Origin of the sequence: Nocardioides deserti (genome assembly GCF_014266025.1) — a bacterium.
GTDB classification, from domain to species: Bacteria; Actinomycetota; Actinomycetes; order Propionibacteriales; family Nocardioidaceae; genus Nocardioides; species Nocardioides deserti.
This window is the reverse complement of sequence record NZ_JACMYC010000005.1, coordinates 114,317-168,668: the sequence shown is the minus strand read 5'-3', so window position 1 is coordinate 168,668 and position 54,352 is coordinate 114,317. Positions and strand designations below refer to the sequence as shown.

At 73.3% G+C, this 54,352-nt stretch carries 60 protein-coding genes and 1 pseudogene (2 of these 61 cut by a window edge); 32 read left to right on the top strand and 29 right to left on the bottom strand.

The annotated features are described in order from the left end of the window. The 3 genes from H7344_RS10875 to H7344_RS10865 all read left to right on the top strand — a co-directional run. Positions 1-1,255, top strand: partial view of a lipase family protein gene (locus H7344_RS10875; protein ID WP_229707143.1) — the 3' portion only. The gene continues 461 nt to the left of window position 1, outside the view; the window shows 1,255 of its 1,716 coding nt (coding positions 462-1,716); the start codon falls outside the window, past its left edge; its stop codon occupies positions 1,253-1,255. Between the two features lie 522 nt (positions 1,256-1,777). Beyond that, entirely contained in the window at positions 1,778-2,326 is a 549-nt protein-coding gene (locus H7344_RS10870) for a YdcF family protein (protein WP_186346048.1), read from the top strand. A gap of 36 nt (positions 2,327-2,362) precedes the next feature. Next, positions 2,363-3,532 (top strand): VanZ family protein, encoded by a 1,170-nt coding sequence (locus H7344_RS10865; protein ID WP_186346047.1) that lies wholly within the window; start codon positions 2,363-2,365, stop codon positions 3,530-3,532. Between the two features lie 84 nt (positions 3,533-3,616). On the opposite strand, the gene H7344_RS10860 is transcribed toward H7344_RS10865, so the two are convergent. The 5 genes from H7344_RS10860 to H7344_RS10840 all read right to left on the bottom strand — a co-directional run bounded on the left by H7344_RS10860 (position 3,617) and on the right by H7344_RS10840 (position 8,311). Continuing rightward, positions 3,617-4,654 (bottom strand): phosphotransferase family protein, encoded by a 1,038-nt coding sequence (locus H7344_RS10860; protein ID WP_186346046.1) that lies wholly within the window; start codon positions 4,652-4,654, stop codon positions 3,617-3,619. After that, entirely contained in the window at positions 4,651-5,733 is a 1,083-nt protein-coding gene (locus H7344_RS10855; protein WP_186346045.1) for a TIGR03857 family LLM class F420-dependent oxidoreductase, read from the bottom strand. The genes H7344_RS10860 and H7344_RS10855 overlap by 4 nt, the downstream gene beginning before the upstream one ends. Further along, positions 5,730-6,542 (bottom strand): SDR family NAD(P)-dependent oxidoreductase, encoded by an 813-nt coding sequence (locus H7344_RS10850; RefSeq protein ID WP_186346044.1) that lies wholly within the window; start codon positions 6,540-6,542, stop codon positions 5,730-5,732. The genes H7344_RS10855 and H7344_RS10850 overlap by 4 nt, the downstream gene beginning before the upstream one ends. Further along, positions 6,539-7,447, bottom strand: a complete 909-nt coding sequence (locus H7344_RS10845; protein ID WP_222130518.1) for an SDR family NAD(P)-dependent oxidoreductase — start codon at positions 7,445-7,447, stop codon at positions 6,539-6,541. The genes H7344_RS10850 and H7344_RS10845 overlap by 4 nt, the downstream gene beginning before the upstream one ends. 243 nt (positions 7,448-7,690) lie before the next feature. Next, positions 7,691-8,311: a TetR/AcrR family transcriptional regulator gene (locus H7344_RS10840; RefSeq protein WP_186346043.1), complete on the bottom strand. Its 621-nt coding sequence runs from the start codon at positions 8,309-8,311 to the stop codon at positions 7,691-7,693. A 92-nt stretch (positions 8,312-8,403) separates the two neighbouring features. On the opposite strand from H7344_RS10840, the gene H7344_RS10835 reads away from it, so the two are divergent. The 9 genes and pseudogenes from H7344_RS10835 to H7344_RS10800 all read left to right on the top strand — a co-directional run bounded on the left by H7344_RS10835 (position 8,404) and on the right by H7344_RS10800 (position 17,438). Further along, positions 8,404-9,813 carry a cytochrome P450 gene (locus H7344_RS10835; RefSeq protein WP_229707142.1) on the top strand — a complete coding sequence of 470 codons (1,410 nt, stop codon included), beginning with the start codon at positions 8,404-8,406 and terminating at the stop codon, positions 9,811-9,813. Further along, positions 9,711-11,081: pseudogene (locus H7344_RS20645) on the top strand (succinic semialdehyde dehydrogenase); the annotation flags it as partial. The gene H7344_RS10835 and the pseudogene H7344_RS20645, both read left to right, overlap by 103 nt. Next, the gene (locus H7344_RS20640) at positions 11,003-11,410 is read left to right on the top strand and encodes an aldehyde dehydrogenase family protein (RefSeq protein WP_260989468.1); all 408 of its coding nucleotides are present in this window, start codon (positions 11,003-11,005) and stop codon (positions 11,408-11,410) included. The pseudogene H7344_RS20645 and the gene H7344_RS20640, both read left to right, overlap by 79 nt. A gap of 40 nt (positions 11,411-11,450) precedes the next feature. Further along, positions 11,451-12,059 carry a TetR/AcrR family transcriptional regulator gene (locus tag H7344_RS20635; protein ID WP_186346042.1) on the top strand — a complete coding sequence of 203 codons (609 nt, stop codon included), beginning with the start codon at positions 11,451-11,453 and terminating at the stop codon, positions 12,057-12,059. Between the two features lie 155 nt (positions 12,060-12,214). Next, positions 12,215-13,438, top strand: a complete 1,224-nt coding sequence (locus H7344_RS10820; protein WP_186346041.1) for an acyl-CoA dehydrogenase family protein — start codon at positions 12,215-12,217, stop codon at positions 13,436-13,438. A 15-nt stretch (positions 13,439-13,453) separates the two neighbouring features. Beyond that, entirely contained in the window at positions 13,454-14,503 is a 1,050-nt protein-coding gene (locus tag H7344_RS10815; RefSeq protein ID WP_186346040.1) for an acyl-CoA dehydrogenase family protein, read from the top strand. Further along, complete coding sequence (locus H7344_RS10810; protein WP_186346039.1) at positions 14,500-16,059, top strand: class I adenylate-forming enzyme family protein; 1,560 nt, start codon at positions 14,500-14,502, stop codon at positions 16,057-16,059. The genes H7344_RS10815 and H7344_RS10810 overlap by 4 nt, the downstream gene beginning before the upstream one ends. 88 nt (positions 16,060-16,147) lie before the next feature. Next, entirely contained in the window at positions 16,148-16,987 is an 840-nt protein-coding gene (locus H7344_RS10805) for an SDR family oxidoreductase (RefSeq protein ID WP_186346038.1), read from the top strand. 61 nt (positions 16,988-17,048) lie between these two features. After that, positions 17,049-17,438: a hypothetical protein gene (locus H7344_RS10800; RefSeq protein WP_186346037.1), complete on the top strand. Its 390-nt coding sequence runs from the start codon at positions 17,049-17,051 to the stop codon at positions 17,436-17,438. A 34-nt stretch (positions 17,439-17,472) separates the two neighbouring features. Here the strand turns inward: H7344_RS10800 and H7344_RS10795 are convergent, their stop codons facing one another. Continuing rightward, positions 17,473-17,901: a four-helix bundle copper-binding protein gene (locus H7344_RS10795; RefSeq protein ID WP_186346036.1), complete on the bottom strand. Its 429-nt coding sequence runs from the start codon at positions 17,899-17,901 to the stop codon at positions 17,473-17,475. Between the two features lie 150 nt (positions 17,902-18,051). Between H7344_RS10795 and H7344_RS10790 the strand changes: the two genes are divergently transcribed. Then, positions 18,052-18,663, top strand: coding sequence for a hypothetical protein (locus tag H7344_RS10790; protein WP_186346035.1), 612 nt, complete (start codon positions 18,052-18,054; stop codon positions 18,661-18,663). A 78-nt stretch (positions 18,664-18,741) separates the two neighbouring features. Here H7344_RS10790 and H7344_RS10785 read toward each other — a convergent pair whose 3' ends face one another. After that, positions 18,742-20,358: an MXAN_6640 family putative metalloprotease gene (locus tag H7344_RS10785; protein WP_186346034.1), complete on the bottom strand. Its 1,617-nt coding sequence runs from the start codon at positions 20,356-20,358 to the stop codon at positions 18,742-18,744. Positions 20,359-20,450: 92 nt separating this feature from the next. After that, a complete protein-coding gene (locus tag H7344_RS10780) occupies positions 20,451-20,849 on the bottom strand; it encodes an adenylyltransferase/cytidyltransferase family protein (RefSeq protein WP_166193850.1) in 399 nt (132 codons plus the stop codon). Between the two features lie 44 nt (positions 20,850-20,893). Between H7344_RS10780 and H7344_RS10775 the strand changes: the two genes are divergently transcribed. Beyond that, complete coding sequence (locus H7344_RS10775; protein ID WP_186346033.1) at positions 20,894-22,171, top strand: DUF445 domain-containing protein; 1,278 nt, start codon at positions 20,894-20,896, stop codon at positions 22,169-22,171. Positions 22,172-22,236: 65 nt separating this feature from the next. After that, on the top strand, positions 22,237-22,470 hold the full coding sequence (locus H7344_RS10770; protein ID WP_186346189.1) for an RNA-binding S4 domain-containing protein: 234 nt from the start codon (positions 22,237-22,239) through the stop codon (positions 22,468-22,470). Between the two features lie 18 nt (positions 22,471-22,488). Here H7344_RS10770 and H7344_RS10765 read toward each other — a convergent pair whose 3' ends face one another. The 5 genes from H7344_RS10765 to H7344_RS10745 form a co-directional block, all read right to left on the bottom strand. Next, complete coding sequence (locus H7344_RS10765) at positions 22,489-22,857, bottom strand: FKBP-type peptidyl-prolyl cis-trans isomerase (protein ID WP_186346032.1); 369 nt, start codon at positions 22,855-22,857, stop codon at positions 22,489-22,491. Between the two features lie 5 nt (positions 22,858-22,862). Next, on the bottom strand, positions 22,863-23,177 hold the full coding sequence (locus H7344_RS10760) for a hypothetical protein (RefSeq protein WP_186346031.1): 315 nt from the start codon (positions 23,175-23,177) through the stop codon (positions 22,863-22,865). After that, positions 23,161-24,483 (bottom strand): NAD(P)/FAD-dependent oxidoreductase, encoded by a 1,323-nt coding sequence (locus tag H7344_RS10755; RefSeq protein ID WP_186346030.1) that lies wholly within the window; start codon positions 24,481-24,483, stop codon positions 23,161-23,163. The genes H7344_RS10760 and H7344_RS10755 overlap by 17 nt, the downstream gene beginning before the upstream one ends. A gap of 50 nt (positions 24,484-24,533) precedes the next feature. Then, positions 24,534-24,965: a CBS domain-containing protein gene (locus H7344_RS10750; RefSeq protein ID WP_186346029.1), complete on the bottom strand. Its 432-nt coding sequence runs from the start codon at positions 24,963-24,965 to the stop codon at positions 24,534-24,536. An 83-nt stretch (positions 24,966-25,048) separates the two neighbouring features. Then, entirely contained in the window at positions 25,049-25,960 is a 912-nt protein-coding gene (locus H7344_RS10745) for an inositol monophosphatase family protein (RefSeq protein ID WP_229707141.1), read from the bottom strand. A gap of 54 nt (positions 25,961-26,014) precedes the next feature. Between H7344_RS10745 and H7344_RS10740 the strand changes: the two genes are divergently transcribed. Further along, positions 26,015-26,464, top strand: a complete 450-nt coding sequence (locus H7344_RS10740) for a DUF2231 domain-containing protein (protein ID WP_186346027.1) — start codon at positions 26,015-26,017, stop codon at positions 26,462-26,464. A 49-nt stretch (positions 26,465-26,513) separates the two neighbouring features. On the opposite strand, the gene H7344_RS10735 is transcribed toward H7344_RS10740, so the two are convergent. Next, entirely contained in the window at positions 26,514-27,428 is a 915-nt protein-coding gene (locus H7344_RS10735) for a GTP-binding protein LepA (RefSeq protein ID WP_229707140.1), read from the bottom strand. Positions 27,429-27,522: 94 nt separating this feature from the next. Here H7344_RS10735 and H7344_RS10730 point away from each other — a divergent pair, with 94 nt between their 5' ends. Beyond that, complete coding sequence (locus tag H7344_RS10730) at positions 27,523-27,897, top strand: PaaI family thioesterase (RefSeq protein WP_186346026.1); 375 nt, start codon at positions 27,523-27,525, stop codon at positions 27,895-27,897. Here H7344_RS10730 and rsgA read toward each other — a convergent pair. Next, on the bottom strand, positions 27,891-28,883 hold the full coding sequence (gene rsgA / locus H7344_RS10725) for a ribosome small subunit-dependent GTPase A (RefSeq protein ID WP_186346025.1): 993 nt from the start codon (positions 28,881-28,883) through the stop codon (positions 27,891-27,893). The two genes, H7344_RS10730 and rsgA, sit on opposite strands and share 7 nt — an antisense overlap. Positions 28,884-28,892: 9 nt before the next feature. Continuing rightward, complete coding sequence (gene aroA, locus H7344_RS10720; protein WP_186346024.1) at positions 28,893-30,173, bottom strand: 3-phosphoshikimate 1-carboxyvinyltransferase; 1,281 nt, start codon at positions 30,171-30,173, stop codon at positions 28,893-28,895. 87 nt (positions 30,174-30,260) lie between these two features. Here aroA and H7344_RS10715 point away from each other — a divergent pair, with 87 nt between their 5' ends. From H7344_RS10715 to rsrA, 4 genes are all read left to right on the top strand, one after another. Continuing rightward, positions 30,261-31,028: an SOS response-associated peptidase gene (locus H7344_RS10715; protein ID WP_186346023.1), complete on the top strand. Its 768-nt coding sequence runs from the start codon at positions 30,261-30,263 to the stop codon at positions 31,026-31,028. Beyond that, complete coding sequence (locus tag H7344_RS10710) at positions 31,025-31,687, top strand: alpha/beta hydrolase family protein (RefSeq protein ID WP_186346022.1); 663 nt, start codon at positions 31,025-31,027, stop codon at positions 31,685-31,687. Before H7344_RS10715 ends, H7344_RS10710 begins: the two co-directional genes overlap by 4 nt. An 87-nt stretch (positions 31,688-31,774) precedes the next feature. Next, the gene (locus tag H7344_RS10705) at positions 31,775-32,425 is read left to right on the top strand and encodes a sigma-70 family RNA polymerase sigma factor (RefSeq protein ID WP_186346021.1); all 651 of its coding nucleotides are present in this window, start codon (positions 31,775-31,777) and stop codon (positions 32,423-32,425) included. Further along, entirely contained in the window at positions 32,425-32,703 is a 279-nt protein-coding gene (gene rsrA / locus H7344_RS10700; RefSeq protein ID WP_186346020.1) for a mycothiol system anti-sigma-R factor, read from the top strand. The genes H7344_RS10705 and rsrA overlap by 1 nt, the downstream gene beginning before the upstream one ends. Positions 32,704-32,914: 211 nt before the next feature. Here the strand turns inward: rsrA and H7344_RS21375 are convergent, their stop codons facing one another. The 5 genes from H7344_RS21375 to H7344_RS10680 form a co-directional block, all read right to left on the bottom strand. Beyond that, the gene (locus tag H7344_RS21375; protein ID WP_369759046.1) at positions 32,915-32,989 is read right to left on the bottom strand and encodes a 50S ribosomal protein bL37; all 75 of its coding nucleotides are present in this window, start codon (positions 32,987-32,989) and stop codon (positions 32,915-32,917) included. 61 nt (positions 32,990-33,050) lie between these two features. Continuing rightward, positions 33,051-33,449 carry a thioesterase family protein gene (locus H7344_RS10695; protein ID WP_186346019.1) on the bottom strand — a complete coding sequence of 133 codons (399 nt, stop codon included), beginning with the start codon at positions 33,447-33,449 and terminating at the stop codon, positions 33,051-33,053. Then, positions 33,446-33,970, bottom strand: coding sequence for a GNAT family N-acetyltransferase (locus H7344_RS10690; protein WP_186346018.1), 525 nt, complete (start codon positions 33,968-33,970; stop codon positions 33,446-33,448). Before H7344_RS10690 ends, H7344_RS10695 begins: the two co-directional genes overlap by 4 nt. Then, positions 33,970-35,664 (bottom strand): acetolactate synthase, encoded by a 1,695-nt coding sequence (locus H7344_RS10685; RefSeq protein WP_186346017.1) that lies wholly within the window; start codon positions 35,662-35,664, stop codon positions 33,970-33,972. The genes H7344_RS10690 and H7344_RS10685 overlap by 1 nt, the downstream gene beginning before the upstream one ends. 36 nt (positions 35,665-35,700) lie before the next feature. Beyond that, positions 35,701-36,561: a DUF2785 domain-containing protein gene (locus H7344_RS10680; protein ID WP_186346016.1), complete on the bottom strand. Its 861-nt coding sequence runs from the start codon at positions 36,559-36,561 to the stop codon at positions 35,701-35,703. A gap of 78 nt (positions 36,562-36,639) precedes the next feature. Between H7344_RS10680 and H7344_RS10675 the strand changes: the two genes are divergently transcribed. After that, positions 36,640-38,163 carry a sensor histidine kinase gene (locus tag H7344_RS10675; RefSeq protein ID WP_186346015.1) on the top strand — a complete coding sequence of 508 codons (1,524 nt, stop codon included), beginning with the start codon at positions 36,640-36,642 and terminating at the stop codon, positions 38,161-38,163. 38 nt (positions 38,164-38,201) lie between these two features. Here the strand turns inward: H7344_RS10675 and H7344_RS10670 are convergent, their stop codons facing one another. Further along, positions 38,202-38,453, bottom strand: a complete 252-nt coding sequence (locus H7344_RS10670) for a WhiB family transcriptional regulator (protein WP_011755173.1) — start codon at positions 38,451-38,453, stop codon at positions 38,202-38,204. A gap of 223 nt (positions 38,454-38,676) precedes the next feature. Between H7344_RS10670 and H7344_RS10665 the strand changes: the two genes are divergently transcribed. Further along, complete coding sequence (locus H7344_RS10665; RefSeq protein ID WP_186346014.1) at positions 38,677-39,147, top strand: hypothetical protein; 471 nt, start codon at positions 38,677-38,679, stop codon at positions 39,145-39,147. A 4-nt stretch (positions 39,148-39,151) separates the two neighbouring features. On the opposite strand, the gene H7344_RS10660 is transcribed toward H7344_RS10665, so the two are convergent. From H7344_RS10660 to sodN, 3 genes are all read right to left on the bottom strand, one after another. Continuing rightward, the gene (locus H7344_RS10660; protein ID WP_229707139.1) at positions 39,152-39,934 is read right to left on the bottom strand and encodes an RNA polymerase sigma factor SigF; all 783 of its coding nucleotides are present in this window, start codon (positions 39,932-39,934) and stop codon (positions 39,152-39,154) included. Between the two features lie 35 nt (positions 39,935-39,969). Continuing rightward, the gene (locus H7344_RS10655; RefSeq protein ID WP_186346012.1) at positions 39,970-40,410 is read right to left on the bottom strand and encodes an ATP-binding protein; all 441 of its coding nucleotides are present in this window, start codon (positions 40,408-40,410) and stop codon (positions 39,970-39,972) included. Between the two features lie 215 nt (positions 40,411-40,625). Next, positions 40,626-41,030 (bottom strand): superoxide dismutase, Ni, encoded by a 405-nt coding sequence (sodN, locus tag H7344_RS10650; RefSeq protein ID WP_166193909.1) that lies wholly within the window; start codon positions 41,028-41,030, stop codon positions 40,626-40,628. Positions 41,031-41,149: 119 nt separating this feature from the next. On the opposite strand from sodN, the gene H7344_RS10645 reads away from it, so the two are divergent. From H7344_RS10645 to H7344_RS10630, 4 genes are read left to right on the top strand one after another with little or no spacing between them, the layout of a single operon-like run. Continuing rightward, on the top strand, positions 41,150-41,506 hold the full coding sequence (locus tag H7344_RS10645; protein WP_229707138.1) for a S24 family peptidase: 357 nt from the start codon (positions 41,150-41,152) through the stop codon (positions 41,504-41,506). A 58-nt stretch (positions 41,507-41,564) separates the two neighbouring features. Beyond that, positions 41,565-42,788, top strand: a complete 1,224-nt coding sequence (locus H7344_RS10640; RefSeq protein ID WP_186346011.1) for an NAD(P)-dependent malic enzyme — start codon at positions 41,565-41,567, stop codon at positions 42,786-42,788. A gap of 51 nt (positions 42,789-42,839) precedes the next feature. Next, entirely contained in the window at positions 42,840-43,808 is a 969-nt protein-coding gene (locus H7344_RS10635; protein WP_186346010.1) for a zinc-binding dehydrogenase, read from the top strand. Next, positions 43,805-44,488 (top strand): SDR family oxidoreductase, encoded by a 684-nt coding sequence (locus tag H7344_RS10630; protein WP_186346009.1) that lies wholly within the window; start codon positions 43,805-43,807, stop codon positions 44,486-44,488. The genes H7344_RS10635 and H7344_RS10630 overlap by 4 nt, the downstream gene beginning before the upstream one ends. A 31-nt stretch (positions 44,489-44,519) precedes the next feature. Here the strand turns inward: H7344_RS10630 and H7344_RS10625 are convergent, their stop codons facing one another. Next, on the bottom strand, positions 44,520-45,149 hold the full coding sequence (locus tag H7344_RS10625; protein ID WP_186346008.1) for a TetR family transcriptional regulator: 630 nt from the start codon (positions 45,147-45,149) through the stop codon (positions 44,520-44,522). 158 nt (positions 45,150-45,307) lie between these two features. On the opposite strand from H7344_RS10625, the gene H7344_RS10620 reads away from it, so the two are divergent. From H7344_RS10620 to H7344_RS10610, 3 genes are read left to right on the top strand one after another with little or no spacing between them, the layout of a single operon-like run. Beyond that, complete coding sequence (locus tag H7344_RS10620) at positions 45,308-46,387, top strand: ferredoxin reductase (RefSeq protein ID WP_186346007.1); 1,080 nt, start codon at positions 45,308-45,310, stop codon at positions 46,385-46,387. Between the two features lie 43 nt (positions 46,388-46,430). Further along, positions 46,431-47,612 carry a fatty acid desaturase family protein gene (locus H7344_RS10615; RefSeq protein ID WP_186346006.1) on the top strand — a complete coding sequence of 394 codons (1,182 nt, stop codon included), beginning with the start codon at positions 46,431-46,433 and terminating at the stop codon, positions 47,610-47,612. Positions 47,613-47,635: 23 nt separating this feature from the next. Then, positions 47,636-47,863, top strand: a complete 228-nt coding sequence (locus H7344_RS10610) for a hypothetical protein (RefSeq protein WP_186346005.1) — start codon at positions 47,636-47,638, stop codon at positions 47,861-47,863. A 34-nt stretch (positions 47,864-47,897) separates the two neighbouring features. Here the strand turns inward: H7344_RS10610 and H7344_RS10605 are convergent, their stop codons facing one another. From H7344_RS10605 to H7344_RS10595, 3 genes are all read right to left on the bottom strand, one after another. After that, positions 47,898-48,551: an acetoacetate decarboxylase family protein gene (locus H7344_RS10605; RefSeq protein ID WP_186346004.1), complete on the bottom strand. Its 654-nt coding sequence runs from the start codon at positions 48,549-48,551 to the stop codon at positions 47,898-47,900. Positions 48,552-48,567: 16 nt separating this feature from the next. Next, a complete protein-coding gene (locus H7344_RS10600; RefSeq protein WP_166193936.1) occupies positions 48,568-48,744 on the bottom strand; it encodes a DUF6104 family protein in 177 nt (58 codons plus the stop codon). 113 nt (positions 48,745-48,857) lie between these two features. Next, positions 48,858-52,661 carry a multifunctional oxoglutarate decarboxylase/oxoglutarate dehydrogenase thiamine pyrophosphate-binding subunit/dihydrolipoyllysine-residue succinyltransferase subunit gene (locus H7344_RS10595; RefSeq protein ID WP_186346003.1) on the bottom strand — a complete coding sequence of 1,268 codons (3,804 nt, stop codon included), beginning with the start codon at positions 52,659-52,661 and terminating at the stop codon, positions 48,858-48,860. Between the two features lie 211 nt (positions 52,662-52,872). On the opposite strand from H7344_RS10595, the gene H7344_RS10590 reads away from it, so the two are divergent. Together H7344_RS10590 and H7344_RS10585 are read left to right on the top strand one after the other, a co-directional pair. After that, positions 52,873-53,523: a hypothetical protein gene (locus H7344_RS10590; protein WP_186346002.1), complete on the top strand. Its 651-nt coding sequence runs from the start codon at positions 52,873-52,875 to the stop codon at positions 53,521-53,523. Next, positions 53,523-54,352: the 5' portion of an LCP family protein gene (locus H7344_RS10585; protein ID WP_186346001.1), read on the top strand. The gene runs 91 nt beyond the window's last position; 830 of the gene's 921 nt are visible here — the first part of the coding sequence; the start codon lies at positions 53,523-53,525; its stop codon lies beyond the right edge, outside the window. Before H7344_RS10590 ends, H7344_RS10585 begins: the two co-directional genes overlap by 1 nt.

Sequence of the window (54,352 nt, the reverse complement as noted above, 5' to 3'; positions counted from 1 at the left end):
AGGAGATCGCGCGGTGTCGCGCCACGCTCCTCCGTCGGTGCCGGCGATCCGCTGGGCGAGCGCCGTCCTGGTCCTGGCGGTCGCTGTCGCGGGGCTCTACGTCAGTAACCTGTTCCGGGCCGGTCTCCCGGTGCTGGACGACTTCTACGACGCCCCGGCGAGCGTCCCGGCGGAGCCGGGCCGGCTGGTGCGGAGCGAGCCGTACGACGGTGACCTGCCTGCTGGTCTGACGGCGTACCGGTTCCTCTACACGACCACCGCGTCCGACGGGTCACCAGCGCTGGCCAGCGGAGTGCTTGCCGTGCCCGAGGAGCCCTCTGCCGAGCCGGCGCCGCTCATCGCCTGGGCGCACGGCACCGTCGGTGTCGCCCGGGCGTGCGCGCCGAGCCTCGGTCGGGCCGCGATCAGCACGGAGGGGATGCCGGCCATGGACGCGCTCGCCGAGCGAGGGTGGGCGATGGTGGCGACCGACTACACCGGGATGGGGGCGGAGGGGGAGTTTCCCTACCTGGTCGGTGCGGGCGAGGCCTACTCGGTGCTCGACTCGGTGCGAGCCGCACGCGAGGTGCCCGGCGTCCGGCTGGCTGACCAGTCCATCCTCTGGGGTCATTCCCAAGGTGGGCACGCGGCACTGTGGGCCGGCCAGCTCGCGTCGTCGTACGCCCCGGACGCCGGCGTGGTCGGGACCGCGGCGCTCTCGCCGGCCGCCGATCCGCTCGGCCTGGCCGAGGTGGTGACCGCGAACCCCGGAGTCCCCGGAGCGAGCCTCGGCATCGCCTTCGTCGCCGACGCGTACACACGGACCTACGGGGTCGCCCTCGACGCGCTGGTGGCGCCCTCGGCCCTCACGATCGTCCGCGAGGCGGCTTCTCGTTGCACCGGCGAGGGCGGCACGTTGTTCACCATCCTCGGGGGGCTGGCGATCGCTCGGGACCAGCCGATCCTGCGCGAACCGCCCGGGGAGGGCCCGTTGGCCGACCGTCTCGCCGAGAACGTGCCGACCGGCCCCTGGGCGGCGCCGCTGTTCGTCGCGCAGGGAACAGCGGACGAGGTGATTCCCGTGCGCCTGACCGAGGCCTGGATCCCGCGAGCGTGCGCGAGTGGTGCCACGCTGACGTTCTCGACGTACGACGGCGGCACCCACATGAGCGTGCTCGAGCCGGACGCGCCCCTGTCCGGCCAGCTCGAGCAGTGGACGGTCGATCGGTTCGCCGGCGTGTCCGCCCCCACTGACTGCTCGATCCGCAGCGACTGAGAAGAGGGTGACCGAACCCGATGGACCTCATGACCGAAGCCGTCGCACCAGCACTTCGGGCGCTGGCGGGGGTCCTGCTCTGGGGCGGGCTGCTGGCGTGGTCGCTCGAGCGAGACCCTCGGTCGCTGCGCAACGGGTTCCTGGTCATCGTGCTTGCGCACTCCGTGCTGGGCCTCGGCGTCCTCGCGACCACCGCGTCGTCCGCGCTGGAGACGGTCGGCAACATCGTGACCCTGGTCGTCACGGTCGCGGTTGCGCTCGGTCTCCTGACGTTGCCGCTGCTGCTGGTCGGCAACGGCGTCGTGATGATGCGTCGTGAGAGGAGATCGCTCGGCAACGCGTTGTCACTGGTGACCGGGCTCGCCCTGCTGGGCCTGCCGGTCGTCCTCGTGCCGCTGCTGCGCCACGAGAACCCGTGGACCGGCAGCGCGGCTGTCGCCCTGCTCACCGCTCAGGCCTGCATCAGCGCCTGCTTCCTGGCCTTCGCAGCCCACACCGCGCTCTACGCGCGGATCGCCCGACGTGCCCCCGCCCGCGCGGTGGTGGTGCTGGGGAGCGGCCTGGTGGGAGGAGGAGTCTCGCCGCTGCCTCGCCGCCCGGCTGGAGCGCGCGGTCACCGCTGCCGACGAACGCGACGGGGCCGGCCGCCGGCCCGTCCTCGTGCCCAGTGGCGGCCAGGGACGAGACGAGCCCCGGCCGGAGGGCCAGGTCATGGCCGAGTGGCTGCGCCGGCGCGGAGTCGAAGCCAACGACATCCTCATCGAGGACCGCGCCCGCACCACGCGCGAGAACCTGCTCCTCAGCGCCCGCCTGCTGGAGCGGCACGGCGTACCCGCGCCGTACCTCGTCGTGACCAACGACTACCACGCTCCACGAGCTGCCGAGCTCGCCCGCAGGCTCGGCATCGACGCTCAGGCGATCGGGGCGCCGACCGCCTGGTACTTCTGGCCCAGCGCCTACCTGCGGGAGTTCGCGGCGGTCATGCTCGGGCACCGGCTGCTGCTGGCTCTGTCCGGCATCGCGGTCGTGGGCATGGCCTCGCTGACATGGTTGTCCCTGTCCGCGCGGTGACCCGGACGCTCGCGCAGAGGGACGGAGCAGGTGGCGATGGATCCATGGGTGTGGCCGGCGTACGTCGGGGTCGTCCTCGGCGCCTCGGCCTTGCTCTTCCTGCTGGTGCCGATCCTGGCGTACCAGTACCGGCGCTACGGCCAGTTCACCCCGCGGCGTGCCCTGGGTGCAGCGGCGGTGAGCGTGTACGGCACCTCCCTGCTCGCCTACACGTTCCTGCCGCTGCCGGACAGCCGCGGCGACTGGTGCGCCACCGCCTCCGCGAGCCCTCAGTGGCGGCCCTTCCAGTTCATCACCGACATCGCTGACGCGGCTGCCGGCACCGGGCCGTTGCAGCTGCTGAGCAGTCGCGTCACCTTGCAGGTGCTCTTCAACGTCGTGCTGTTCGTGCCGTGGGGACTGATGGTCCGCGGGTTCTGGGGACGGTCCGCGGCCTTCGCCGCGTGGTCGGGGCTCCTGGCCTCGGTGGTCATCGAGAGCACCCAGCTGACCGGGGTGTGGGGGACCTACCACTGCGCCTACCGCGTCGGCGACGTGGACGACCTGATCACCAACGGCCTCGGCGCACTCGTCGGAGCCGTCCTCACGCCCTGGGTGTTGTGGTGGATGCCTCGTCCGCGGTCCTTCGACGACACCCGGCAGCTCCCCCGACCCGTCAGCAGCGGGCGACGGTGGCTCGGCATGGCGCTCGACCTCGCCGCGTTCAACGCGCTGGGGCTCGCCCTCGTCGTCAGCTATCGGCTCGCTGCTCTGGCCACCACAGGTCGCCTGCCATCGACGCACCCTCTCGTCGAGGCAGCACTGATCACCCTGGTCCCCGCCTTCTGCGTCTTCGTCCTGCCCGCCTGGCACGGGACCGGGGCTTCGCCAGGCCAACGGGCAGCCCGACTCGAACCCGTGTGGGACCACGGCCCCAGCACCTCCCGGCGACTGCTCCGAGCCATGAGCGTGGCCGGCACCTACAGCCTGACCCAGTTTTACGTCAGGTGGCAGCCCGAGTCCGTCGGTGCGACCGCGGCACAGGCCGCGGGGACCCTGCTGCTGCTGGCCGCCTTCGTGGCCGTTCCCCTCACCCAGCAGCGTGGGCTCTCGGGCGTGCTCACCGGCGCCCGCTTCGAGGATGAACGCACCGCCATGCCAGGACCGAGCGCCACCCCTGACGGGGTCGCCACAGGTCACCGTCCAGCCGGGCCGCGCGAGCGCTGAGAGCTCTCCTCGGCGGACGGCGTCTCGCCTCCTCCGTGGGTGGCTCGCCATGACCGGCGGCGCCGGTCGGCAGACGCCCCCGGCTCAGGCCAGTTCGAGCGTGCCCAGGTCGCGCACGGCGGCGGCGGTCCGCTCGACCATGACGGCGAACATCCGGTCGCCACGGCCGGTGCGAGCGCCGTACGCACAGCCGAAGACCGACACGAGGATCCCCTGGAGCATCGCGAACCGGTAGTCCTCGAAGCACTCCTCGAGGGAGTGGCCGGTGACGCCGTGCTCGACGAGGCGCGAGTGGTACGCCGCCACGATCGACCGCTCGTGCTCGCGGCGCACGCCGGGATCGAGGCTGGTGGCGACGAGGTAGGCGAGGTCCTTGGCGGGCAGCCCGAGGCTGAGCGTCTGCCAGTCGACCGCCTTCACGGGCACGGCGGGGTCGGGGGAGAACATCAGGTTGTCGAGGCGGTAGTCGCCGTGGACGATCCCGAACCGCTCCGCCCGCGCCAGCGACCAGTCCCGGACCACCGGCAGCGTGGCGCGCACGGTCGCCGCGGCCTCGGCCGTCATCAGCGGTGCGGTGATGACGAGGAAGGCGTCGACCGCCGACGGGTAGACCTCCGCGAGCAGGTCCGCGCCGTCGGCGTCCTGCAGGGTGATCCAGCCGAGGTCGAGCAGGGCCGGGTCGCACCATCGCGGCCCGTGCAGCCCGGCGAGGTTCTGGGCCGCGCCGAGCACCTGCTGCGGCGTCCCGCCGAGCAGCTGGTCGCCCTGCTCGGCAGGAGCGAGGTCCTCCAGGACGAGGGTGAAGCGCCCGTCGTCGGTTACGTCGGTGGCGAGGTGGCAGGCAGGCACGTCGACGGCGACGGTCGGCTCGAGCTCGCGGTAGAAGCTCACCTCCGACCGGTAGGCGCCGGCCAGCATGCCGCGGGTGCCGGCGTCGGCGGTCGGCAGCTTGACCAGCAGGCTCGTCGGCAGCCCCTCGCCGGTCAGCGCCACCCGCAGGCAGGACCCGATCTGGCCGAAGCCGACCGGCGTCACGTCCACCGACCCGGGCACGGCGCCGAGCACCGCACCGACCCACGCGGGGGTGATCTGGTCGGCGGTGTCGATCGTGAGTGCACTCATGCGATCCATCCCGGGTTGGTGGGCAGGTCGCGGGTCACCGCGCGCACCGAGGAGTACGCCGCCAACACGGGCGCCAGCTCGGCCGGTGTGGCGCCGTGGAGGACGACCGAGTCGGCCCCGATCGCGAGCTGCTCGACCACGCGGGCGGCGCACTGCTCGGCGGTGCCGGTGGCCGACGCGGCCAGCCACTCCGCGGGCAGCACCTCGTCCCGCAGGTAGGTCAGCTGCTCGACGGTCCCGATCGCGTCGAACGCCCCCGGGTAGCCCTGCACGAGCGGGTCGGCGCGGAACCGGTCGAGCACGGCGGCGTCCCAGCCGTTCGCGGCGACCAGCACATCGCCGTACCCCTGCAGGTAGGTGGCGAGCCGCCCGACCAGCTTGCGCAGCCGCAGCTCCTCGGGCAGCGAGTCTTCGATCGTCGCGAGCACCGCCCAGATGCGCACCGAGCCGGGGTCGCGCCCCGCCTCCTCCGCCGACGACCGGATCGTCGACACCGACCGCGCCAGCGCCTCGTCGGTGAGGAACGTGTGCAGCACGACCCCGTCGGCCAGTCGTCCGGCCAGCGCGAGCGATCGCGGGCCGATCGCGGTCATCAGGACCGGGACGTGCTCGTCGAAGGAGGAGTCCTGGTTGAGGTAGGGGTAGGACCCGGCCGGCCCCTCGTGGCCGAGGACGGCCTCGCCGCGCCAGAGCGAGCGGTAGATCCCGACGACGTCCTCGAGCTGCGCGCCGGTCACCCGCGGGAGCCCCATGACGTCGAAGAGCGCGGCGAACCCGCGCCCCAGGCCGAGGGCGTAGCGCCCGCCCGAGAGCCGGTGCGCGGTCGTCGCCATCGTCGCGGTGACCAGCGGGTGGCGGGTGTTGTGGTTGGTCGCGGCGGTGGCGATGCCGACGTGCTCGGTGGCCGCGGCGACCGCACCGGCCAGCACGCCGGCGTCCTTGAGGTTGAACCGCTCCGACAGGAACACCGACCCGAGCCCCAGCTCCTCCGCCAGCCGCGCCTCCACGAGCAGGTCGCGCGGCTGGTCGGTGTGGCCGGCCAGGCCGTAGCAGGCCAGCTCCGGGAAGCGCACGCTCACCCGAACGCCCGCGTCACGTGGCCGACCAGGTCCGGGTAGCGCTGCAGGTGGGCGCCGCCGTTGAGGTCGAGCACCTCGCCGGTCAGCCAGCGGGCGGTCGCGAGGTAGACGATCGCCTCGGCCACCTCCTCCGGCGCGCCCGGACGCCCCAGCGGGGTGTTGTCGACGTAGTCCTCCCGCACCCCGGGGATGTCCATCGCCGGCGCGGTCAGCGGCGTCACGACCAGCCCGGGGGAGACGGCGTTGACCCGGATCCCCTGCGGCCCGAGCTCGAGCGCGGCGACCTGTGTGAGCATGGCGAGCCCCGCCTTGGCCGAGCAGTACGCCGCCATGCCGGTGCCCGGCTGGCGGGCGTTGAGCGAGGCGATCGAGACCACCGACCCGCCGGTTCCCGCCGCGGTCATCACCCGGGCCGCGTGCTTGATGACGAGCATCCCGCCGACCAGGTCGACGTCGACGACCCGGCGGAACTCCTGGACGTCGTGGTCGACGACCTGCATGAGCGTGCTCACCCCGGCGCTGTTGACCACCACGTCGAGTCGGCCGTGCTCGGCGACGACCGTGTCCACCGCCGCTGCGACCGACGCCTCCTCGGTCACGTCGACGACCAGGTCCGCGGCGGTGCCCTCGAGGTCGCCGGTCACCACGGTGTGGCCGGCCGCGCGCAGGGCCTCGGCCGTCGCCGCACCGAGGCCGGATCCGCCGCCGACGACGAGCGCGACCGGCTTTCCGGGCTGCCCGGCGCCGTCGGCGTGATCGGCGTGGTCGTCGTGGTCGTCGTGGTCGTCGGGGGAGGGGCTGGTGGTCATGCGGCTGCTCCTTGCTTGCGGGCGCGCCGGTCCTGGAGCCGGCGCTGCTTGGCGACGAACCGGGTGGCGGCCCGGTTCGCGAAGGCCGGGGCGAGGCGACCCACGCGCCACGCGATCCGAGCGGGACGCGGCGTGACCAGCAGCGGGCGGTCCGAGGCGACGGCGGCGAGCGCCTCCGCGGCCAGCACGTCGGGGTCCAGCGGGCGGCGTACGCCCTGGCCCTTGAGGTAGTAGTCGCGCCCGTGGAACCGGCCGAGGTGGCCCTTCTCCAGGATCGGGGTCTCGACCGCGGCCGGGCAGATCACGGTGACGCCGACGCCCTTCGCGGCCGCCTCGGTGCGCAGCGCGAGCGAGAGGCCGACGACCGCGTGCTTGGTCATCACGTAGCTGGTGATCAGCCCCGCCGCCATCAACCCGCCCATCGACGCGGTGTTGACGACGTGGCCGCCCCACGCGGTGCCACCGGCGCCCTGGCGGACCATGTGCGGGTACGCCGCGGCGACACCGTGCACCACGCCGCGGATGTTGACGTCGATGATCGCGTCCCAGTGCGCCAGCGCGAGGTCCTCGGTCTCGCCGCCGAACGTGATCCCCGCGTTGTTGAACAGCAGGTCGATCCGGCCTCCCCGCGCCACCACGTCGTCGACCGCCGCCTGCACCGCGGCCGCGTCGGTCACGTCGAGCCGCACCGCCCGGGCCGTACCGGTCACGTCGGCCCGGCCGGTCACCTCGTCGGCCACCCGCTGGGCGGCGACCTCGTCGAGGTCAGCGACGACGACGTGCGCCCCCGCGTCGACGAGCGCGCGGACCAGGGCCGCGCCGATGCCCGAGCCGCCTCCGGTCACGAGGGCCTGGCTGCCGGCGAACGGGTCGGCCGGGCTCACCGGCTGTGCTCTGCGCCACACGGGGTCAACAGTGTTGACACGCGTCAGGTCTGTCAATGGCCCACGCGGGTCGGTCTCGCTGGAGTCGGACCGGCCTAGTCTGCGTCGCGTGCAGCTGGAGGTGACCGGCCCGGTCTTCGAGTGGTCGTCAGGTTCATCGGCTCCCCGACGAACCTGACGGTCCCCCGATGAAGTTTCGTCGGGGGACCGTGAGCTCTGTCGGGGCCCCGATGAACCTCGCAGCCCGCGCGCCGACCGCGCCGGTCAGCCCGGCGCGTGCAGCCCGAGGAACATCGTGGTGGCGGCGTCGACGAGCTCCTCGGGGGTGGCCTCGAGCGAGCCGTCGAGCCACGCGGAGACGAGCTCGGCCATGCCGCCGATGAAGAGCAGGCCGGCGATCTCGCCCTCGCGGGGGCCCCAGCCGCCGACGCCGTAGATGTCGCGCGCCTCCTGGGCCGACCGGTGCGCGAAGTGGCGCAGCAGCTGCGTGCGGCGGGCCCGCAGGCCGGGCATGGCGCCGGCCTCGATGATGGCGACGCGACCCTTGCGGGGGTCGGCGGTGAGGTACTCGACGAAGGCCAGCACCGAGGCGCGCGCCCGCGCGGCCGGGTCGTCCCCGGCGGCCTCGCCGGCGGCGAGGCTGACCTCCTCGATCTCGGTCGCGATCCGGTCCATGACGGCGGTCAGTGCGTCGTCGAGCGAGCGGAACGACTCGTAGAAGTAGCGCTCGGTCAGACCCGCCTCGGCGCAGATCCGCGTCATCGTCGGCCGCGTCCCGGTGGGGTCGGCCCAGACCGCGAGCGTCGCCTCGAGCAGCCGCTCGCGGCGCTCCGCGGCGCGGTCCTCGGCGCTGACGCCGCGGTAGGTCCCGGACTGCACAGCCATGATCGCCACCCTCTCACGACAAGGTTGACAGGACGTCCTGTCTGAATGATGCTGGCTCGACCGTAGCGCCCACACCTCCCAGGGAGCCTCCCGTGTCGCTCGACGTCAGCAGCCCACCCGCCCGCCGCGACCGCTCCGGCGCGTCGACGGCGGACCAGCCCGAGGCGGTCCGGGAGCTCCCGCAGATCCGGCCCGACGACCGCGGCAAGCCCGTGCTCGGCCGGGCGTTCGAGTACGCCAAGGACCCGTTCGCGCTCTTCCGCCGCCAGTGGGACCACTACGGCCCGGTCGCGCCGATCTCGATGCTCGGGCAGCGCTGGGTGATGCTGCTCGGCCCGGACGCCTGCGAGGAGGCGTTCCGCAACAAGGACAAGGCGTTCGCCAACGGCCCGGCCTGGACCTACCTGGTCGGCCCGTTCTTCAACCGGGGCCTGATGCTGCTCGACTTCGAGGAGCACCACATGCACCGGCGGATCATGCAGCAGGCCTTCACCCGCGACCGGCTCGAGGCGTACGCCGCGCGGATGCACGCGCCGATCGAGGCCGGCATCGCCGACTGGGCCGCGAAGGGCCGCGACCGCGACTTCCGGGCCTACCCCTCGCTCAAGCAGCTCACCCTCGACGTCGCCGCCGACATCTTCATGGGCGGCGCGGAGGACACCACGCCCGAGGAGATGCAACGGGTCAACGAGGCCTTCATCGCCTGTGTCCAGGCGGCGGCCGCGCTGATCCGCAAGGACCTCCCCGGCACGCGGTGGGGCCGGGGCCACCGCGGCCGTGAGGTGCTCGAGGACTTCCTGCGCCACTACCTGCCCTCGCGCCGCGCCGTCGAGAGCGACGACCTGTTCTCGCAGCTGTGCCACATCGAGAGCGACGAGGGCGAGCGGTTCAGCGACGACGACGTCGTCAACCACATGATCTTCCTGATGATGGCGGCCCACGACACCTCCACCATCACGCTCTCCACCATGCTCCAGCTGCTGGGCCAGCACCCCGAGTGGCAGCAGCGCTGCCGCGAGGAGTCGCTCGCGCTCGGCCCGCGCCCGACCCTCGCCGAGTTCGAGGGCCTGGAGTCCATGGACTGGGTGATGAAGGAGTCGCTGCGGCTGCGCGCACCCGTCCCCGTCGTCCTGCGCCAGACCGTCAAGGACACCGTCGTCCAGGGGGTCCGCATCCCCGAGGGCACCTTCGTCACCGTCGCGCCGCAGTTCGCGCAGGTGATGGAGGAGCTGTGGACCAACCCGCTTGTCTTCGACCCCGAGCGGTTCTCCCCGGAGCGTCGCGAGGACAAGTCCCACCGCTACGCCTGGAACCCCTTCGGCGGCGGCGTGCACAAGTGCCTGGGCATGTACTTCGCCGGCGCCGAGGTCAAGGCCGTCCTCCACCACCTGCTCCGCGGGTGGGAGTGGAGCGTCCCGCCCGGCTACGTCGCCCCCATGAACAACAACTCCCTGCCGTTCCCGAAGGACGGCCAGCCCATCGACCTGCGGAGGACCCGTTGACCGCCACTCTCGAGCCCGGCGCCGCCGCCGCGACCTCGGCCCGGCCCGCCTGGGTCACCGACGCCAAGCTCGCGTCCTGGAACCGCTGGGTCTCCGCGCCGGTCACCGGCGGCGAGGAGCCGCTGACCGCGACCGCGCCGTACGACGCACGGCCGACCGCGCCGGTGCCGAGCTGCTCCGCCGACGACGTCGCGGCGACCGTCGTCCGCGCCCGCTCCGCGCAGTCCTCGTGGGGCGGGCTGACCGTCGCCACGCGGGCCGAGGTGCTGCTCCGCTTCCACGACCTGCTGCTCGAGCGGCAGGACGAGGTCATCGACCTCATCCAGTGGGAGATGGGCAAGGCCCGCTACCACGCCTGGATGGAGATCCTCCAGGTCGCCAACCTGACCCGGCACTACGCGCGCCGCGCCGCGGCGTACCTCGCCGACCGGCCGGTCCGCGGCGCGATGCCCCTGCTGACCAAGGTGCGCGAGGCCCGCGTGCCGCGCGGCGTCGTCGGCATCGTCTCGCCGTGGAACTACCCGCTCTACCTCGGTGTCGGCGACGCCGTCCCCGCCCTGCTCGCCGGCTGCGCGGTCGTCAGCAAGGCCGACCCGCAGACCCCGCTGACGATGCTGTGGACCCGCGCGCTCATGGGCGAGGCCGGCCTGCCGGCGCACGTGTGGGACGTCGTCGCCGGACCCGGCGCCGAGGTCGGCACCGCGCTGGTCGGGTCCGCCGACTACGTCTGCTTCACCGGCTCCACCGCCACCGGCCGGATCGTCAGCGAGGCCGCCGCCCGCCGCCTCGTCGGCGCCTCCCTCGAGCTCGGCGGCAAGAACCCGCTCCTCGTCCGCGCCGACGCCGACCTCGACAAAGCCGCCGCCGGCACCGTCGACGCGGTCTTCACCAACACCGGCCAGATGTGCATCCACATCGAGCGCGTCATCGTGCACGAGAGCGTGTACGCCGCGTTCCGCGACAAGCTCGTCGCCGCCACCCGCGCCCTGGCGGTCGGGCAGTCCTTCGACTTCTCGATCCAGGTCGGCTCGCTGGCCAGCGCGGCGCAGCTCGCGAAGGTGGCCGCCCACGTCGAGGACGCCGTCGCGAAGGGCGCGACCGTCCTCTGTGGCGGCCGGGCCCGCCCCGACCTCGGTCCGTACGTCTACGAGCCGACCGTGCTCGAGGGTGTCACCGACGACATGGACCTCTGCCTCGGCGAGACCTTCGGCCCCGTCGTCGCGCTGCACCGCGTGGCCAGCGACGACGAGGCGGTCGCGCTCGCGAACCAGGGCTCCTACGGCCTCTCGGCCAGCATCTTCAGCCGCGACACCCGCACCGCCCAGGCCTCGCCCGACGGATCCGCGCCGGCTCGGTCAACATCAACGACGGCGCCGCGCTCGCCGCCGGCTCGGTCGAGGCCGGCATGGGTGGCATGGGCGACAGCGGCCTCGGTCGCCGCCACGGCGCCCAGGGCATCCAGCGGTTCACCGAGACCCAGACCATCGCCCTGTCCCGGATGGGCCCCGTCGGCCCGCCCCCGGGCATGGCGCTGGAGACGTTCGTCAAGCTCGGCAACGCCCAGCTCAAGGTGCTCCGCAAGCTCGGCTCCCGCTGAGCCCGCTCCCACCCCGGCCCTGCGGGGTAGGTTGCCGCGCGTGCCCACCTCCTCGCGCCCGGCGCGGCGTACCCAGGCCGAGCGACGCGCGAGCACCCGGGGCGCCCTGCTGGACGCGACGATCGAGGTGCTGGTCGACAGGGGGTACGCCCGGCTGACCGCGACGACCGTCTGCGAGCGGGCGGGGGTGACGCGGGGCGCCCAGGCGCACTACTTCGCGACCAAGGCCGACCTCGTCGTCCAGGCGCTGGCGCACCTCACGGACCGGCTGGTCGACGACCTGGTGAGCCGTCCGCTGGACGTGGCCGACGGCCCGGCGGGGCAGTACGCCGTGCTGCTGGACCGCCTGTGGGAGATCTTCGGCGGGCCGGTGTCGTCCGCGCAGCTGGAGCTGTTCGTCGCCGCCCGCACCGACGAGGACCTCCACCGGCACCTGGTGGAGTTCGACGGCGCCGTCCAGCGGACGCTGGCGACCGCGGCCGCCCGGGTCGCTCCCGAGCTGGTCGGGCGCGAGGACTTCAAGCCGCTGATGGTCACCGCGATCGCGACGATCCGCGGCCTGCGGATGCTGCGGGCGGTGGCGAGCGAGCCGCAGGTCCAGCGCAGCTGGCCGCCGGCGCGCGACCAGCTGCTCGCCGGCCTCGGCTGACCGCTCCGACGGCGCTGAGGAAGCGCGGATAACGCGCGGAGGAAAGCGCGCGAGAGCACTTACCTGCAGACGCGCAGGTAAGTTACAGTCCGGTTCACCTGACGTGGCGTGGCTCACACCCGTCGCGTCGCACGCGAACCGAGAGGACCTGCGTCGTGGACTTCGACGACACCCCGGACGAGGCGGCCTGGCGCGCGAAGGTGCGCGCCTTCATCGAGGAGCACCGCGACGAGCTCGGCCGTCGCGGTGACGAGCAGCGCTTCGACGACCGGGTCGCGCGCGCCCGCCAGGCGCTGCTGTACGACGGCGGGCTGGTCGGGGTGACCTGGCCGGTCGAGGCGGGCGGCCAGGGCGGCACGCCGATGCAGCAGGCCATCGTCGACCAGGAGCTGGCCCGCGCCGAGGTGCCCGGGCTGATCAACCTGATCGGCATCGGCATGTGCGGCCCGACGGTGATCCACCACGGCAGCCCCGAGCAGCGCCAGCGCTACCTCCAGCGCCTGCTGCGCGCCGACGACGTGTGGTGCCAGCTGTTCAGCGAGCCGGCGTCCGGCAGCGACCTCGCCGCGCTGCGGACCAAGGCGGTGCGCACCGAGGACGGCAGCTGGCGGATCAGCGGACAGAAGGTGTGGACGACCCTGGCCCACCTCGCCGACCACGGCATCGTGCTCACGCGCACCGACCCCGACGTCGCCAAGCACCGCGGCCTGACGATGTTCGTCGTCGACATGAAGGCGCCGGGTGTGACGGTCCGGCCGCTGCGGCAGATGAGCGGCGGGGCGGCGGACTTCAACGAGGTCTTCTTCGACGACGTGGTCGTCCCCGACGAGGAGCGGCTGGGCGACGTCGGCGACGGCTGGCGGGTCGCGCTGACCACCTTGATGAGCGAGCGGCTCTCGCTCGGTGGTGGCGGCACCGAGATCGGGGTCGGCTCCGCCGCGATCGCCGAGCACGTCGCCCGCCACGTCGGCGACCTCCCCGCGGACCGGCAGGCGCTGGTGCGCCAGGACCTCGGCCGGGCGTACGTCGACAGCCTCGGCACCCGCTACACCGGTTACCGCCAGCTCTCCGCGATCAGCCGCGGCGACCTGCCCGGCCCGGAGGCCTCGGCCGGCAAGCTCGCCGGCACCAAGTCGGCCAGGGACCTCGCCGACCTCGCCGTGCGCGTCCTCGGTGACTCCGCGGCGTACGCCGTCGGGCCGGACGGCTCGAGCACCTGGCAGGACCTCCAGGCCGTGCTCCCGGGCATGGCCATCGCGGGCGGCACCGACCAGGTGCTCCGCAACGTCATCGGCGAGCGGGTCCTGGGCCTGCCGCCGGAGCCCCGCGCCGACAAGGGCGTCACCTTCCGCGAGAGCCTCGCCGCCGCGGGCGCCTGAGACCAGGAGAACGACATGAACTTCGACCTCGACGACGAGCAGCGCGACCTCGCCGCCTCCGCTCGTGACTTCCTGGCCTCCTCGGCCTCGCCGGCCGTCGCCCGCGCGGCCCTGGACGCCGACGACCCGGCCGCGGCCGAGCTCGCCCCGGGCCGCGACGCCCTGGTCGCCAGCGGCTTCGCCACCATCACGGTGCCCGAGTCCGCCGGCGGCGGGGGCGGCTCGCTCCTCGACCTGGCCGTGGTCGCCGAGCAGGCCGGCCGGGTGCTCGCCGGGCCGTCCCTCATCACCTTCGCCCGCGCCGCGGTCCTCCTCGCCGGCGACGACGAGCGGCTCGCCCGCCTCGTCGACGGCAGCCTCCGGGTGGCCGTCGTCGACGGCACCGGTCCGGTCCTCGACGCCGCCTCCGCCGACACCTTCCTCGCGCTGCGCGGCGACGACCTGGTCTGCGGCCCGGGCGCCGTCGACGTGCGCGCGCCGATCGACCCCACCCGCGGGCTGGGCCAGGTCGTGCTCGGCGACGTCGAGGTGCTCGCCACGGACGCACGGCTGCGCTGGGAGCACGCCGAGCGGGTCGGCCGGGTCGTCCTGGCCGCCGAGGACCTCGGGGCGGCCGGGCGCGCCCTCGAGATCGGCGTCGCCTACGCCCAGGAGCGCCAGGCGTTCGGCCGGGCGATCGGCTCCTACCAGGCCGTCAAGCACGCGCTCGTCGACGCCTACGTGCAGGTCGAGCAGCTGCGCTCGCTCGTGTGGTGGGCCGCGTGGGCCGCCGACCAGGCCGTCGACGAGCTCCCCATGGCCGCGGCCGCCGCGAAGGCCGCCGCCGCCACGACGCTCACCACCGCCGCGGAGACGCTCATCCAGGTCCACGGCGGGATCGGGTTCACCTGGGAGCACGACGCGCACCTGTACTGGCGGCGCGCCAAGGTCGACCGCTTCCTGCTCGGCGACGACGTGGCGGCGTACGACGAGGTGGCGCGGCTCGCGATCGCGCAGGCGCTGGCGCACGACGGGCCCTCTGCCGACGCCGGCGCGCAGGCCGAGGCCGCGGTGGCCGCCCGATGAGCGCGCGGACGGTGGAGCAGGGCTCCACGGCTGCCGCCCGGCCCGGCGAGCACAACCTCGCCGTGCTGGCCGAGCGCTCCTTCGAGCGGCACGGCGACTACGAGGCGCTGTTCTTCGAGGGGCAGTGGCACACCTCGGCCAGCATCCACGAGCGCGCCGCCCGGGTGGCCGGCGGCCTGCGGGGCATCGGCATCGAGGTCGGCGACCGCGTCGTCGTGCTGATGATGAACACTCCGGAGGTCTTCATCACCTACCGCGCCGTCTGGCGGGCCGGCGCGGTCGTGACGCCGGTGCTGTTCCTGCAGACCCCGCCGGAGCTGCGGCACATCCTCACCGACTCCGGCGCCCGCGCCGTGGTGGTCACCCCGGAGTTGCTGCCGCTGCTCCAGTCGGCCGCCGAGGGTCTCGACCTCGAGGTGCTCGTGGTGGGGGAGGAGGCCGAGGCGACGCCGGGCACCCGCCCGTACGCCGAGCTCGAGGCCGCCGACCCGCTGCCGATCGAGCCGCGGGGCGACGACGACCTCGCCGCGCTGCTCTACACCGGCGGCACGACCGGTCGCGCCAAGGGCGTCATGCTCAGCCACCGTGGCCTGTGGGAGAGCGGGGCCGGCATCGACGCGGTGGCCCGCACGATGGACTCCACCCGCTCGCTGCTCCCGCTGCCGCTCTCGCACGCCTACGGGCTGATCGTCGTGGTCGGCGGGATGCACAGCGAGCGTCGGGGCGTGTCCGTCCTGCAGCGGTGGTTCGACGCGAAGGGCTGGCTGGAGCTGGTGCAGGAGCACCGCCTCGAGTCGAGCCCGGTGGTGCCGTCGATGCTGACGATGCTGCTGGCCGAGCCGCTCGACGACCACGACCTGTCCTCGCTGCAGTCCTTCGGCTCCGGCGGCGCCCCGCTCCCCGAGTCGCTGCGCCAGGAGGTGGAGGGCCGGCTCGGCGTCGTGGTGCTCGAGGGCTACGGCTGCACCGAGGCCAGCGCGGTCGTCTCCGCCTCGACCATGCACGAGCGGCGCGCCGGCAGCGTCGGCAAGCCGCTGCCGCACGCCGAGGTGGCGATCCTCGATCCCGCCGGGCAGCCGGTGCCCGCCGGCGAGGACGGCGAGATCTGCGTCCGCGGCCCCGGCGTGATGCTCGGCTACTGGAACGAGCCCGAGCTCACCGCGCAGACCGTCGTCGACGGCTGGCTGCACACCGGCGACATCGGCCACCTCGACGGAGACGGATTCCTCTACGTCGTCGACCGGGTCAAGGACCTCATCATCCGCGGCGGGTTCAACGTCTTCCCGCGCGACGTCGAGGACGCCCTGCTCACCCATCCCGAGGTCACCTCGGCGGCCTGCGTGGGCCGCCCGGACCCGGCCAGCGGCGAGGAGGTCGTCGCGGTGGTGTCGGTCCAGCCCGGTTCGACCCTGACCGGCGAGGACCTGGTGACGTACGCCAGGGGCCGGCTCGCGGCGTACAAGTATCCCCGCGAGGTGCTCGTGGTCGACGCCGTCCCGCTCACCAGCGTGGGCAAGACCGACCGCAAGGCCGTCCGTTCCCTGGTCCGCGGCTGACCGCCCGCCCGCCGGGAGTCGTTGACAGAACCGCTGTCACTGTCCAGACTGACAGGAAGCCCTGTCAGAATCGGAAGGAACCATCGCCATGCCCCGTGAGATCTCCGGCCTGTCCGTCATCGTCACCGGCGGTGCCCGCGGCATCGGCAAGGCGACGGTCGAGCGCTTCGCCCGCCAGGGCGCCAAGGTCGCCATCGGCGACCGTGACGTCGACCTCGCCGAGCTGGTCGCCGCCCCGTACGGCGACCGCGTGAAGGCCGCGTCGCTCGACGTCACCGACCCCGAGTCCTGGCGCACGTTCCTCGACGAAGTCTCCGTGCTCGGCCCGTTCGACGTGCTGGTCAACAACGCCGGCATCATGCCGCTGGGCTCGGTGCTGAAGGAGCCCGACGGCGTCGCGAAGGCGATCGTCGACGTCAACCTGCACGGGGTCATCTTCGGCACCAAGGCCGTCGCCCCCGGGATGGTCGACCGCGGCCGTGGCCACATCGTCAACGTCGCGTCCGCGGTGGGCCGGCTCGCGGTGGCCGACGGGGCGACGTACTCCGCCTCGAAGTTCGCCGCCGTCGGCTTCAGCGAGGCCGTCCGCTCCGAGCTGCGCCCGCACGGCATCGACGTGACCGTCGTGCTGCCGACCGTCGTGCAGACCGAGCTCGCCGCCGGTGTGCCGGCCGCGAAGGGCGTCAAGCCGGTCACCGCGGACGACGTCGCGAAGGTCATCGAGCAGGCGGTCCGCTCGCCCAAGGCCGAGATGTGGGTGCCGCGCTGGTCGCAGGGCCTGGTGAAGGTGACCTCGCTGCTGCCGCGCAAGGTGCAGGACGCCATGGCCAGGCTGACCCAGGCCGACTCCGTGCTGGCCCAGGCCGACCCGGCGGCGCGTGCCGCCTACGAGGAACGCGCCCGCCGCGCCGCGGGCCCGCAGGTCTAGCCCCGGCGACCTCCGGGGACCGGACCGTGTCCCTCACGTCCCGGAACTCCGGAGGTCCCTCATGGGTGCCGCGATCCCCTTCCTGATCATCCTGGCCGTCGGCATCGTGGTGCTCTACTTCCTCAGCACCAGCGGCCTGGTCGCGCTCGGCGGCCGTCGCGCCGGCGGGACGCGCGTGTCGGAGGAGATGCCGTCGACGCGCCTGCGGTACGCCGTGCCGCTCGGGCAGGACCCCGCCACGGTCGTCGCGGCGCTCACGCGGCACGGGTACGACGCCGCGCTCGACCCCGACGTCGAGGTCGACGGCCGGCAGGTCGTCGACGTCGCGCGCACCGACGACGAGCGGCCGGACCGCGAGGACGTGCGGCGGATCATCCGCGAGGACGCCACGCTGAACCTGGAGGGGCACCGCCCCGACACCGCCCCGGTCCGCTTCGTCGACGAGTCCTAGCCGGCCCCGCGGGGGACCGGCCGACGGGTTCGGGTCAACCGAGCGCGGCCAGCAGGTCGCGGCAGGCGCGCTCGCAGCGGCGGCACACCTCGGCGCAGGCGCGGCAGTGCTCGTGCATGCCGGCGTGCCGCTCGCACTCGGTCGCGCAGGCCCCGCACGCGGCGATGCACGCCTCGACGAGCGACCGCACCAGGCCGGGGTCGGTCGGGCGGCGTACCAGCACCGCCGCCGTCGTCGCGCACACGTCGGCGCAGGTGAGGTCGCTGCGGATGCACGCGATCAGGTCGGCGACCATCTCCTCGTCGAGGCAGGCGTCGGCGCAGGCCCGGCAGGTCGCCACGCACTCGCCGAGCAGCTCGACGGCGGTCGCCAGCGCGGGCAGGTCGACGTCGTGCTCGCCGGGGTGGCTGCGCAGGACGGTGGTCAGGTCGGCGTCGGACGGGTCGGTGGGTGCTGTCGTCATGGCGGTGGGGTAGCCGCACGCCAACCGGTCCATACCGCTGCGCCGCTCCCGGCCGCGCCGTTACCGTGGTCGGGCTCGGTCGTTGTCGGCTTCGGGCACGGGGGCCAGGCAGCACGACACGAGGGAGGGCCGGTGGGCTTCAGCGCACCGATGAGCAAGCCGCAGCGTGACCTGCGGATCGGGTACGGCGCCCTCGGCGTCGGCGCGGCGGCGTTCGTGCTCATGACCGTCACCACGCTCTACGTCACCGACACCGACCTGCCCGGCCTGCCGGTGGCCCAGCCGCCGAGCGCGCCGCTCGCCCAGCAGGTCGCCGAGGCGCAGGTGCTCGTCCGGGCCGCCGCTCCGGCCGCCGGCGCCGGCGGTGACACCCCTGCGGTGGGCGCACCCCTCGGTGGCGTGTCCACCGGTGACGGCGTCGCTCCCGCGCCTCAGGGCGGTACGTCGCCGGGCGGGTCGCCGGGCGGGTCGCCCGACGGCCCCTCCGACCCCGGCGCCGGCCCCGGCCCGACGACCCCGGGCGGCGACCCCGACCCCGACGAGCCCGAGACCGGGGGGCCCGGTCCCGACGAGCCGCCCAGCGACCGCCCCGGCCCGGTCTCGCAGCTGGTCGACCCCGTCGTGACCGGCGCCGTCGGTGCCGTCGACGGCCTGACCGGCGGCGCGCTCGCGCCCGTGACCGGCACCGTCCAGGGCACGACCGACGGCCTCACCGACACCCTGGACGGCCTGCTCGGCGGGACGCTCCGCGGCGGCCGCTGACCCGTTCAGCGAGGTCGCCCGGACACCCGGCGCCCGGACACCCGGCGCCCGGACGACCGGTCGCCGGGTGAGGGACGGTCAGCGCTTGACGGCCTTGACCTGGACGCTGAACTTCTTGTCCTGGTCGCGGGACGTGCCGCGGCAGGAGAGGTTCGTGCCCTGGTTGCAGCGGTAGCGGGTCGAGGCGTTGGCGAGGGTGATGGTGACGCCGCTGATCTTCGACCCGCCGAAGTCAACGGTCCTGCGGCCGTAGCCCTTCTTGCTCAGCGGGATCGTCTTGCGTCCCCAGGCGCCCTTCTTCTTCCGGACGAGCACGTGGACGGCGGGGGCGGAGGAGCGGTTCGGGGCGTTGACGGTGATCCGCAGCCCCCACTTCTTCCCGCCGAGCCCGTCGCCCGGCCGGACGCCGATGTTGCGCGAGGCCAGGTGGTTGATCCGGACGGTGGCGGAGGCCTTGCGGGAGGTCTTGGCGAGCGTCACCCGCCGGGTGAAGCCGGCCTTCGGCCAGGCCGCGCCCTCGGGGTAGTAGCGGGCCGGGGCGGTGTTGGCGGCGGCGTACGACGCGAACACCGCGGGCAGGCCGCCGCCGCGGTTGCCGATGGCCTTGCGCAGCGCCTTGGCGGAGTACATGTTCGGCGCGCCCTTGAACGCGCCGGCCTTGTTCCAGACCTGCTTCACGATGCCGTTGCCGAAGCGGCCGGACAGGTACTCCCAGAACGGCCAGTTGCCGTACTGCGCGAACCCGCTGGGCTGGAAGACGTCGAGCGAGGAGGCCGGCACCTTGACCTGGCCGGAGGCGAGGTACTGCCGGTTGTCGTTCGCGCCGTCGGCGACCCGCTCCTCCATCCAGGTGGCAGTGGACTCCATGAGCCACCGGTCCTCGTTGTAGTCGTAGGCGAACTGCACGGCGTGGAAGAACTCGTGCGCCGCGGTGACCTTCAGGCTCTTGCCCGGGGGCGCGCCGTACTGCGCCTGCGCGAAGTCGTTGTCGAGCACGCAGTAGCCCGAGGCCACCCACTTCGTGCCCTTCTTGCGGTACTCCGGCGCGCAGTAGCCGTAGAGGCCCTTGCTGCCGAGCTCCTTGAGGTAGACGTCGAACTTGCCGTTGCCGCCGCGGTTGCCGTCCTTGACGGGCGCGCGGTAGCCCATCTTCGTGACCTCCTTGCGCCAGACCTTGTTCAGGACCGTGAGGTTCTTCGCGGCCCAGGCCTCGGAGGTGGGGCGGTCGGCGGTGCTGGTGACGTAGTGGAGGCAGAAGTGGCGCGAGCACTTCTTCTTCGAGCGCACGGAGTAGCCGTCGCCGTACTGGTCCCGGCCGCCGTCCGTGGGGCGGGCGAGCATCGCCTCGGCCTGCCGGCGCTCGGTCCCGTCGAGCGCGGGCAGGGCGACGGCCAGGTCGCGCAGCACCAGGGTCGCGTCGGGCCGCTTGCCGCCCGGTGCGATGGCCGGTGCGGTCGGCGCGGCCCGGCGGGCCAGGCCGGCGGAGGGAGCCGCGTCACCGCCCAGCACCGCGGTCGCCTCGTGCAACGCACGACGCGCCGCCTCGACCGTGGGCTCCTCGCCGGCGGGAGCGGCGGCCGGAGCGGCCGCGGCCGCCGGGGACGACCCGGGGTCGGCCGAGGAGGTGGCGGTGGCGGGCAGCACGGCGAGGCCGGTGCTGAGTGCGACCAGGACGGCCGCGAAGGAACGACGCATGTGGAGGAGGCCTCTCTCCGGGTGGGGGACGGGCACCAGGGTGCCCGGGCGGGCCGGCCGGCGCGAAACCGCGGGCGCCCGGGGGCGCCGAGCTAGGAGGTCGCGGAGATCTTCTCGATGAGGGCGGTGGTCGAGATGGCCGGCGTGCGCGGCAGGTAGACGACCTCGCAGAGGTCCTTCATCTCGTCGAAGCGGCCGGCCCAGTCGTCGCCCATCACGAGGACGTCGGCCCCGTGCTCGGTGATGTAGTGCCGCTTGAGCTCCAGGCTCTCCTCGACGAATACCTCGTCGACCGGCTTGAGCGCGGCCACGATCGCGAGCCGCTCTGCCTGGCTGAAGACCGGCTCGCGGCCCTTCTTGCGCAGGTTGAGCTCGTCGGCCGAGACGCCGACGACCAGCCGGTCGCCGAGGGCCGCGGCCCGCTCGATCACCCGCAGGTGGCCGACGTGGAAGACGTCGAACGTGCCGAACGTGATGACCGTGCGTGACATGCGGGTGATCCTGCCATGCGGAGGCGTCGGTCAGGATGTCGGTGATGACCACGCGCGAAGCCACCAGCATCCCCCTGATCACCGCCGACCCCGAGGCCGACGAGCTGCGGGCGAGGGGCCTGCGGCAGATGCGCACGATCGCGGTGGGCCTGCTCCTGCTGGCCGCGGCGGTGTACGTCGCCACGCACGGCCAGGACGGCGTGCTCGGGTTCGTGAACGCCGGCGCCGAGGCCTCGATGGTCGGCGCGATCGCCGACTGGTTCGCGGTGACCGCGTTGTTCCGCCACCCCCTCGGCCTGCCGGTGCCGCACACCGCGCTGATCCCCAAGCGCAAGGACGACCTCGGCCGGGGGCTCGAGGAGTTCGTGGGGGAGAACTTCCTGCAGGAGGACATCATCCGCGAGCGGGTCGACGCGGCGACGATCTCGCTGCGGGTCGGGCGCTGGCTGGGCGAGCCCGAGCACGCCCGGCGGGTCGTCGACGAGGTCAGCGACGTCGCGGTCATCGCCCTGGGCAAGGTCCGCGACGACCACGTCGAGAGCCTCATCCGTGACGCGCTGGTGCCGCGCTTCCACGAGGAGCCGATCTCGCCGCTGCTCGGCAGCCTGCTCAGCGAGACCCTCCGCGACGACCTGCACCACGGCCTGGTCGACCTCGCGCTGACCGAGATGCACGACTGGCTGGTCGACAACCCGGACACGGTCACGGAGATCCTCGGCGAGCGGGCGCCGTGGTGGTCGCCGCCGAGCGTCAACGAGCGGGTCACGGCCCGGGTCCACCTCGAGCTGGTGCGCTGGGTGGCCGACATCCGCGACGACCCGAACCACCACGCCCGTCGGGCGCTCGACTCGATGCTCGAGCAGCTCGCCACCGACCTGTTGGAGGACCCCGCGACCCAGGAGCGGACCGAGCGCCTCAAGGACCGCCTGCTCGACCACCCGCAGGTCATCGCCTCCAGCGTCTCGCTGTGGAACGCCCTGCGCCGGGGGCTCACCGGCTCGCTGCGCGACCCCGAGGGCGCGGTGCGTCAGCGCCTGCTCACCGAGGCCCACACGTTCGCCGAGCGGCTGCTCACCGACGAGGCGCTGCGAGCGCGGCTCGACGGGCTCGCCGCGGACGCGACGGTCTTCGCCGTCGAGCGGTACGGCGCGGAGGTGACCACCGTCATCACGTCCACCATCGAGCGGTGGGACGGCAAGGAGGCCGCGCGGCGGATCGAGCTGCACGTCGGCCGAGACCTGCAGTTCATCCGGATCAACGGCACGATCGTCGGCGGCCTCGTCGGCGTGCTGATCCACACGATCTCGGTCATGATCCACTGATGCGACTGCCGTGGAGGAAGACCCAGAGCGAGGCCGGGCCCGACGAGCCGGCCGCCCCCGAGCCGATGGACGTCGCGATCCGCGACGAGTCGATCCGGCTGGGGCAGTTCCTGAAGCTCGCGAACCTCGTGGAGACCGGGGCCGAGGCCAAGCCGGTCATCGCCGACGGGCTGGTGCTCGTCAACGGCGAGGTGGAGACCCGCCGAGGGCGCCAGCTGCGCGTCGGCGACGTCGTCGAGCTGAAGGGGCAGGCCGCCCGGGTGTCCGACCAGGACACCGCGGACGACCTGCCCTGGTGACGCAGGTGCTGCTGCCGCCTAGCTGACGCCGAGCAGGTCGACGACGAAGATCAGCGTCTCGCCGGGCTTGATGACGCCGCCGGCGCCGCGGTCGCCGTAGCCCAGGTGCGGCGGGATGACGAGCTGGCGACGGCCGCCGACCTTCATCCCCTGCACGCCGGTGTCCCAGCCGGAGATGACCTGGCCGATGCCGAGGCGGAAGCGCAGCGGCTCGCCGCGGTTGTACGACGCGTCGAACTCCTCGCCGGTGGAGTGGGCGACGCCCACGTAGTGCACCTCGACGGTGTTGCCGGCGGCCGCCTCCTGGCCGTCGCCGACGGCGATGTCGGTGATCTGCAGGTCGGTCGGCGGGTCGAAGTCGGGGAAGTCGATCTCGGGCTTGTCCATGCGGCTCACCCTACGGCGGCCACGAGTGCGGCCGGCAGGGCGGCGACCGCGGCCACCGCGCGGGCCCGGTCCGCCGCGAGCAGGCGACGCAGCAGCCGCGGGTCGGGACCGGCGCTGCGCGCGAGCCGGCCGTGCAGCACGGCGGCGTACACGACGGCGACGAGGGGCGTGATCGTGCGGCTGTGCCGGCTGTGCTCCCGGGACCAGGCTGCGGGTGCGGTGCCGGCGAGGCGGGGGTAGACGAGCGCCGTCACCGTCAGCTGGAAGCCGGCGTGCAGCGCGGTCGCGCCGACCAGCAGCGCCTCAGGAGCGGTCGGCACGCGCACGGTCCAGGCTCGCGAGCACGGCCCGAGCGGCGCGCTGGCCACTGACGAGCGCGCCCTGGATCGAGGCGGTGTCGCGGTGGTCGCCGCACACGAGGAGCCCGGGGCGCACGACGACGGGCCGCCGGGCCGTGAACGGCACCGGCTGCGCGGCCAGCGCGTGGGGCAGCTCGTGCCGGGCGACCTCGCTCCAGCCGGTGGCGTCGATCCCGAGCAGGTCTGCCGCGTGCCGGCGCACCCGGCCCTCGGAGGGCACCGCGACGCCTCGGCGCAGCAGCGCGGAGGCCTGGACGAGGTGCCTCCCCGGTGGGGCGTACGTCGGCGCCGCGGCCGACACCACGGCCGTGTTGACCACGGGGCCGGCGGGTCGTGGGCGGGCGTCGACGGCGAGGACGCCGGGCGCCCGCCGGTCGCGGCGTCCCCTGAGGTCCTCGACCTCCCACCACTGGGTGACCACGCCTCGGGGTGACGGGGCCGGGGTGCCGGCGAGCCGGGAGGCGGTGAGGCCGTCGGTGGCGACGACGACCGACCGCGCGCGGGTGGTGCCGGCCGCGGTGAGCAGCACGGGGTGGGCGCCGGTCGTGTCGATGCCCTCGACCGGCGTGCGCAGCCGGACCCGGTCGCCGAGGCCGGCGGCCAGCTGGGCGGGGAGGGCGGCCATGCCGGCGGCGGGGAGGGCGGGCGTGCCGGCCGCGAAGGTGCGGGCCAGGAGCAGGGCGTAGGCGTCGGCGGTCGTGCCGGAGCCGTCGAGGAGCACCCCGGCGAGGAACCGCTCGAGCACGGTCCGCAGCAGGCCGGACGCGCCCGCCCGGTCCAGCGAGTCGCGCAGGGTGACGTCACCGCGGCGCGGGGTCACCCGGTCGGCCAGGCCGCGTCGCGGTCCCACGAGCGGGCGGGCCCAGCGCAGCAGACCGAGCACCTCGCGCGGACGGACCGCGACCGACCGGGCGGTGCGCCCGGTGAGCCCGAGCTCGCGCAACGGGTCGGCGAGCAGCTCGGCGCCACCCTCGGCGCCGCCCTGGACGCCGTCGGTGCGTGCGAGCACGCCGGCGGGGAACGGCTGCAGCCCCAGGGCGTCGGTGTCGACCCACCGCCGCACGGCCGGGTAGGCGGGGTTGAGCAGCTGGAACCCGTGGTCGACGAGGAACCCATCGACACGGTCGGTGCGCACCCGACCGCCGACCCGGCCCGTCGCCTCGAGCACGACCACGTCCAACCCGGCATCGACCAGTGCGCGGGCGCAGCGCAGCCCGGCGAGCCCGGCACCCACGACGACGACGTCGACCTCGGCGTTCGCGCGCACGGCTGGATCGCTACCTCAACGCCTGATGGCGAAGCTCGACGTCGCGACGCTCAGGTCTGGTGCACGTAGCTGTCGAGCTGGTCGCGCTCGAACTGGAGCTGGCCGATCTTGTGCTTGACCACGTCGCCGATGCTCACGATGCCGACCAGCCGGCCGTCGTCGACGACCGGGACGTGGCGGATGCGCCGGTCGGTCATGATCCGCATCAGCTCGTCGAGCCCGGTCTCGGGCCCGCAGGTCTCGACGACCGCGGTCATGATCGCGCCGACGGTCGCGTCGACCACGGTGCCGTCGGCGTGGAGGCGACGCACGACGTCGCGCTCGCTGACGATGCCGTCCAGCGACGTGCCGTCGGCGCTGACGACGAGGGCGCCGACGTTGTGCTCGGCGAGCGCAGCGACCAGCTCGCGGACGCCCGCGTCGGGGTGGATGGTGACCACGTCGGTGCGTGGCTTGCTGTCGAGGACCTCGCTGATGCGCATGGTCGACCTCCCGTGACGAGTCCCTCGACGGTACTCCCGAGACCGGCCGTGTAAAGGCCTGCGCGAGCAGGACCTCGGGTGGTTCAGTCGAGCGGCAGGTCGCCGGGCCCACCCGGCCGGCGCCGGGAGCGCAGGTCGGAGACGGAGCCGGGCCCGGTGCGGGGCCAGTCCGGGTCGTCGGGGTCGCCGCCGAGGTCGGGAAGCGCGCCGAGGAACGACATGGCCGCGTCGTGCAGGTGGCCGTTCGAGGCGAGCGCGTTGCCGCCGAACGGGCCGTCGGTGCCGTCGAGGGAGGTGAACCGGCCGCCGGCCTCGCGCACGATCACGTCGAGGGCGGCCATGTCGTAGACCTCGAGCTCGGGCTCGGCGGCGATGTCGACGGCGCCCTCGGCGAGCAGCATGTAGGACCAGAAGTCCCCGTAGGCGCGGGTGCGCCACACGCGCCGCATCAGCGACAGCAGGTCCTCGAGCCGGCCGCGCTCGTCCCAGCCGGAGAGGGAGGAGTACGACAGCGACGCGTCCTCCAGGCGACGTACGTCGGAGACCCGGCAGGGCGTCGCCTTCAGCAGCGACCGCCCGGTCCAGGCGCCGCCGCCGGTCGACGCCCACCAGCGGCGCTGGAGCTGCGGCGCGGACACGACGCCCACGACCACCTCGTCGTCCACGACGAGCGAGATCAGCGTGGCCCAGACGGGCACGCCGCGGACGAAGTTCTTGGTGCCGTCGATGGGGTCGACGATCCACCGCCGCTGGCTGTTGCCGGTCGAGCCCTGCTCCTCGCCGGTGACCGCGTCGCGGGAGCGGACCCGCGACAGCGTCCGCCGGATCCCCTCCTCGACGGCCTGGTCGGCGTCGGTGACGGGGGTCAGGTCCGGCTTGCTCATGACGTGCAGGTCGAGCGCCTTGAACCGCGCCATGGTCAGCGAGTCGGCGTCGTCGGCGAGCACGTGCGCGAGGCGCAGGTCGTCGGTGTAGTCGGGGTGCGGGGTGGCCACGGACGCACAGGCTACTTTCAGCAACCGGCGCTCGGTGTGGTGCAACATTCATCCATGGAGATCAACGGCCTCCCGCTGCACGCCCTCGTCGTCCACGCCGCCGTCGTGCTGGGACCGGTCTCGGCCCTGTTCGGCGTCGCGTACGCCGCGGTCCCGCGCTGGCGCGACTGGATCCGCTGGCCGATGGTCGTGCTCGCCGTGCCGGCCGCCGTGGCGGTCTGGGTGGCGTACTTCTCCGGCGAGCAGCTCACCGAGGCCAACCAGTACGGCGGCCCGCTGCTCGCGCTGATCGAGACCCACGAGTCCCGCGCCGAGGTCTTCCGGCTGGTCGTGCTCGCCTTCGCCCTGGTGGCCGTCGCGGCCGCAGCGCTCCACCGGCGTGTCGGGGCGGCCCGCTGGGTGCTCGCCGCGCTGTTGGCCGTCACCGGCGTCGCCACCGTCGTGTACGCCGTGCTGACGGGCGACGCCGGCGCGCAGGTCGCGTGGTACGGCGTCGAGGGCTGACCCCACCCGCCTCGTGCTGCCCAGCGTGCGCCGGGGCGCACCCGGGCCATCATGAAACGAGCGCGACCCGCTCCCGGGCCAGCTCGAGGCACTCGCGGAACGACCGCACGATGTACGGCGGCACGGCCAGCCCCGCCTCGGCCGCGCCGAGCAGCTCCGCCTCGGTCCGGGCGACCGTCTGCACGAACTCGTCGGCCGCCTCGGGCGTGCCGATGCCCAGCGCCACCATCAGGTCGCCGACGTCGGCCTTCCGGCTGTCGTCGCCGGCCGCGACCGGGGCGAAGGAGACCGCTCGCATCCGTCGCACGAGCCAGCGCTGCCACTCCGCCAACCGGGACCACAGGCCGCGCGCCGAGAGCTGGTAGAAGGCGAAGTGCCCCGGCTCCTGCCGCCGGATCGGGGTGATGATCGTGTCGGCGACGGCGGTCTCGCCCATCTCCACCAGCCCGTCGTGGAGCCGGTGGTAGGCCAGCAGCGCGGAGCGCTCGGTGGTCATCCCGGTCAGGTAGTAGAGCATCCGGACGACGTCCTGGAGTGCGCCGACGTGGGCGAGCGCGCCGACCGCGCGGATCTTCGGCGACAGCGTCGTGAGGTCGGTCTGCGCGGGCGGCAGCCCGAGCCGCACCTGCAGCTCGTCGAGCGCGAGCCCGTGGTGGGACTCCTGCGGCTGCCAGACCTCGCGGTAGAAGTACCGGTCCACGTCGGGCGCGTGCGGCAGCAGCACGCCGAGCTCGAGGGTGTTGCGCTCGACCTCGAGCTCGGCGCGCGCCATGTAGTCCAGCGCCGGCGCGAACCGGGCCACCACCTCGGCGGGTCGGCGCACGGTGAAGTCGCAGGTCGCCAGGTCGATCGGCGGGTGCTCCTCGGCCAGCCGGTCGACGTGGGCGACGAGCCGGGGCTCGGACCAGGGCAAGGACCGGGGCAGCGACCTGGGCACGGACCGGCGGGCGGTGGGGAGAGGCACGTAGGGCACTTCGGAGCCGCCCGCCCGGCGGACTGGTCGAGCCGTGGGGTTCGCTCACGTGCGGGCTCGTCCCGCGGGCGGGTACCCGTGCGCCATGGACACCACCACGACCGGCTTCATCGACCTCGTCGGCGCCGGCGCGCCCGACGTCAGCGACGGCAGCGCGCGGCTGGAGGTCGAGGTGGACGAGCGCCACCTGAACCCCGCGGGGACGGTCCACGGCGGCCTGTTCGCCACGCTGGTCGACACCGTCATGGGGGCGGCGGTGCGCAGCGCCGGCGAGGACCAGGTGCCCGCGACCAGCCAGCTGACCGTGACCTACCTACGGCCCGGGAAGCCGGGCACCCTCGTGGTCACCGCGGAGGTCCGCAAGCGGGGGCAGGACCTCACCATCTGCGAGGCCGGCGTGGAGCAGGACGGCAAGGACCTCGTGCACGCGGTCGCGACCTTCGTGCTCCTCGGTCAGTAGTCCGACGCGCTCCGCGCGGCCAGCAGCCGTCGGAACGAGGAGACCCGCACCGGGTCCGCCTGGCCGTCCGCGACCGCCTCGTCGAGGCCGCACTCGGGCTCGTCGCCGCCGTGGGTGCAGCCGCGCGGGCAGTCCTCGGTCATCTCGTCGAGGTCGGGGAAGGCGCCGATGAGGTGCTCGGGCTCGACGTGCGCGAGCCCGAAGGAGCGGATGCCGGGGGTGTCGATGATCCAGCCGCCCTGCTCGCCGGGGAGCGCGAGCATGTACGCCGACGTCGAGGTGTGCCGGCCGCGACCGGTGACCGCGTTGACGTGCCCGACCTCGCGGTGGGCGTCCGGCACCAGCGCGTTGACCAGCGTCGACTTCCCGACGCCGCTGTGCCCGACGAGCACGCTCGTGCGCCCCGCGAGCCGCTCGCGCACCTCGGACACGTCGCCGCCGCGCTGCGTCACCACCCACGGGACGCCCAGCGACCGGTAGGTCACCAGCAGCGTCTCGGGGTCGCGCAGGTCGGCCTTGGTCAGGCAGAGCAGCGGCTGCATGCCGGCGTCGTACGCCGCGACGAGGGCGCGGTCGATCAGGCGCGGGCGGGGCTCGGGGTCGGCCAGCGCGGTGACCACGACCAGCTGGGAGGCGTTGCTGACGATCACCCGCTCGACCGGGTCGTCGTCGTCCGCGGTCCGGCGCAGCACGGTCTCCCGCTCGCGCACCTCGACGATGCGGGCGAGCGACCCGTCGGAGCCGGAGGTGTCACCGACGACGCGCACGCGGTCGCCCACGACGACGCCCTTGCGCCCGAGCGGGCGCGCCTTCATCGCCATCACCGTGGCGCCGTCGACGAGCAGCGTGAACCGCCCGCGGTCCACGGTCACGACGACGCCGTCCACCGCGTCGTCGTACGTCGGGCGGTCCTTGGTGCGCGGCCGCGTGTGGCGGCGGGGTCGCTCGTAGTGCTCGTGGTCGTGGGTGGAGTAGCGGCCCGACATGCGCGCGTCCTAGGCCAGCAGCCCGGCCCAGAAGCCGGCGAAGTCGGGAAAGGTCTTGCCGGTCGTCGCGACGTCCTCGACGAGGACGCCGTCGACCGCGGCGCCGACGACGACGCCGGCGTGGGCCATCCGGTGGTCGGCGTAGGTGCGGAAGACGCCGCCGTGCAGCGGCGCCGGGCGCAGCTCGAGCCCGTCGGGGTGCTCCGTGACGTCGGCGCCCAGCCGGCCCAGCTCGGTCGCGAGCGCGGCGAGCCGGTCGGTCTCGTGGCCACGGATGTGGGCGATGCCGCGCAGGTGGGAGGGGGTTGTGGCCAGCGCGCAGAGCGCCGCGACCGCGGGCGCGAGCTCGCCGACGTCGTGCAGGTCGAGGTCGACGCCATGCAGCTCGTCGGGGCCGGCGACGGTCAGGCCGGCGTCGTCGAGGGAGACATCGCAGCCCATCGCGGCGAGGATGTCGCGGAGCGCGTCGCCGGCCTGGGTGGTGTGCCGCGGCCAGTCGCGGACGGTGACGGTGCCACCGGAGACCGCGGCGAGCGCCAGGAACGGCGCGGCGTTGGAGAGGTCCGGCTCGATCAGGTGGTTCACGGCGCGGACCGGGCCCGGTGCCACGGACCAACGGTCGGGCCCGGTGTCGTCGACCCCGACGCCGTGCTCGCGCAGCATCGCCACCGTCATGTCGATGTGGGGGAGGGAGGGCACGGGCGCGCCCTCGTGGCGGACGTCGACGCCGCGCTCGTAGCGAGCACCGGCCAGCAGCAGCGCGGAGATGAACTGCGAGGACGCCGACGCGTCCACCACGACCGTCCCGCCGGGCACCGAGCCGGTCCCGCGGACCGCGAACGGCAGGGCGTCGCCGGCCACGTCGATCCCCAGCGCGCGGAGCGCGCCGAGCACCTGGCCGACCGGCCGCTTGCGCATGTGCGGGTCCCCGTCGAAGGACACCGTGCCGGTCGACAGGCCCGCGACGGGCGGCACGAACCGCATGACGGTGCCGGCCAGGCCGCAGTCGACGCTCGTGTCGCCGGCCAGCGCGCCGGGCGTGACCCGCCAGTCCTCGCCGGTGGTGTCGACGTGGGCGCCCAAGGACGTCAGCGCCGCCGCCATCAGCGAGGTGTCCCGCGACCGTAGGGCACGGCGTACGACCGAGGGGCCGTCGGCGACGGCGGCGAGCACCAGCGCCCGGTTGGTCAGCGACTTGCTGCCCGGCAGCGTCACGGTGGCCTCGACCGGACGGTGCGCGCGGGGCGCGGGCCAGGGGTCCTCGACGGCGGCGCGCGCAGGGTCGGTCACGGCTCGCACTCTAGTCGGCGGCGCCCGCCCCGCTCCGCCCTCACCGGTCAGCCGCCGCCGGGGGTGGGCGCCACTAGGGTGACGCGCATGTGTGGTCGCTACGCGTCGAGCCGCCGGGCCGAGGACCTCGTCGAGGAGTTCGACGTCGACGCGCTGCGGATCGCGGCCCCGCTCGAGCCCGACTACAACGTCGCGCCCACCAAGGACGTGTACGCCGTCGTGGAGCGGCCGCCGTCCGGCGAGCAGGTGGCGGAGCGCGCCGCCGGGCGCGCCGAGCGGCAGCTGCGGGTGGTCCGGTGGGGCCTGGTGCCGTCCTGGGCGAAGGACATCTCCATCGGCAACCGGATGATCAACGCCCGGATGGAGACGGTGGCCGAGAAGCCGGCGTACAAGCGGGCGTTCGCGAAGCGGCGCTGCCTGCTCCCCGCGGACGGCTACTTCGAGTGGTACCCCACGCAGCAGACGACCAAGGCGGGCAAGCCGCTCAAGCAGCCGTTCTTCATCCGCCCGCAGGACGGCGGGACGCTGGCGATGGCGGGCCTCTACGAGATCTGGCGGGACCCGGCGAAGGCCGACGACGACCCGGACCGGTTCGTGTGGACCTGCACGGTCATCACCACCGACGCCGAGGACGACCTCGGCCACATCCACGACCGGATGCCGCTGATGGTCGAGCGCGACCGTTGGGCCTCCTGGCTCGACCCGACCGCCGCCCAGGACTCCCTGCTCGACCTGCTCGTGCCGGCCGCTCCCGGGACGCTCGAGGCGTACCCCGTCTCCCGCGAGGTGAGCAACGTGCGCAACAACGGCGCCCACCTCGTCGAGCCGCTGCCGCTGGAGGAGGTGGCCGAGTGACGCTGAGCGAGCGGGTCGTCGACACCCCGCACGGCCCGGCCCGCCTCGTCACCAACCGCGCCACGCGACCGGTCGGCACCCTGGTGCTCGGGCACGGCGCCGGCGGCGGGATCGACGGGCGCGACCTGGAGGCGCTCGCCACGCACCTGCCGCGGCACGGCTTCACCGTCGTCCGCGTCGAGCAGCCGTGGAAGGTCGTCGGCAAGAAGATCGCCCCGGCCGGACGGATCCTCGACGAGGGCTTCGTCGCCGCCTCCGACAAGCTGCGGGTGCGCACGCCCCTGGTGGTCGGCGGCCGCTCCGCCGGGGCCCGGTCGGCCGTGCGTGTGGGCCGGAGGCTGGGTGCGGCCGCCTGCCTGGCGTTGGCCTTCCCGCTGCACCCGCCCGGGAAGCCGGAGCGCTCCCGGCTCGAGGAGCTGCGCGAGGCCCGGCTGCCGACCCTGGTGGTGCAGGGGGAGCGCGACCCGATGGGGCGGCCCGAGGAGTTCCCCGACGACGTCGAGATGGCCGTCGTCCCCGATGCCGACCACGGCTTCAAGGTGCCGGCGCGCGGGGCCGTCGACCAGGCCGAGGCGATGGACCTGCTGGTGCAGTGCACGCTGGAGTGGCTGGTGCGCGAGGTGACCGGAAATCAGACCGGGAATCAGCGCCGGGGGTGAGGTGTTCTGCTGGGCGTGACCGTGCTGATGGAACGCCCCGTGCTGACCGAGCCGACCCCACCCCAGCAGCGAGTAGGCTGGGACGCGATGACTGACTCCGTCACTGACCCGCTGGGGGCCGCCTCGACCGTGGACCCGGTCGACGTCGCCTCCGAGACCGACGAGGAGCGCTCGCTGCGCTTCGAGCGCGACGCGCTGCCGTTCCTCGACCAGCTCTACTCCGCCGCGATGCGCATGACGCGCAACCCGGCCGACGCCGAGGACCTCGTGCAGGAGACGTTCGCCAAGGCGTACTCCTCCTTCCACCAGTTCCGGCCGGGCACGAACCTGAAGGCCTGGCTGTACCGGATCCTCACCAACACCTTCATCAACACCTACCGCAAGAAGCAGCGCCAGCCTCAGCAGTCGATGTCCGAGGACGTCGAGGACTGGCAGCTCGCCCGGGCCGAGTCGCACACCTCCACCGGCCTGAAGTCCGCGGAGATGGAGGCGCTCGAGCACCTGCCCGACTCCCAGGTCAAGGACGCCCTGCAGCGCCTGCCCGAGGAGTTCCGGCTCGCCGTCTACCTCGCCGACGTCGAGGGCTTCGCGTACAAGGAGATCGCCGAGATCATGGAGACGCCGATCGGCACCGTCATGTCGCGGCTGCACCGCGGCCGCCGCCAGCTGCGCGACATGCTCTCGGACTACGTCCGCGCCAACGACCTCCTCACCGTCGGCCGCGACGGGGGCGAGTGATGAGCAGCGACGCCCGCCACCAGCACGTGGACCCGCAGGAGTGCGCGGACTACCTCGAGCAGATCGTCTACTTCATCGACAACGAGCTGGCCGAGGCCGACTGCGCCGCGGTCCGCGTCCACCTCGACACCTGCAACCCCTGCCTGGAGAAGTACGACCTCCAGCGCACCGTCAAGCAGGTCGTCGCCCGCTCCTGCTCCGAGCCGGCCCCCGCCGAGCTCCGCGAGCGGGTCATGCTCCGCATCCGCGAGGTCCAGGTCCGCATCACCGAGGCCTGACCGCCGAGTCGCCACTTCTGGCGGGTCGAGTCGGCACGTCCGGTCCCGCGCGGCCGATGTAACGCGCTGTCCGCCGCTCTACCTGCACGCTGCAACGTGCAGATAGAGCGGCGAACGTCGCGTTACAAGCCCGGACGCCGCCGCGGGCCGGCCCGGGAAAGCAACGAACCCCCGGCCGGAAGGCTCGGGGGTCCAGTGCGTCTGCCTGCGCTCAGGCGTTGGGGCGCTTGCCGTGGTTCGCGCCCTTCTTCTTGCGAGCGCGGCGCTTGCGGCCGGTCTTGCCCATGGTGTCCTCCTGGGATCGATGTACGTCGCCCACGAAGGGCCGTCGGACAGTCTCCCAGATGTCACGAACCAGGAGAAATCCGGCTCAGGAACCGCTCCGCGTCGACGACCACCCGGGTGACCTCGCCGGTGGCGACCACCTTGCCGGCCACGGGACCCTCGGGGCCGACCTCGACGTGCCGCGCGGCGACGGTGAAGCGGTGCAGCCGCCCGTCGACGTACGCCGTCGTGGCGGTGACCTCGACCGCCTGCCCGAGCGGGCTGGCAGCCTGGTGGTCGAGCGAGACGCGGGTGCCGACCGAGGTCTCGCCCTCGCCGAGCGCCGGCTCGATCGCGGCGCAGGTCGCCGCCTCGCACCAGGCCAGGAGCCGCGGCGTACCGAGCACGGGCAGCGAGCCGGAGCCGACGGCGAGCGCGGTGTCGTCGTCGCCGACGGAGAAGGGCAGGGTGGCGGTGGTCATCGGGTGAGGTCCTTTCCGAAGGCGAGCAGCTGCACGTGCGGGGCGGGGGAGTGGTCGCGCTCGGGCAGGCGGGTGAAGCCGGCGCGGGTGTAGAGCCGGTGCGCCGCGGCCATCTGCGGCAGGCTGGAGAGCACCACCGCGTGCGCCCCGTCGGCGCGGAACCGGTCGAGCACCAGGTCGAGCAGCGCCGTCCCCACCCCGCGGCCGCGGGCGACGGGGGAGACGGCGAGCATGCGGAGCTCACCCTCGCCCTCCCGCGCCACCTCGCGCCACGGCGACCCCGGCGGGCAGACCGTGACCGTGCCGAGCACCGTCCCGACCCCAGGGCCGCTGCCGGCGACGTCCCCGGTGACGCCGTCGTCGACCGCCACCCACAGCTCGGCCTCGCGGTCACGCCGGGCCGCGTCGCGCAGCCGCGCGACGTAGGGGTCGTCCGGCCCGAGCACGAAGTCGGCGTACGCCGCGACGGTGACGTCGCCCGCCGGCCCGAGCTCGGCGGGCGACGCTCGTCGCAGCAGCATCAGATCCCGAAGGTGGCGCGCGGGTAGGCCGCGTCGACGTCGGTGATGACGTTGACCAGGTACGGCACGTTCGCGGCGAACGCCCGGTCGAGCGCGGGGCCGACCTGGCGCGGGTCGGTGACGGTCTCGCCGGCGCCGCCGAGCGCCTTGACCACCTCGTCGTACGCCGTGCGGGGCGCGAGGTCGGCGGCGACGTCGTAGCCGTAGAGCATCTGCATCGGGCCCTTCTCCAGGCCCCAGGCGGAGTTGTTGCCCATGACCATGACGACCGGCAGCTGGTGCCGCACGAGGGTGTCGACGTCCATCAGCGAGAAGCCGGCCGCGCCGTCGCCGAGGAGCAGCACGACCTGCGAGGAGGGCCGGGCGATCCGCGCGGCGATCGCGGCGCCCAGGCCGGCGCCGAGGCAGCCGTACGGGCCGGGGTCGAGCCAGCCGCCGGGCCGCTTGGGCTCGACGAACTTGCCGGCGAAGCTGACGAAGTCGCCGCCGTCGCCGATGACGACCGCGTCGTCGGCGAGCCGGGGGACCAGCTCGCCGTAGATGCGGGCGGGGTGGATCGGGTCGGCCTCGGCGGTCAGCAGGGCGCGGTCACGCTCGACGCCGGCGCGGACGGTGTCCTGCAGGCTCGCCACCCACGCCGACCAGTCGGGGCGTCGCGTGGAGCGCTCGAGCCCGGCGAGGACCCCGTCGAGGACGGTGCTGAGGTCGCCGGCGACCGACGCGGCGAGGTGCGCGTGGGCGGAGAGCTGACCGGGGGAGTCCGCGACGTGCACGACCTTGGCGTCGCCGAACACGCCGTAGGAGAGGCGGAAGTCCAGCGGGGTGCCGACGACGATGACGAGGTCGGCCTCCTTGAGCGCCTGGCCGCGTGCCTTGGTCACGAGCAGCGGGTGGCCGCCGGGGACGACGCCACGGCCCATGCCGTTGGTGAGAGTCGGGACGCCGGCGCTCTCGACGAGCCGCAGCGCAGCCTCCTCGGCGCGGTCGGCCCACACGTCGGTGCCGAGCACGAGCGTCGGTCGGGACGCGCCGGCCAGCAGCTCGACGATGCGCTCGACGGCCTCGGGGTCCGGCTCGGCGCCGCGCGGCATCGACGCCGCGGTCGGGGCGGGGACGGTGGCCTGGGCGAAGAGCTCGTCCATCGGCACGTCGACGAAGACCGGCCCCCGGTGCGAGGAGCCGGCCGCGCGGAAGGCCTGGTCGAGGCCGGGCGCCACGTCACCGGCGGTCATCAGCGTGCGGGCGTCCTTGGACACCGAGGCGACGATCGGCGGCTGGTCGAGCTCCTGGAGGCTGCCGCTGCCCCAGCGGTTCTGCGGGGCGCGGCCGCCGACGACGACCATGGGGGAGCCGGCGAACTGCGCCTGCGCGATGGCGCTGACGCCGTTCGTCACGCCCGGGCCGGCGGTGAGCACGGCCAGGCCCGGCACCCGGGTCAGCTTGCCGGTGGCCTCGGCCGCGAACGCCGCGGTCTGCTCGTGGCGCACGTCGAGGAGCCGCATCGGCACCTCGGCCTTGACCGCGCCGTCGTAGAGCGGGAAGACGTGGGCGCCGGACAGGGTGAACATCGTCTCGACGCCGTGCGCCTGCGCGACGGCGACCGCCAGCTCGCCGGCGTGGCCCCGCACGTGCCCCTCGGGGATCGGCGTGTCGGCGTCGAGGTCGGGCCAGATCTCTGCGTCAGCGTCGGTCATGCTCGCAGGGTATGTGCAACGCAGGTCACACCGTGGTCAGACGGAGGCGGAAGCCCCCACGTGCCGCAGACCCGGGTTGGTGTGCCGCAGGGCGTCGACGACGACCAGCAGCAGGTCGGCCCGGACCGCGGGCGGGTCCGGCGCCAGGGCGAGCTGGAGGTGCAGCGCCCGCAGGAACGCCTCGGCGTTGCCGCCGGTCAGGTGCGGGTCGCGACCGTCGTACGACGCCTGCACGGCCGCCGCCGCGACCAGCCGCGCGATCCACGGCTCGAGCACCTGCAGCGGCACCTCGTCGCGGCGCAGCACCGTCATGGTCGCCTGGGCCAGCCGGTCCGGCTCGCCGTTGACGAACAGGTGGTCCACCGGCAGCAGCACCCGGTCGGCGACGACGTCGAGCACGACGGTCAGCTCGGGGGTGCCCAGGTGCGGGGAGCGGGCCAGCGCGGCCAGCGCGTCCGCGCCGTGGGCCACCGCGTGCGCCCAGCCGCGGCCGGGCACGAAGCCGCGGACGTCCTGCTCGCGCAGCAGCCAGGTCGCGATCCGGTCGCCCCAGTCGAGCACCTTCCCGGCGGGAAGCAGCGAGCGCAGGTTGTCGCGCTCGAGGCACTCGGCGAGCACCCGGGCCGACCAGCTGCGCCGCAGCACGCTGTCGGTGCCGACCTCGCCGAGCCCCGGGCGCAGCCCGGCGGACATGCCGTCGCCGAGCCCGACCAGGAGGTCGTCGTACACCCCGCGCCCGATCCAGGTGACCAGCACCGGCCAGGCGGTGGCCTCGCGCACCTCGGGCTCCGGGTCGCCCAGCATCCGGGTCAGGTCGGCGGTCAGGTCCTCCAGCGGCCGGTCGTCCGGCACCGCGAGCCCGGAGGCGTGGACCTGCTTCCAGTACTGCCCCGACATGGCCCCCATCCTGCCAGCGAATCTCGCTCAAGCCGACCCGGCGGAGGTCTCGGGCGGGCGGCAGTAGGGTCACGGAGCGTGCCGACCCTCGCCGACCTGGTGCGCAGCCACACCGACCTCTCCGCGGAGGACGTCGCGTGGCTCCAGCTGCTGCAGGCCGACTGGCAGATCATCGCCGACCTGTCCTTCGCGGACCTCGTGCTGTGGCTGCCCGACCGCGCCGGCGCCGGCTTCTGGGCGGCCGGGCAGATGCGTCCGACGACCGGCCCGACGGCGTACGTCGACGACGTCGTCGGCACCTTCGTCCCTGCCGGCCGGCGGCCGCTGCTCGACGCGGCGTACGCCGAGGGGCGGCTGGTCCGCGAGGGCGACCCGGAGTGGCGCGACGACGTGCCGGTCCGCGTCGAGACGATCCCCGTGCGCCGCGCCGGCCGGGTGATCGCCGTCGTCGCGCGCAACACCAACCTGCTCGGCGTGCGCACGCCCAGCCGCCTGGAGCTGTCGTACCTCCAGACCGCGGCCGACCTGACCCAGATGATCGCCCACGGCCGGTTCCCGGCCCCGGGGCAGCGCAGCGACCACGCCGACTCGCCGCGCGTGGGCGACGGGTTCCTGCGGGTCGACGCGCTGGGCCGGGTCGCCTACGCCAGCCCGAATGCGCTCTCGGTCTACCGCCGCCTCGGCCTCTCCGGCGACCTCGCCGGGCTCTCGCTCGCGGACCTGACCCGCGAGCTCGTGCCGCCGCGGCGGCGGCCCGACGAGGAGACGCTGAGCGCGGTGCTCGGCGGCCGCGCGCACCGCGACACCGAGATCGGCACCGACACCGTCTCGCTCATCGTCCGGTCGATCCCGCTGCGGCCACAGGGCACCCGCATCGGCGCGCTGGTGCTCGTCCGCGACGTCACCGACCTGCGCCGCCGCGACCGCGAGCTGGTCACCAAGGACGCCACGATCCGCGAGATCCACCACCGGGTGAAGAACAACCTGCAGACCGTCGCCGCCCTGCTGCGGCTCCAGGCGCGCCGCATCGACTCCGAGGCGGCCAAGATGGCGCTGGAGGAGGCGGTGCGCCGGGTCGGCTCGATCGCGATCGTCCACGAGACGCTCAGCCAGGCCGGCGAGGAGAACGTCGACTTCGACGAGATCGCCGACCGGCTCTCCTCGATGGTCATCGAGGTCAGCGCCGTCGCCGGTCGCGTGCGGGTGCTGCGCGACGGGGAGTTCGGGGCGCTGCCCTCGGAGTCCGCCACCGCGCTGGCGATGGTGTTGACCGAGGTGCTGCAGAACGCCGTCGAGCACGGCTACGAGGTCGACCGCGACGCCGAGCCGGTCGTGCCCGAGGACCTGTCCCGGCTGGGGGAGGCCGACGGGGACGGCGGCACGATCCGGCTGACGGTACGCCGCAACGACGGTCGGCTCCGGATCACCGTCGACGACGACGGCCGCGGGCTCCCCGAGGACTTCGACCTCGACGGCTCGACCAACCTCGGGCTCTCGATCGTGCGGACGCTGGTCGAGTCCGAGCTCGGCGGTCGGCTCGAGCTCGGCGCGGTGCCGGGCGCGTGCGGGACGCGGGCCGCGGTCGACGTACCCCTGGTCTGAGCCGCCGACGGTCAGGCCGTCGAGTCAGGTCGTGTGGCTCAGGCGGTGCGGACGCGGGCGCGGGCGTTGCGGCGCTTCAACGCGCGACGCTCGTCCTCGCTGAGGCCGCCCCAGACCCCGTGGTCCTGCCCGGCCTCCAGTGCCCACGCGAGGCACTGCTCGCGCACCTCGCAGCGTCGGCACACCTGCTTGGCCTCCTCGATCTGGAGGATGGCCGGACCGGTGTTGCCGATCGGGAAGAACAGTTCCGGGTCCTCGTCGAGGCAGGCGGAACGGTGGCGCCAATCCATGGCTGGGGAATCCCTACTCTCTACAACGCACGTGCAGGCCAGGGGCAGCTCAAGGCCTGCGGGCTCGTGTCGGGGCACAACAAAGTGAACGCATTCACGAGCGAGTGTCCAGCGTGGCAATCTTTGGAACGTTATACAAGCGTTTGTGATGGTCTCTTCCGTCACAGGCGCCCCGCGCACGTGGTCACGCGGAGGCCTCTCACGACCGGGCTAGGCTCGCCCGGTGCCCCCGATGGATCCGTCCGATACCAGTGCCGGCCACGACCGCGTGAACGGGGCGTCCGCGACCCCCGCACCCCTCGTCGTAGCCGCGTCCCTGACGGCGGTCGAGGGCCTGGTGCTGGTGCTGCTGGCCGTCGCAGAGCTGGCCCACCTGACCTCGGGCCGGGTCACCATGAACGTCACCACCACCGGGTTCTTCCTGCTCTGCGGCGCCGCGCTCCTGCTGTGCGCCTGGGGCCTGCGGCAGCACGCCACCTGGTCGCGCAGCCCGGTGGTGCTCGCGCAGCTGATCAGCCTCGGCGTCGCCTGGTCCTTCCGCGGCGGCAACCTGCCGCTGGTCGCGATCGGCCTCGCCGTCGTCGCCGCGGTCGTGCTCGCCGGGGTCTTCCACCCCGCCAGCACCGCGGTGCTCACCGACGACCCGACGGGCACCGGCCGCGGCGGGCCCGAGGAGGACCGGCCGGCGGACTAGGCAACTAGTCCGCCTCCTCCAGCGAGGTCCGCAGCTGGACCAGCGTGCGGTTGAGCAGGCGCGAGACGTGCATCTGCGAGACGCCGATCTCCTCGGCGATCTGGGACTGCGTCATGTTCTTGAAGAACCGCAGCAGCAGGATCTTCTTCTCCCGCGGGTCCAGCCGGTCGAGCAGCGGCTTGATCGACTCGCGGATCTCGACGTGCTCGAGGTTCGCGTCGTCGACGCCGATCGCGTCGAGCATCGAGGCCGCGCCGTCGTCGGAGTCGTCGCTGGCGTCGAGCGACAGCGTGGAGTAGGCGTTGCTCGACTCGATGCCCTCGACGATCTCCTCGACCGTGCAGCCGATCGCCTCCGCCAGCTCCCGGGGCGTGGGGGAGCGGCCGAGGGACTGGGTCAGCTCGGCGGTCGCCGAGCCGATCTGCATCCGCAGCTCCTGGAGCCGCCGCGGCACCCGGATCGCCCAGCCCTTGTCGCGGAAGTAGCGCTTGATCTCGCCGATGATCGTCGGCGTGGCGTAGGTCGAGAACTCCACGCCGCGGTCGGTGTCGAAGCGGTCGACGGACTTGATCAGCCCGATCGTGCCGACCTGCACCAGGTCCTCGAACGGCTCGCCCCGGTTGCGGAAGCGGCGCGCGCAGTGCTCCACCAGCGGCAGGTGGAGGTGGACGAGGTCGTCACGAGCCCGCTCGCGGAGGTGCTGCGGCGCACCCGCGTCGTGGAGGTCGCGGAAGAGCTCCGCGCTCCGCAACCGGGTCAGCTCGACCCCGGTCGGCGGTGCGTCCACCTCCGGTGCGTCCTGCGTGCGCGGGGAGTCCATCCTCAGCGCCCGGCGCCCAGCGCCGCCTCGAGGTCGTCCCCTCCGAGGTCGAGCGCCCGCATCGTCATCGTCACGCCGAGCCGGCCGTCACCGGACTGCACCGACGCGGAGGAGGCGAGGGTGGTGAGCACCTGCCAGGCGAAGCTGTCCTCGTCGGGCGCCGCGGGGGACGCGGCCTCCACGCTCACCGAGACCGTCATCTGCCCGGGGGCGAGCCAGAAGCGGCACTCCAGCTCCGAGGCGGGGTCGGCCTCGGGCAGCACCATCGCGCTGGCCTCGCCGACCGCGATCCGCAGGTCCTCGATGTCGTCGATGGTGAAGTCCAGGCGCGCGGCCAGGCCGGCGGTGGTGGTCCGGAGCACCGAGACGTAGGCGCCGTCGGCCGGGACCCGCAGCTCGACGTCGGCGCGGTCCTGGCTGGGACCGCTGGCCGTGACAGACATGTGGTTCGTCCTTCTTCGCGGGGACCGTCGAGGTGACCATAGTGGTCGGGGCCGGTCGCCGGGGGAGTTCCCCCGGCGACCGGCCCCGTCAGGCTCAGGCCGAGCTGGCCTTCGCAGGCTCAGGCCTTCTTGTCACGACGACTTCGCAAGCTCAGTCGTCGATGGAGACCAAGCTGGCCTTCGCAGGCTCAGGCCTTCTTGGTCTCCCAGAAGGCTCAGGCCTTCTTGGTCTCCCAGAAGATCTCCGCGATCTCGTCGATCTTGGCGATCAGCTGGTCGGCCTTCTCCGCGTCGAAGGTGGCCTTGGTGCCGCCGCCACCCCCCGCGAGCTTGGTCGCCTCGTTGAAGAGGGTGTGCAGCTGCGGGTACTTCTCGAAGTGCGGGGCCTTGAAGTAGTCGGTCCACAGCACCCAGAGGTGGTGCTTGACCAGGTTCGAGCGCTCCTCCTTGATGAGGACCGCGCGGGTGCGGAAGTCAGGGTCGTCGTTGTCGGCGACCTTGGCGATGATGGCCTTGATCGACTCGGCCTCGTACCGGGCCTGTGCGGGGTCGTAGACGCCGCAGGGCAGGTCGCAGTGGGCCGAGACCTCGAGGGTGGGAGCGAAGAGTCGCGCGAACATTGCCGTCCTCTCAGGTGGGTGGCTCCTCCCGTGGTCGGCGGAGCCTTCGGTTGTACGGTCGTGCGGTGGAGCCGGGCGGGCCGACACGGAGGCCGGCCCCTGCTGCGACACTACTCGGCGTGTCACGTGACGCACGAGCAGGTCGCCGCGGCCCGGGACAGGTGCCCAGCATCGGCCTGGCACACGTCTCCGGCGACTCGATGAGGCCGACGCTGGCCCCCGGCGACCGGCTGCTCGTGCTCCACGGTGGAGCCCCCCGGCCGGGTCGGGTGGTGGTCGCGCGGCTGGCCGACGGGACGGTCGCGGTCAAGCGGGCGGTGGAGCGGCGTACGACGGCGTCCGGCCGTCCCGGGTGGTGGCTGCTCAGCGACGACCCGGACCGCGGTGTCGACTCCCGGCACCGAGGACCGGTCCCGGACGAGGACGTGCTGGCGGTCGTCCGCGCCCGGCTGTGGCCTCGCCCACGGCTGCTGTGACCCACACCATCGTGGACACCACCTGCCACGGTCGAGGGCTGTGCCAGAGTGGCCGACCATGGCGACACCGCACGAGACGACCGAGGCTCCCGAGGCACCGCAGGCTGCAGCACCCGACCACCCCCTTGCCGGGGACCCGGTCTTCGACCTGCACGTAGGCGGGAAGCTCGAGACGGTCTCGACGGTCGCGCTCACCGGGGCCGAGGAGCTCTCGATGGCGTACACCCCGGGTGTTGCCCGCGTCTGCACCGCCATCGCCGAGGACCCCTCGATGACCCAGCACTACACGTGGGTCCCCAACACGGTCGCGGTCGTCACCGACGGCACCGCCGTCCTCGGCCTGGGTGACATCGGCCCCGCCGCGGCGATGCCGGTGATGGAGGGCAAGGCCGTGCTGTTCAAGCAGTTCGGCAACGTCGACGCCGTCCCGATCTGCCTGGACACCACCGACACCGAGGAGATCATCGAGACCGTCGCGCGGCTCGCGCCGAGCTTCGGCGGCATCAACCTCGAGGACATCTCCGCCCCGCGCTGCTTCGAGATCGAGGACCGGCTCAAGGAGCGCCTCGACATCCCCGTCTTCCACGACGACCAGCACGGCACGGCGGTCGTGGCGCTGGCGGCGCTCAAGAACGCGCTGCGCCTGACCGGCCGCACCCCCGGCGAGACCCGCGTCGTCATCTCCGGCGCCGGTGCCGCGGGCGTCGCGGTGGCGCGCATCCTGCTCGAGGCCGGCATCACCGACCTCGCCGTCACCGACCGCAAGGGCGTGCTCAGCTCCAGCCGCGACGACCTGACGCCCATCAAGCGCGTCGTCGCCGAGCTCACCGCGGACGTGACCGGCCGATCCGGGTCGCTGGCCGACGTGCTGGTCGGCGCGGACGTCTACATCGGCGTCTCGGGCGGCACGGTGCCCGAGGAGCACGTCGCCACGATGGCCGACGACGCGATCATCTTCGGCCTGGCCAACCCGACCCCCGAGGTGCTGCCGGAGGTGGCCCACCGCCACGCCCGGGTCGTCGCGACGGGCCGTTCGGACTTCCCGAACCAGATCAACAACGTGCTGGCGTTCCCCGGCATCTTCCGCGGCGCCTTCGACGTCCGCGCGACCGCGATCACCGAGGGCATGAAGCTCGCGGCCGCCGACGCGCTGGCCGAGCTCGTGGGCGACCAGCTCGCCGAGGACTACGTCATCCCGTCGCCGTTCGACGACCGGGTCGGCCCGGCGGTCTCCTCCGCCGTCGCCGAGGCTGCGCGCCGCGACGGCGTCGCGCGGCGCTGACCGACCGCTGACCGGCTGCTGAGCCGCCGCCGAGAGGGGCACCGGACCGCCGTGCTCGCCGTCTACGCCGAACGCTTCGCACCCGACGACCCGCTCTCCGCCCTCGTGGTGGGGGAGCAGCCCGAGCCGGAGGTCCCCGACGGCTGGGCGCGGGTGCGCCTGCGCGCCGCCGCGCTCAACCACCACGACCTGTGGACCCTGCGCGGCGTGGGGATCAAGGCCGAGGCGCTGCCGATGGTGCTCGGCTGCGACGGGGCCGGCGTCGACGAGGACGGCAACGAGGTCGTCGTCCACGCGGTCATCGGCGACCCGGGCGCGGCCGACGACGAGACGCTCGACCCCGACCGCGCGATCCTGTCCGAGCGGCACTGGGGGACGTTCGCGGAGTCGGTCGTCGTGCCCCGCCGCAACCTGGTGCCGAAGCCGGCCTCGCTGTCCTTCGAGGAGGCCGCGTGCCTGCCCTCGGCCTGGCTCACGGCGTACCGCATGCTCTTCACGCAGGGCCGCTGCACGCCCGGCCAGACCGTGCTGGTGCAGGGCGCCGGCGGGGGTGTCGCCACTGCCCTGATCGTGCTGGCGCGCGCGGCCGGCCTGCGGGTGCTCGCCACCAGCCGGGACGAGGCCAAGCGGCAGCGGGCGCTGGAGATCGGCGCGCACGAGGTGTACGCCAGCGGCGAGCGGCTCCCGGTCAAGGTCGACGCCGTCATGGAGACCGTCGGGCGCGCCACCTGGTCGCACTCGGTGCGGTCGTTGAGACCCGGCGGCGCGATCGTCATCTCCGGCACCACCTCGGGCGCGCAGCCCGACGACGCCGAGCTGACCCGGATCTTCTACCGCCAGCTGCGCGTGATCGGTTCCACGATGGGCACCCGCAACGAGCTCGCCGCCCTCGTCGCGATGCTCGACGCCACCGGCGTCCGGCCGCTGGTCGACCGCGTGCTGCCACTGACCGAGGCCCGCGCGGGCTTCGAGGCGATGGCCGGCGGTGACCTGTTCGGCAAGGTGGTGTTCACGCTGTGACCGGCCCGCGGACCCACCTCGTCACCGGCGCCGGCTCCGGCATCGGCGAGGTCGTCACCCGGCGGCTGCACGAGCGCGGTGACCGCCTGGTGCTCCTCGCCCGCAACGAGCGCCGCGCGGACGACCTGGCGGCGGCGTACCCCGGCGCCGACGTCCTGGTCGCCGACCTCGCCCAGCCGGCGGGTCTCGACGGGCTCGCGCTGCCCGAGCGCCTGGACTCGGTCGTCCACGCCGCCGGGGTCGTCGAGCTCGGCACCGTCGCGGAGCTGCCGACCAGCGCCTGGATCGACCAGCTGGTCGTCAACCTGGTCGCCCCGGCCGTGCTCACGCGGCTCACGCTCCCCGCCCTGCGCGCCGCGCGCGGCACGGTCGTCCTGCTCAACTCCGGCGCCGGCATCACCGCCAAGCCCGAGTGGGGCGCCTACGCCGCCTCCAAGCACGGCCTGCGCGCCCTCGCCGACTCCCTGCGCGCCGAGGAGGCCGGCACCGGCGTGCGCGTCACCTCGGTCTTCCCCGGCCGCACCGCCACCCCGATGCAGGAGGAGGTGCACCGCCAGGAGGGCAAGGAGTACGACGCCGGCGCCTGGGTCCGCGCCGAGACCGTCGCCGAGCTGGTCCTGCACGTGCTGGACCTGCCCGCGGACGCGGTCGTGCCGGAGGTGCTCGTCCAGCCCCGCTGAGCCGGGTCGACTGGAAGAGAGGGCTGACCGGCTAGGGCTTGGAGCGCCACTGCAGGGCCCCGATGAGGACCATGCGCAGCTGGGTGCGGGCGTTCTCGGCGAGCTGCTTCTCGACGTCGGGGCGCCGCGCGTTGATGAGGATCGCCTCGGCGGTGGCGACCATCGCGGTGACGATCAGGTTGGAGAGCACCCGCAGGTCGTCGCTCGACCACTCCTCGGTGCCCGGGAGGCGGGCCAGGTCGGTGGCCAGCTCGCGCTCGCACAGCTCGATCTCGTGCCGGATCGCCTCGCGCACCGACGGCGGGCCGGCCGCGCGCTCGCGGGCGATGAACCGGAAGTGCTGCCGCTGCTGGTGGACGTGCTCGACGAGGATCGACACCGAAGAGTCGACGATGTCGGCGAAGCCGCCCGCCGCGCCCTCGCCACGGCGTACGTCCCGCAGCATCGCGCGCAGCGACACGAACGACTCGTCGACCAGCGCGAGGCCGAGCGCCTCGATCGACTCGAAGTGCCGGTAGAACGCGGTCGGCACGATGCCGACCTCCTTGGCGACCTGGCGCAGGGAGAGGGCGACCAGGGAGCTGTCCTCGCACAGGTGCAGCGCCGCGTCCAGGATCGCGCGGCGGGTGCGCTCCTTGCGCTCGACCCTCGTCTCGGTCACGTACCCATCGTAGCCCTCGTCACACCGCCGGTGGACGTGTGTGCACCCTCACCCGGTCAGACCTTGACCAGCCCCATCGATTCTCGGCAACCTGATAGTGCACAGTCGTTCACCGAAGCAGTTCATCGAACCCGTGCCACCCACGAAGGAGCAACCTCATGGGGCTCGCCACCTCCGCCCTGCGCAGCCGCACGCTCGCCGCGCTCACGTCGCCGCACGGCGTCGACCGCTACCTCGAGCTCGTCAACCCGATGTGGGCCGCGCACGAGGTCCGGGCCCGCGTCGTCGACGTGCACCGCGAGGTCGACGTGCCCGGCCACCCGCCGGTCGCCACGATCACCCTCCAGCCCACCTCGACCTGGCGCGGCCACCGGGCCGGGCAGCACGTCCAGGTCGGCGTGGAGATCGACGGCGCCCGCCGCACGACCCGGGTCTTCACCATCTCCAGCCCCGACAGCCGCCCCGGCGACCGGTTCACGATCACGCTGCGCGCCAACCCCGAAGGGCTCGTCTCGCGCTACCTCGTCGAGCGGGCCCGGCCGGGCACCATGGTCCATCTCTCGCAGGCCCAGGGGGAGTTCGTGCTCCCGGACGCGGTGCCGGAGCGGATCCTGCTCATCTCCGGCGGCTCCGGCATCACGCCGGTCATGTCGATGCTGCGCTCGCTGCAGCGCCGCACCCACCGCGGGCACGTGACGTTCCTGCACTACGCCCAGAGCCCGGAGCACCAGATCTTCGCCGCGGAGCTCGACGAGGTCCGGCGGTCCGGCCACGGCATCGACGTCAAGCTGCTGCACCCCGAGCTCGGCGACCCGGCCCTGTCGCCGGCGTACCTCGAGCGGCACGTCCCCGGCTACCGCGACGTGCCCACGTGGGCCTGCGGTCCGGCGCCGCTGATCGAGGCGGTCAAGGGCGCGTACGCCGACTCGCCGGCGCTCCGCCTGGAGTACTTCAAGCCGCCGAGGGTCGCCGGGTCCGACGCGGCCGAGGGCGACGTCGTCTTCAGCCGCTCCGGCGCCTCCGGCGCGAACACCGGCGACACGCTGCTCGACCAGGCCGAGGCGCTCGGGCTGACACCCGAGTCCGGCTGCCGGATGGGCATCTGCTTCTCCTGCGTCTCCCGCAAGAGCGAGGGGACCGTGCGCAACGTGCTCACCGGCGAGGAGTCCTCGCTGCCGGACGAGGACATCCGGATCTGCGTCTCCGCCCCCGTCGGCGACTGCACCGTCGACCTCTGACCACCCTCCCGAACCTGCCTCCGCACCCGCCGAGAGGAACACCATGACCGCCACCCAACACATCACCACCGAGACCGCCGAGACCACTGCCACCACCGACGCCCCGGGCGCCCCGGAGAGCACGGCGACCATCTTCGGCCGGCTCACCCCCGAGCAGCTCGAGTCGTTCGGCGAGGAGATGGACGCCATCCGCCAGCGCGTCCTCGCCGACCTCGGCGAGGCCGACGCGACGTACATCCGCAACGTCGTGAAGGCGCAGCGCGCCTTCGAGACGGCCGGCCGCGCGCTGTTCTACCTGCCGCCGGCCTGGCCGCTCGCCGTCGCCTCGCTCAGCGTGTCCAAGATCCTCGACAACATGGAGATCGGGCACAACGTCATGCACGGCCAGTACGACTGGATGGGCGACCCCGGCCTCAGCTCGCGGATGTACGAGTGGGACAACGTGTGCCCCAGCGAGCAGTGGAAGTACAGCCACAACTACATCCACCACACCTACACCAACATCCTCGGCAAGGACCGCGACATCGGCTACGGCGTCCTCCGGATGGACGAGGACCAGCCGTGGCACCCCTACTACCTCGGCAACCCGCTCTATGCGTTCCTGCTGATGGTGTTCTTCGAGTGGGGCGTGGCGATGCACGACCTCGAGGTCGAGAACCTCGTCGCCGGCAAGCGCAAGATCGAGGACAACAAGGCCCTCCACGCCGGCATCATGCGCAAGGTCAGGCGTCAGGCCGTCAAGGACTACCTGCTGTTCCCGGCACTCACCGGCCCGTTGTTCCCGCTGACCTTCGCCGGCAACGCCACCGCCAACCTGGTGCGCAACGTGTGGGCGTTCAACATCATCTTCTGCGGCCACTTCCCGGCCGGCGTCGCGACCTTCTCCCAGGAGGAGTGCGAGGACGAGAGCCGTGGCCAGTGGTACTTCCGCCAGCTCCTCGGCTCCGCCAACATCACCGGCGGCAAGCTCTTCCACCTCATGACCGGCAACCTCAGCCACCAGATCGAGCACCACCTCTTCCCCGACCTGCCGGCGCGCCGCTACCCGCAGGTCGCCGAGGAGGTCCGCGAGATCTGCGAGCGCTACGAGCTGCCGTACAACACCGGTCCGCTCGGCAAGCAGCTGTTCAGCGTCGCGAAGAAGATCTGCCGGTTCGCGCTGCCGGACCGCAAGCGCGAGGACGCAGCCGCGGCGCCGGAGTCCGAGACCACCTTGGCCGCCTGAGGCGCCGGGGACACACTGGACCCATGACCGACCACCTCAGCAAGGCCGAGATCCGCAAGGACGCCGTGCAGGGTGCGGTCGAGGCGACCGCGACCGCCGTGGGCGAGGTCGCCACGATCCTCACCCGCGCGGTCCGCGACGTCGCCGGCGCCCTCGGCGGCCTGGCCACCGAGGTCTTCGAACTCCGCGACGCCGCCCGTCGCGCGTCCCTCGAGTCCACCGACCGGCCCCCGGAGCTCTCTCAGGACTGAACCGAGCGACCGCACGGCTTCGACGGCATGAGCGTCAGCCGAAGGACATCCGGAAGTCACGCATGCGGAAGGACGCGATGGCGCGGCGGCCGGCGAGCCAGCCGAGGGGGCCGTCGGGGTCGAACTCCCAGGCGCCCCAGCACGGCATCGCCTTCGCGCTGCCCTGAAGGGTCGCGCGGCGCTCCTCGCCGTCGGTGTCGGCGATGCCCGGCTGCCACGTCTGGCCCTTGAACGGGACCCGCGGCACGACCCGGGCCGCGTCGGTGAAGCGCGCGCTGGCGATCGGTCGACGGTCGAGCGTCGCGCTCCACTCGGTGCGGGCGAACGGGCCGCGGTACTCCGACTCCAGCCGGAAGTCGCACAGCCCCTTCGGGATCGCCCACAGCTCACGGCCGCCGGCGACCGACGCGGGGGAGTCGACCCAGATGTCGGTGATGCTGACCCGGCGACCCTTCGAGCCCGGCGCCTTCACGGGGCGGGCGACGAGCAGCTCTGAGTAGGTGAGGGGGCTCGGCTCCTCGTAGGACACGAACGCCGCGCCGTACACCCCGGCCGGCCGCAGGTCGTCGACCTTCGTCGGCACGCGGAACAGGGAGAGGAACAGCGACCCGGTCATCTGCCACGGCGCCGCCGGGTACGCCGTGGTGTCGGCCGGGGCCGCGGGGGTGGGGGAGGAGGGCTCGGTCACCCGCTGATCATCCCCCTCAGTCCTCGGGGTCGTCCAGCCTCGCGAGCCACGTGGCGAGACGCTCCACGGCGGTCTCGAACTCCGGGTGGGTGTCGGTGAACGCCTGCAGCTGCTCGGCCAGCCACGCGAACGTGACCTCCTCGTCGCCGCGGCGCCGCTCGAGCTCCTCGATGCCTCGGTCGGTGAAGTACATCGTCCTCTCCTCGTGTGCTCTGTCCTGGTTGCGGAGCGGCCCCGGAGCCGTGCCGCGGAACGCGAGCGGCCCGCGCCCGTTGCCGGACGCGGGCCACCCCGGATGCGTGTCGGTCAGGCAAACGCCTGCGCGAGCAGCTCCTTCTGCTCGGCCTGGTGCCGCTTGACGGTGCCGACGGCGGGCGAGGAGGAGGCGGGCCGGGTCACCGGCACGACCTTCGCGTCGACCTCGGGCCACACGTTGAGCTGGTAGTGCGGCCACGGGCCCATGTTGCGCGGCTCGTCCTGCACCCAGCGCACCTCCTTGAGGTTGGGGTACCGCGCGATCTCGGCCTTGATGTCGTCGGTCGGGCGCGGGTAGAGCTGCTCCACGCGGCCGATGGCGAACCGCTCGCCCTGCTCCTGCTTGCCGCGCTCGACCATGAGGTCCCAGGTCACGCGGCCCGAGCACAGCAGCAGCGTGTCGACCTTGTCCGGGTCGGCATCGGCGTCGCCGACGAACGGGCGGAACGTGCCCTCGGTGAACTCCGCCGGCTGCGAGGCCGCCTCCTTGCGCTTGAGCATCGACTTCGGCGTGAAGACGATGAGCGGGCGGTGCCGCTCGCCCAGCGAGTGCTGGCGCAGGAGGTGGAAGTACGACGCCGGGCTGCTCGGCTGGGCGACGACGAACGCCTCGTCGGCGGCCATCGTCAGGAACCGCTCGATCCGGGCGGAGGAGTGGTCCGCGCCCTGGCCCTCGTAGCCGTGCGGCAGCAGCAGCACGACACCCGACTGCTGGTTCCACTTGCTCTCGCCGGCGGTGATGAACTCGTCGATGACGGTCTGCGCGCCGTTGACGAAGTCACCGAACTGCGCCTCCCACAGCACGAGCGCCTCGGGACGGGCCACCGAGTAGCCGTACTCGAAGCCGAGCGCGGCGTACTCCGAGAGCAGCGAGTCGTAGACGTGGAACTTCGCCTGGTCCTCGGTGAGCGAGCTCAGCGGGGTCCACTCGTCGGCGTTGGTGCGGTCGATGATCGTCGCGAAGCGCTGCACGAACGTGCCGCGGCGCGAGTCCTGGCCGGCCAGGCGGACCGGGCGGCCGTCCATGAGCAGCGAGCCGAAGGCGAGGATCTCGCCGGTGCCCCAGTCGATCGGGCCGTCGGTGATCGCCTGCGCCCGGCGCTGCAGCTGCGGCATCACCTTCGGGTGGACGGTGAAGCCCTCCGGCGGCGTGGTGTAGGCGTCGGAGATCCGCTTCAGGACCTCCTGCGAGATCGCGGTGCTCGCCTCGCCGGCCGGCTTGTCCGGGTAGTCCGGCACGGTCGTCCACTCCGACGGCTGCGTGCTGGCCTCGCGGACCTCGGTGAAGACCCGCTCGAGCTGCTGCTGGTAGTCGCGCAGGACCTGCTCGGCCTCCTCGATCGTGATGTCGCCACGACCGATGAGGGACTCGGTGTAGAGCTTGCGCACCGAGCGCTTCTGCTCGATGAGGTCGTACATGAGCGGCTGGGTGTACGACGGGTCGTCGCCCTCGTTGTGGCCGCGGCGGCGGTAGCAGACGAGGTCGATGACGACGTCCTTGTTGAACGCCTGGCGGTACTCGAAGGCGAGTCGCGCGACCCGGATGCAGGCCTCGGGGTCGTCGCCGTTGACGTGGAAGATCGGCGCCTGGACCATGCGCGCCACGTCCGTGGCGTACAGCGAGGACCGTGAGGAGCCCGGCGAGGTCGTGAAGCCGACCTGGTTGTTGACGATCACGTGGATCGTGCCGCCGGTGCGGTAGCCGCGCAGCTGGGAGAGGTTGAGCGTCTCGGCCACGACGCCCTGGCCCGCGAACGCCGCGTCGCCGTGGACGAGCAGCGGCAGCACGGGGTACTCCGGACCGCGGTCGAGCACGTCCTGCTTGGCGCGCGCGATGCCCTCGAGCACCGGGTCGACCGCCTCGAGGTGCGACGGGTTCGCGGCCACGGACACGTTGATCTTGTGGCCCGAGCCGGCCTCGAACTCGCCCTCGGCGCCGAGGTGGTACTTCACGTCGCCGGAGCCCTGGACCGTGCGCGGGTCGATGTTGCCCTCGAACTCGCGGAAGATCTGGGAGTACTTCTTGCCCACGATGTTGGCCAGCACGTTGAGGCGACCGCGGTGGGCCATGCCGATCGTGACCTCGTCGAGGTCGGCCTGGGCGGCGGCCTCGCAGATCTCGTCGATGACCGGGATCGTGGTCTCGCCGCCCTCGAGGGAGAACCGCTTCTGACCGACGAACTTCGTCTGCAGGAAGGTCTCGAACGCCTCGGCCTGGTTGAGCTTCAGCAGGATCCGCAGCTGCTCCTCGCGCGGCGGCTTCTGGTGCGGCTGCTCGACGCGCTCCTGGATCCACTGCCGCTGCTCGGGGTCCATGATGTGCATGTACTCGATGCCGGTGGTGCGGCAGTAGGAGTCGCGCAGCGTGCCCAGGATGTGGCGCAGCTTCATGAAGCGCCGGCCCTCGCCGCCGAAGGAGCCGGTGGGGAACTCGCGGTCGAGGTCCCACAGCGTCAGGCCGTGGGACTCGATGCGCAGGTCGGGGTGGCTGCGCTGGCGGTACTCCAGCGGGTCGGTGTCGGCCATCAGGTGGCCGCGCACGCGGTAGGCGTGGATCAGCTCGAGGATCCGGGCCTGCTTGTCGATCTCGTCGTCGTGGGAGGCCGAGACGTCGGCGTTCCAGCGGATCGGCTCGTAGGGGATGCGCAGCGAGCGGAAGATCTCGTCGTAGAAGCCGTCCTGGCCCAGGAGGTACCTGGCGACCTGGCCGAGGAACTCGCCGGACTGCGCGCCCTGGATGACGCGGTGGTCGTAGGTCGAGGTCATCGTCAGGATGCGGGAGATCGCGTTGCGCGCGATCGTCTCCTCGGAGGCGCCCTGGAACTCCGGCGGGTAGTCCATCGAGCCGACGCCGATGATCGCCGCCTGGCCCTTCATCAGGCGCGGGACCGAGTTGTTGGTCCCCAGTCCGCCGACGTTGGTGAGGCTGACGGTCGTGCCGGAGTAGTCCTCCATCGTCAGCTTGTTGTTCTTCGCCTTGCGGACGATGTCCTCGTAGGCGGTCCAGAACTGCGCGAAGTCCATCGACTCGCAGGCCTTGATCGACGGCGCGACCAGCTGGCGGGTGCCGTCCGCCTTGACCTGGTCGATCGCGAGGCCGAGGTTGATGTGCGCCGGCGTCACCATGGTCGGCTTGCCGTCGATCTCGTCGTAGGTGTTGTTCATCGCCGGCTGCGCCTTGATCGCCTTGATGATCGCGTAGCCGATGAGGTGGGTGAACGACACCTTGCCGCCGCGCGCGCGCTCGAGGTGGCCGTTGATGACGATCCGGTTGTCCCACAGCAGCTTGACCGGGATGTTGCGCACCGACGTCGCCGTCGGGACCGACAGCGAGATGTCCATGTTCTTCGCCGTGGCGCCCGCGATGCCGCGGAGCACGGTGTACGACGGCTCGTCGCTCGCCTGGGCGGGCTCGGCGGGGCGCTTCTCCTTGGGCTCGGGGGAGGAGGTGCCCTTGGCCGGCTCGGCGGCCTTGCTCTCCGGCCGCGGCGTCGCCTTCGGCTCGGTCTTCTTCTCGGCCTCCTGCTGGGGGGCCTGCTTCTGTGCCTGCTTCTGTGCCTGCTTCGGCTCGGCGGCCTGCTTCGGGGTCTCCTTCTTCGAGGCCTCTCGCTTCGGCTGGGCCTTGGTCTCGGTCTTCACCGACGCGCTGTTCGAGGAGCCGTTGCTCGACCCGTTCGACGAGCCGTTGCCGCCGCCGTTGCGGAAGTACTCCACCCACCGCGGATCGACGCTCGCGGGGTCCTTCTCGTACTGCTCGTGCATCGCCTCGACGAGCCACTCGTTGGCTCCGAAGTCAGCGGGTGGCTCCGAGCCGGTGGAACGGTCGGAGGACGGGTTGCCAGAGGACTGCGGCACGACTTGCTTCGCCTCTTCCAAAGTGAGCGCGCGGGGGTGGGGTGTCGGGAGCCAAGGCTAGTCCCCCACCGAAGCAAATGCGCCGGTCAGGGTCGCCTGTGATGCAAGGTATGACCGGATCCACACCACCGCCGGTTGCGAGCCGGGGCGGAAGCCGGGTGAACATGGGCCGGACCGACTGACTTACAACACTTCAGGGAGCGGACCAGCGATGCCCCCCACCCCCCGCGACCGCGCGGGACGCCGCTCCGGCCGGCGGCTGCCGTCCGTCGCGACGCCGGCCCTGGCCCTCGCGATGACCCTGGTGATGACCCTCGGTCTCGCGGCCTGCTCCGACGACGCCGAGCCGGCGGCGGAGGCCCGCCCTGCCGGCCACCGCGAGGCTGCGGTCGTCCGGTCGGCGGAGACGACGGTGCCGACGACGGTGACGATCGGCGAGGTGACCGGTCGGCTGCCCGCTGAGCGGCGCAAGCGGCTCAAGCGGGCGGTGGGCCGGGTCGTGGACGGGTGGCTGGACGCCGCGTACGTCGGCGGCGACTTCCCGCGCTCCGGCGGGTTCCGCCAGGCGTTCCCGGGCTTCAGCAGCGGGGCGAAGGACGAGGCCCGCCGCGACCTGCGCCTGATGACCAACGTCGCTCTCGCCGGCCGCATCAGCGCCGTCGACGTACGCCGCCGCGAGCTCCGGCTCGACGTGCTCGCCGTCCGCGGCCGGCCGGTCGCGGTGACCGGTCGGGTGCTGCTGGTCTTCGACACCCGCGGCAAGGTCCAGCGCCGCGACCGCGTCCAGGGCCGGCTCTACCTGACCTGGCGCAACGGTGGCTGGCAGGTCTTCGGCTACGACGTCTCCCGGGGGAGGTCCTGATGCCCGCTCCGTTCCGGAAGGTCCGGCGCACGCTGCGCACCGGTGCGCTCGCTCTCGTGCTCGCCGCCGCGGCTCTCGTCGTGCCCGACGCGGCCGTCCACCCCACCGACGTCGCGCTGGTGAAGGTCGAGCGCGCCGACGGCGTCGCGGTCCGCGACCAGGACGTCATCTGGGTGCTCTCCGTGGGGTCGGACGCGCGCCCGGGCCAGCCGATGCTGCGCTCGCGCGGCGACGCGATCCAGTTGGTCGGCCTCAACACCCGCACCGGCTCGGCCGTCGCGATCGGCGTGCCCCGCGACTCCTGGGTGCCGATCCCCGGCCACGGCCACGGGCGGGTCAACTCGGCGCTGACCTACGGCGGTCCCGCGCTGATGGGCCGCACGGTCGGCAACCTGGTGGGGGTGCAGCCGGAGTACGTCTTCGTCACCCGCTTCCCGTTCTTCGAGGACATGGTCGACGACATCGGTGGCATCCACGTCCGCAACCCGCGCCGCTTCTCCGACGACGACCTCAAGCCGCTCGGCTTCGCGCGCGGTCGGATCAAGGTCGACGGATACGGCGCCATGGCGTTCGCGCGCATCCGCAAGACCCTCGCCGGCGGCGACTTCGACCGCTCCGCCAACCAGCAGCGGGTCCTGCGCGGCATCCAGCAGACGGTCCGCGCCCGCGCCGACGAGCCCGGCTTCGTGGAGCGCGGCGTGCTCACGGTCATGCAGCACCTGCACACCGACCTCCCGCCCGGCGAGCTCTTCCGGTTCGCGCAGGCGCTCGCCCACGTCGACCCGGCGAAGGTGACCACCTGCGTGCTCGGCGGCTCCATCGGCAACGT

What these genes read in the sequence shown, in the direction of transcription:
- H7344_RS10865 (WP_186346047.1), top strand. Translation starts at nt 2,363, where the DNA reads ATGGATCCATGGGTGTGGCCGGCGTACGTCGGGGTCGTCCTCGGCGCC.
- H7344_RS10860 (WP_186346046.1), bottom strand. Translation starts at nt 4,654, where the DNA reads ATGAGTGCACTCACGATCGACACCGCCGACCAGATCACCCCCGCGTGG.
- H7344_RS10850 (WP_186346044.1), bottom strand. Translation starts at nt 6,542, where the DNA reads ATGACCACCAGCCCCTCCCCCGACGACCACGACGACCACGACGACCAC.
- H7344_RS10840 (WP_186346043.1), bottom strand. Translation starts at nt 8,311, where the DNA reads ATGGCTGTGCAGTCCGGGACCTACCGCGGCGTCAGCGCCGAGGACCGC.
- H7344_RS10815 (WP_186346040.1), top strand. Translation starts at nt 13,454, where the DNA reads ATGAACTTCGACCTCGACGACGAGCAGCGCGACCTCGCCGCCTCCGCT.
- H7344_RS10810 (WP_186346039.1), top strand. Translation starts at nt 14,500, where the DNA reads ATGAGCGCGCGGACGGTGGAGCAGGGCTCCACGGCTGCCGCCCGGCCC.
- H7344_RS10805 (WP_186346038.1), top strand. Translation starts at nt 16,148, where the DNA reads ATGCCCCGTGAGATCTCCGGCCTGTCCGTCATCGTCACCGGCGGTGCC.
- H7344_RS10800 (WP_186346037.1), top strand. Translation starts at nt 17,049, where the DNA reads ATGGGTGCCGCGATCCCCTTCCTGATCATCCTGGCCGTCGGCATCGTG.
- H7344_RS10795 (WP_186346036.1), bottom strand. Translation starts at nt 17,901, where the DNA reads ATGACGACAGCACCCACCGACCCGTCCGACGCCGACCTGACCACCGTC.
- H7344_RS10790 (WP_186346035.1), top strand. Translation starts at nt 18,052, where the DNA reads ATGAGCAAGCCGCAGCGTGACCTGCGGATCGGGTACGGCGCCCTCGGC.
- H7344_RS10785 (WP_186346034.1), bottom strand. Translation starts at nt 20,358, where the DNA reads ATGCGTCGTTCCTTCGCGGCCGTCCTGGTCGCACTCAGCACCGGCCTC.
- H7344_RS10780 (WP_166193850.1), bottom strand. Translation starts at nt 20,849, where the DNA reads ATGTCACGCACGGTCATCACGTTCGGCACGTTCGACGTCTTCCACGTC.
- H7344_RS10775 (WP_186346033.1), top strand. Translation starts at nt 20,894, where the DNA reads ATGACCACGCGCGAAGCCACCAGCATCCCCCTGATCACCGCCGACCCC.
- H7344_RS10770 (WP_186346189.1), top strand. Translation starts at nt 22,237, where the DNA reads ATGGACGTCGCGATCCGCGACGAGTCGATCCGGCTGGGGCAGTTCCTG.
- H7344_RS10765 (WP_186346032.1), bottom strand. Translation starts at nt 22,857, where the DNA reads ATGGACAAGCCCGAGATCGACTTCCCCGACTTCGACCCGCCGACCGAC.
- H7344_RS10750 (WP_186346029.1), bottom strand. Translation starts at nt 24,965, where the DNA reads ATGCGCATCAGCGAGGTCCTCGACAGCAAGCCACGCACCGACGTGGTC.
- H7344_RS10740 (WP_186346027.1), top strand. Translation starts at nt 26,015, where the DNA reads ATGGAGATCAACGGCCTCCCGCTGCACGCCCTCGTCGTCCACGCCGCC.
- H7344_RS10730 (WP_186346026.1), top strand. Translation starts at nt 27,523, where the DNA reads ATGGACACCACCACGACCGGCTTCATCGACCTCGTCGGCGCCGGCGCG.
- rsgA (WP_186346025.1), bottom strand. Translation starts at nt 28,883, where the DNA reads ATGTCGGGCCGCTACTCCACCCACGACCACGAGCACTACGAGCGACCC.
- H7344_RS10715 (WP_186346023.1), top strand. Translation starts at nt 30,261, where the DNA reads ATGTGTGGTCGCTACGCGTCGAGCCGCCGGGCCGAGGACCTCGTCGAG.
- H7344_RS10705 (WP_186346021.1), top strand. Translation starts at nt 31,775, where the DNA reads ATGACTGACTCCGTCACTGACCCGCTGGGGGCCGCCTCGACCGTGGAC.
- rsrA (WP_186346020.1), top strand. Translation starts at nt 32,425, where the DNA reads ATGAGCAGCGACGCCCGCCACCAGCACGTGGACCCGCAGGAGTGCGCG.
- H7344_RS10695 (WP_186346019.1), bottom strand. Translation starts at nt 33,449, where the DNA reads ATGACCACCGCCACCCTGCCCTTCTCCGTCGGCGACGACGACACCGCG.
- H7344_RS10690 (WP_186346018.1), bottom strand. Translation starts at nt 33,970, where the DNA reads ATGCTGCTGCGACGAGCGTCGCCCGCCGAGCTCGGGCCGGCGGGCGAC.
- H7344_RS10685 (WP_186346017.1), bottom strand. Translation starts at nt 35,664, where the DNA reads ATGACCGACGCTGACGCAGAGATCTGGCCCGACCTCGACGCCGACACG.
- H7344_RS10680 (WP_186346016.1), bottom strand. Translation starts at nt 36,561, where the DNA reads ATGTCGGGGCAGTACTGGAAGCAGGTCCACGCCTCCGGGCTCGCGGTG.
- H7344_RS10670 (WP_011755173.1), bottom strand. Translation starts at nt 38,453, where the DNA reads ATGGATTGGCGCCACCGTTCCGCCTGCCTCGACGAGGACCCGGAACTG.
- H7344_RS10655 (WP_186346012.1), bottom strand. Translation starts at nt 40,410, where the DNA reads ATGTCTGTCACGGCCAGCGGTCCCAGCCAGGACCGCGCCGACGTCGAG.
- sodN (WP_166193909.1), bottom strand. Translation starts at nt 41,030, where the DNA reads ATGTTCGCGCGACTCTTCGCTCCCACCCTCGAGGTCTCGGCCCACTGC.
- H7344_RS10640 (WP_186346011.1), top strand. Translation starts at nt 41,565, where the DNA reads ATGGCGACACCGCACGAGACGACCGAGGCTCCCGAGGCACCGCAGGCT.
- H7344_RS10620 (WP_186346007.1), top strand. Translation starts at nt 45,308, where the DNA reads ATGGGGCTCGCCACCTCCGCCCTGCGCAGCCGCACGCTCGCCGCGCTC.
- H7344_RS10615 (WP_186346006.1), top strand. Translation starts at nt 46,431, where the DNA reads ATGACCGCCACCCAACACATCACCACCGAGACCGCCGAGACCACTGCC.
- H7344_RS10610 (WP_186346005.1), top strand. Translation starts at nt 47,636, where the DNA reads ATGACCGACCACCTCAGCAAGGCCGAGATCCGCAAGGACGCCGTGCAG.
- H7344_RS10600 (WP_166193936.1), bottom strand. Translation starts at nt 48,744, where the DNA reads ATGTACTTCACCGACCGAGGCATCGAGGAGCTCGAGCGGCGCCGCGGC.
- H7344_RS10590 (WP_186346002.1), top strand. Translation starts at nt 52,873, where the DNA reads ATGCCCCCCACCCCCCGCGACCGCGCGGGACGCCGCTCCGGCCGGCGG.